Genomic DNA, 56,712 nt, shown 5'->3' on the forward strand with positions numbered 1-56,712 from the left:
GCCTCGCTGACCCTGGCGTTTATCTGCTGCGCGGGACTGTTTGCCCTGTCGGCGCCGCTGCAGATCCTGCTGCTGCAGAACGCCAAAGGCGGCGAGATGCTGGGGGCGGCAGGAGGGCAGATTGCCTTCAACCTCGGCAGCGCCATCGGTGCCTTCTGCGGCGGGATGATGATTGCCCAGGGCTTTGGCTGGAACAGCGTGGCGCTTCCTGCCGCCACGCTGTCGTTTCTGGCGATGAGCGCCTTGCTCATCTATGGCTGCCATCAGCGCCGACAAGCTTGCTAACGACGCTTACTCACGCCAGGGTTCGCCAAGGGTCAGCATCAGCCGGTTGGCCCAGGCGAAAAAGGCCGTAGACTGCAGCAGATCCAGCTGGGCCAGGGTATCTAAACCCTGCTCATCAAGCGCCGCCAGATGGCGGGCATTCAGCCCGGGCGGCGTCACCGACAGCGCAGCGGCGGCGTCGATTTCCGCCTGCCAGCGCGGCGACTGGCCGTCACTCAAATTCTCCCCCGGCGTCACCGCCAGCAGCGTGTCGACGGCGGTCTCGTCCTTTGCCAGCTGCGCCGCTTTGCGGGCATGCACCGAGGCGCAGTAAATACAGCCGTTGATTTTGCTGGTCACCGTGGCCGCCAGTTCGCGTTCGGCGCGCGGCAATCCTCCGGGGGTATAGAAAATGCCTTTATCGGTCAGCGTCCGCTGCTCCAGCACCGGCTGGTTGCGCGCCAGCAGGCGAAAGTAGGGGGAGTCGCTATGGCCATATTTGGCCAGAATCGCCTGTTCTTCAGCGCTGAATTCCGCCAGCGGTTTATCGGCCAGCCAGGGTTCCCAGTGCAGCTCGTCGCGGGTGAAGCGAACCGGGGCCGCTTTGCCGCTCTGGGTGTGCGGTGTGGTATGCCAGTATCCGGCGACCAGCGGCGTATCGGCGCTGACAATGGGCTTATGGTTAAGCGCCCGCAGGCCCAGCAGCAGTCGGCTCTGGAAGCTGACAAAGGCCACCAGTTGCGCCAGAGTGACGATGCCCCGCAGGCTCCAGCCCGCGCCGGTTAAGGTGTGCAGCGCGCCGGGGGTGGCTTCGACGGGGGTGAAGGTGAGCAGGCGGGCAAAGGCCAGCGCCGGGACCAGACGATCGGTGGTTGGATCGGCGAGCCCGAAACCGGCATAGTGCGCCGCCAGCGCGTCCGCCTGGTGCAGTTTCGCCACCTTCGCGGCCACCGCGAAGCGTTCATCAAGAGGAAAGTCAGCGTCCTGCTCGCTGAACAGTACTTCATAACTTCCCTGGGCGTGACGGGTGGCGGCATCGCGTACGGCGCGCGCCTGGTCGAGCGGGGAACCGGCGGCAATCTCCGCCAGTTCGGCCAGAATATCCTGACTCAGCGTCATGGTGACTCCTTATCTGATGTGGGGGGCAATATGCTGAGCGATCAGCTCAATGGAACGCAGCGTATCCCGGTGCGAAGGCTCCACCGAGTGCACCTGAAACGAAATATCGGTGGCGCGGGCCAGCACGCTGTCCTGCGCCAGGGAGGCAATAACATGCTCAGGATCGCCAACGTGGGCATCCAGCTGTTGCAGATAGTCGGTGACACTGTCACCTTCTATCGTATGACCCGCCGCCCGGTGCTGTGTCGCCTGCTTACGCAGACCGGGCTCGGCGATCTGCAGGGCGTGGGCGTGACTGTCGGCGACGAAGGCGGTGCGCGAAGCGAGGATCCGCGGTTCAACGCCATCCGGCAGCGCCGCCAGGTAGGCGTCGATAATCGGGTTCTGAATGGCGTCCAGCGGCAGGCGTGGCTCACCGGGTGGACGTGGCTGAGTGCGCGACAGCATCAGCCCGTGTCCCGCCTGACCGGCACGGATGGCGCCCTCCGCCGAGAAGGTGGCGATCCAGATACGCTCCGCCAGCTGCGGCGCGGGCGGATAGAGACGGTTGTCCGGGTGGCTCAGGGTGTCGCCGCGCCAGGCGCTATGGATCAGGTGCAGATGGTCGGCAAACACCGCCCCGCGCTGCTCGCTGGTCAGGCCGAAGGGCAGAAACGACGTTGGCGTGCCGCCGGAGCCAAACCCCACCTCCAGACGCCCGTCGGTGAGTAAATCCAGTACCGCCGTGTCTTCGGCGACGCGCAGCGGATTTTCCATCGGCAGAGTGATAATCGCCGTGCCGAGACGGATCCGGTCGGTCTGTGCCGCCACGTGGGCGAGAAACACCAGCGGTGATGGCAGGCCGCCTTCCTGTTCATGAAAATGGTGCTGGGCAATCCATGCGCTGTCGAAGCCCAAACGCTCCGCGTGGCGGATCTGTTCGGCCGCCAGCCGGTAGCGCGTTTGCGCGGAGCCCTGATCGAGCAGACGGGTAAAAAAGCCGAGGCGTTTAGGCATTATGCGTTCTCCGTGTGGGCCTGTGCTAAGCGGGGTGAAACCTGGGGAATGGCGGCGATCAGTTCGCGAGTGTAGGCCTGCTGCGGGGTAGCGAACAGGCGGCCAACGTCGCCATGCTCCACTACCTGGCCGGCGCGCAGTACCGTGACGCTGTCGGCAATCCGCCTGACCGTCGCCAGATCGTGGGTAATGAACAGGTAGCTGAGACCCAGCTGCTGCTGTAACTGCTGCAGTAGGGCGAGGATCTGCGCCTGAACGGTGACGTCGAGCGCCGAGGTCGCTTCGTCAAGAACCAGTATCGCCGGCTCGAGGATCAGCGCCCGGGCAATCGCCACCCGCTGCCGCTGGCCGCCGGAGAGCTCCCTCGGCGTACGCGATAGCAGCTCCGGGGCCAGCGCCACCCGCGCGGCGACGGTCTCCACGCGCAGGCGACGTGCCGACGCGCTGAGGCGCTCAAAGTTTTTTAACGGCTCTTCGATAATCGCAAACAGCGTCTGGCGCGGGTCGAGCGAGGCGAAGGGGTTCTGGTAGACAAACTGGATTTTCCGCCGCAACTGACGCTGCGCCTCGCGGCTGAGATGTCCGGCGTCGATACCGTCGATGGTCACCTGTCCGGCATCGGCGCGCTCAAAGCCCAGCAGGATCCGCGCCAGGGTGGTTTTTCCGGAACCGGATTCGCCCACCAGCGCATGGGTGGTGCCGCGTCTGACCTCAAAACTGACGCTGTCGAGCGCCTGCAGCGCCTGTTTGCCCAGTGAGAAGCGTTTACTGATCCCCTCAACGCGAATGGCCGGCGTGGCCAGCGGCCGGTGACGAGACGCCGTCAGCCCCAACGGCGCATCCTGCAGGTCGTGGAGCAGCTGGCGGGTGTAAGGGTGTTGTGGACGCTGGACAATCACCTCGGTGGGGCCCTGTTCCTGAATCTCTCCCTGGCGAAACACCATGATCCGGTCGGCGCGTTCTGCGGCCAGCGCCAGATCGTGGGTGACAAACAGCACGGCGGTACCCGACTCGCGGCGCAGGATATCAAGCAGGTCGAGAATGCGCTTCTGCACCGTGACGTCGAGGGCGCTGGTGGGCTCGTCGGCAATAATCAGATCCGGCTGCAGGGCAATGGCGATGGCAATCAGCACCCGCTGTTTCATCCCGCCAGACAGCTGATGCGGATACTGGTCAAAACGCTGTTCCGGGTGGCTGAGACCGACTTTAGTGAGCAGGTTAAGGACCTGCAGTCGGCGCTCACCTGCGGAGAGGGACTGATGCAGCCGCAGGATCTCTTCCACCTGCTGACCTATGGTTTTTACCGGGTTAAGCGAATTGCCGGGATCCTGCGGGACCAGACTAATGCTCACCCCACGCAGGCGGTTAAGCCGTTTTGCCGACCAGTCGCTAATCTCTTCGCCATTGAGGACAATCCGCCCGCCATCCCGGCGGGCATTATCCGCCAGCAGGCCGATTATGGCCTGCGCGGTGGTGGTTTTCCCCGAGCCGGATTCTCCGACGAAGGCCAGCATTTCGCCACGCTGGATGGAAAAACTCACGTTATGCACCACTTCGCGCCATTCGCCCCGCGAGCGGTAGCTGATGCGCAGATCTTCAACGGACAAAACGTTCATGGGCGTACTCCACTCCACTGGCGGCTAAGACGATTGGCGGCAAGGACCACGGCGACCACGGCGAGGCCGGGGAAGGTGGTCAGCCACCAGGCGGTCGACAGGTAATTGCGACCTTCGGCGATCAATAATCCCCACTCCGGGATCGGCGGCGGGGTGCCGTAGCCGAGGAAGCTGAGGGTAGCCAGGGCCAACATCGCCTGTCCGAACTGCAGCGTCGCGAAAGCAAGCACCGCAGTGAGCGAGTTGGGCAGAATATGGCGCCAGAAGACGGCGAAAAAGGTGCCGCCGCTGCCCCGGGCCGCCTCGACGTAATCACTGTGGCGCACGCGCACGACTTCCGCCCGCGCCAGGCGTGCGAAGCTGGCGATCGCCGACACGCCGACAGCCACCGCCGCATTCACCGTGCCGAAACCGAGCAGAATAATTACCGTGAGCTGCAGCAGCAGGGAGGGGATGGCCAGCAGGACATCGACCAGGCGCATGATCGTGGATTCAACGCGTCCGGTCAGCGCCCCGGCGAGCGTACCAAGGGCGGTACCCACCACCAGGCCGATGGCGACGGCGATCAGCGCCGCCGACAGGGAATGTACCGCGCCGTAAACCACCCGCGTCCACAGGTCGCGCCCCAGCTGGTCGGTACCCAGCCAGTAGTGCGCCTGCGGCGCCAGGCGCTGAGCGCCGGGGATCCCTTCCAGCGGGTTAGCGGCGGTAAACCACTGCGGGGCGAGGGCCATTAACAACGCGGTAATCATCACCGCCCACGCCAGCCACAAGCCAGGCTGCAGACGCACCCTGCGCCATTCCGGGCGGCGGCGAACCGCGATGGCATAATCGACCAGGCTCATTTCGCACCTCCGGTCTGTAAATGGAGTCGGGGATCCAGTCGCGGCATAACCAGGTCGACCAGCAGGTTTATCAGGACGAAACCGAGGGCGGAGATCATCACCACTGCCTGCAGCACGGCGATATCCTGGTTATTGACCGCCTGCTGGGTCAGCTGGCCGAGGCCGCTGCGGCCGAAGACGGTCTCAGTGATCAGCGCCCCGGCAATCAGCTCGCCCAGCAGCAGCCCGGCAATATTCAGCGCCGGCAGCAGAGCGTTGCCCATCACATGGTGCCAGAGGACGCCCGTTTCGCTCATTCCCTTGGCGCGGGCGACCGCGACGAAGGGCTGAACCGCCACCTGATCCATGCTGCGCATCAGGATCTGCGCCAGCGGGGCCGAAATGGGCAGCGCGACGGCGATAACCGGTAAAATCAGCCCTTCCAGTGGGCCGGGGTTGATCACCGGGATCCAGCGCAGCTGAAACGAGAAGAGCTGGATCAGGGCGATACCCAGCCAAAAGGTAGGCAGAGAGATAAACAGCACCGGCAGCGACTGCAGGAGGTTGCTCAGCCAGCGCAGCCCCGGCAGACGCGAGGCGAAAGCGAGGGCGAACGCCAGCGCTACAGCCAGCAGGAAGGCCGGCAGCGCGAGGCTTAAGGTATCCGGCAGGTTGCTGGCAATCAGACTACTGACCGCCAGACCCGCCTGCAGGGAATAGCCGAAGTCGCCGTGCAGCATCGCCAGCAGCGTGTGCAGGTACTGGCGCCACAGCGGGCTATCGGCGCCGTAGGCCAGCCGCATGTCAGCGATTTGCGCCGGGCTCAGGCCGAGGTCCGGGTTCTGAAACTTGATCAGCACTGCATCTCCCGGCAGCACCTGCAGCAGGAAAAAGGTGAGGGTAAATGCCGCCCACAGGACCAGCAGTCCCTGGCCGAACCGTCGCAGAAGATAAGCGCTCATACCCGGCCTCTTAGTGCTTATCCAGCCACGCGCCGTAGAACGACGGACGACCGACGGCCTCGAAGCTGACGCCTTTGACCCACGGCGCGCCGGCGAACACCTGCGGCTCTTCGAAAATGGGGATCACATAGGCGTTATCGATCAGATAGCGCTGGGCGTCACCGGTTAACTGCAAGCGCTGCTGCGGCTCTACCGCCGCGGAGATGCCGGTCAGTAGGTCATTCAGCTTATCATCGCGGAAGTGCTGCACTTTATCGCTGGAGCCACCTTTCTGCAGCAGCGCATCGCGATTGTTGGGGAAGAACATACTTTTCACCACATCCGGGTCGGCGCGGCCCACTTCTGAGACAGTGAGCGGGGTTTTCTGCGGGTCAAGATTGTCCAGCGTACGGCTACCGGCATCCCCGGCTTTGACGGTCAACGCCACACCCACCTGGCGCCACTGCTGGGCGATCAGCTGCAGCACTTCCTTATTCTGCGGCTGCGGGAGCGACTCATAGACCGTCAGCGCCAGCCGCTGGCCGTCTTTAGTGCGAATACCGTCGGCGCCGGGCTTCCAGCCGGCATCGTCCAGCAACTGTCGGGCTTTGGCCTGGTCGAAGGTCAGTTTATCGCTCAGATTGACATAGCCGGCGGCGGAGCTGGCCAGTACGGAGGTCGCTTGCGGGTAGTTAGCGGAGAACAGCGTCTCCACCACCTGTTTGGCGTTGGTGGCATGGAGCAGGGCCTGGCGCACCCGCAGGTCGGCGACAAGCGAGTTATCCGGGCGGAAGCTCAGGCTGTCGTTGACCCCGCGGGTAGGGGCGGCGTAGACCTTAAATCCCTGATCGGTCGCCTGCTTTTCATCGTAGGCCTGCACCTGGCGAATAAAGCCCGCCTGACCCGCCAGCAGCGCGCCGATGCGCACACTGTCTTCCGGGGTCACAATATAGGTGATGCCGTCGAGGTTAGCGGGCCCCTGCTGGGCAATGTTTTTCGGCCCCCACTGATAATCCTTGCGCGCCACCAGCGTCAGCTCGCGGCCTGGCTTTTCATCCTGCACCACAAAGGGCCCGGAGCCGATAATATGTCGGGCATCGCCCAGCTCTTCAAAATTGCGCTGCAGGGTGCTGAGTGATACCAGACCGGAGCCGATGGTCGCGGTTCCCTGCAGGAAGCCCGGCGACGGTTTGTTGAAGTAAAATTTCACCGTCAGCGGGTCGATCACTTCGCTGCGCTGGTAGTTATTGATGACCTCTGAGACGGGCAGGCGATGGGCTCTATCTCCCAGACCATAGGTGTCGAAGTTTTTGGCCACGGCGGCGGCGTCAAGCGGCGTGCCGTCCGAGAAGGTAACCCCTTTGCGCAGGTGGAAAGTGTACTCGGTTTTATCGGCATTGCTGGTCCAGCTCTCGGCAATCCACGGCTCAATCTCCAGCGTTTTCGGGTTCTGCCAGGTGAGCTTGTCGGTTATCTGATTGAGAATACCGCCATTCGGATAAAAGCCGCCGGCGGGCGGATAGAGATTGGTGTGCGGTTGCTGCTCCAGATAAATTAAGGTGCCGCCTTTAACCGGCGTGTCGGCGGCCCAGACGGAAAAGGCGCCGGAGAGAAACAGGGCGGCCAGCGCAGGCAGGCGAAAATGACGATGCATGGTGAATTCCTTTGTTATCTATTGTGTTGTCATCATCGGGCGCGGCTAAAAACAAAGGAACCAAGGAATTGCGCTAAGCATTTGCGGAAATTGGATTTACTTCGCGAGTGGGAAGCGTGGAGCAAGCGCCTCTCCCGGGCGGGAGAGGCGTAGGTGATTAGCTGCGCAGATCGATAACCATACGGCCGCGGATCTGACCTTGTTCCATCTCTTTAAAGATGGCGTTGATATCTTCCAGCGGGCGCAGGGTAACTTTCGGCACCACTTTACCTTCGGCGGCAAACTGGAAGGCTTCCACCAGATCCTGACGAGTACCGACCAGCGATCCGACCACCTCGATGCCGTCGAGCACCAGACGTGGAATATCAAGGCTCATCGCCTCCGGCGGCAGGCCCACCGCGACTACGCGGCCACCGGCACGAACGGCATCCACCGCTGAGTTAAAGGCCGCTTTAGCTACCGCGGTCACCACGGCAGCATGCGCGCCGCCGGTTTTTTCCTGAATCACTTTCGCCGCATCTTCATTACGGGAGTTGATGGTCAGATCGGCGCCCATCGAGGCCGCCAGCTCCAGCTGCCCGTCGTTGACGTCGATAGCGATCACTTTGGCGTTAAAGACATTTTTCGCATACTGCAGCGCCAGGTTACCCAGACCGCCGAGACCGTAGATAGCGATCCACTGACCCGGTTTGATGTGGGAGACCTTGACCGCTTTGTAGGTAGTGACGCCCGCGCAGGTGATACTGCTGGCGGCGGCAGAGTCGAGGCCGTCCGGCACTTTAACTGAGTAGTTGGCGGTGACGATGCACTCTTCCGCCATGCCGCCGTCGACGGAATAGCCAGCGTTTTTTACCGAGCGACACAGCGTCTCATTGCCGCTGTTACAGTAATCGCAGTGGCCGCAGCCTTCGAAGAACCACGCCACGCTGGCGCGATCGCCTGGCTTCAGGGAGGTCACGCCCGGTCCGACTTTTTGCACCACCCCGATCCCTTCATGGCCGAGAATGACGCCGGTTTTATCGCCAAAATCGCCGTTTTTCACGTGCAGGTCCGTATGACACACGCCGCAGCATTCCATTTTCAACAACGCTTCACCGTATTCCAGCGGGCGCAGCGTTTTTTCCGTGACGTTAACCTGATGGTCGTGGGTAACAACAGCAGCCTTCATGCCTGTCTCCTTGTGAGGGGATTGTTTAATTTTATTAATGCAATAGTACCCAATAAGGATTAGACGCTATGGAGAAAAATACAAGGCGCTTTAGTACAGGATGTGGTTTTTTGCTACAGCGGTAGCACAAAATTCAGACAATACCTCTAATTTTGGTAGGTAATAATAGCGTCACTGAATGGTCATGTTTTCTTCATCACCCAACTCTATCGTTTTGCGCATCAATTTCTTATAACAACAGAGTGATACAACAATGCATCTGGTAAAAACCATCCTCACTGCCGGTCTGTTTCTGTCCGCCGCCGCGCAGGCGCAGAACGTACTGGAATTCCCCCAGCCGGAAAACAACCCGGAAGAATTTTACGCCGTCACCGAGATCCCGGCAGGTGGCATGATTAAGTATGAAACCGACGCCAAAACGGGGTTTATCATCGCCGACCGCTTTCAGTCGATGCCGGTGGCTTACCCGGCGAACTACGGCTCGCTGACCCAGTCGCTGGCCGGAGATGGGGACCCGCTGGACGTGGTGTTTTACACTCGCGCGCCGATGGCGCCGGGCACACTGATTAAGCTGCGGCCGATCGGTGTCCTAAAGATGATAGACGGCGGTGAGAAAGACGACAAAATCATCGCCGTGCCGGCCAGCAAAATTGATCCGACCTATGACGACATCAAGACCATCACCGATCTGCCGAAAATCGAGCAGCAGCGGCTGGAGGCCTTCTTCCGGGTCTATAAAGAACTGCCAGAGGGGCGTAAAAAGGTTGAGCTGGCCGGTTTTAATGATGCCGCCGCTGCGAAGCAGGAGATCAAATCGGCCTGGGAGGCCTGGAAAGCGAAGAACCCGCAATAATATTCATCGCGGGCGCTGTCCGGCGCCCGCGGTATTCGTTCTCACGACCCCAGTGGTGGCGAAATCACAGGTCACACGGCAACGCTTATCCCTCCATGTTGCATCTTGACGCAGGATGAAGATAATGGTTGTATTGTACAACCATTTCATGTTTCGGACCCGCTTCCATGCCTGACACCCCCTTAATCCAACAGATTCGTACCGCCTCGCGGTTAATGGTGCGCGAGCTGGGCTTTATGAGCACCACGCTGGCAGCCACCCATTATTCACCTTCGGCGGTGCACACCCTGCTTGAGGTATCGATGAGGGGGGAGATGACGGCCGCGCAGCTGGTCACGTTGCTGGGACTGGAAAAATCAAGCGTCAGCCGGATGGTCTCTCGTCTGCTGGCGGCTGGTGAGCTGGAGGAGCGTCCTTGCGCGGAGGATGCGCGCGCGAAATCACTCGCCCTGACGGCAAAGGGGCACGATACGGTGGCGAAAATTAACGCCTGGGGTACCCGCCAGGTGGTGGAGGCGTTAGACCATCTGGATGAGACGCAGCAGCAAACGGTCGCCACTGGACTGGCGGCCTATGCCCGGGCGCTGGCGCAGTGTCGGGATAGCGCGCTCGCGGATACGACTCCGCAAATTTCGCTGATGACCGGCTACCAGCCGGGGATGATCGGCCGGATAGCCCAGATGCACGGGGAGTATTACGCCCGTCATCATGACTTTGGCGCTTTTTTTGAAGGCAAGGTCGCCAGCGGCGTAGCGGAATTTGCCACCCGGCTTTCCTCCCCGGCCAACCAGATCTGGCTGGCGATCCGCGAAGGGAAAATCGTCGGCTCGCTGGCTATCGATGGCGAGGACCTCGGCCAGCAGGAGGCGCATCTGCGCTGGTTTATTCTCGACGACAGCTGCCGGGGAACCGGCATCGGCAGGCGTCTGCTCAGCGAGGCGATGACTTTCTGCGATAGTCGCCAGTTTAGCGCGGTGCAGCTGTGGACCTTTAAAGGGCTGGACGCGGCCCGCAAACTGTATGAATCCTTTGGCTTCACGTTAACCCGCGAATGGCAGGGGGAGCAGTGGGGAAAGGTAATGACCGAGCAGCAATTTACCCGGTCCGGAAACACCGGCTAAGGGCGTGACGCCTTAGCCGGTGGGGGGAACATGGAGATTACGCCAACTGGTTAAGCAGGCGGTTAATCTCCTCTCGCCACTGCGCCTGAAGTGACGGCTTTTGATGTTTTGGCTTGCGGGCCATGTCGTCAGCCAGCCATTGCTCCAGGTCAATCAGCCGCGCCAGCAGCGCCTCCTCATCATCGTCAGCCCCGGCGGGTGTACTCTGCAAAGCGAGCCGACTGTCCAGGGCGGGCGCCACGGCCTGCAGACGGGCATAGACCTCCTCCAGGCTGTGCCATTCCGTTAACCCGGCGTTGTCGATCAGCCAGAAGCGGTTACAGCTTTCGCTAATCAGCTGGCGGTCATGACTGACCAGCAGCACGCCGCCGGGGTAATCGCGCAGCGTCTGCGCCAGCGCCGCTTTACCCTCCATATCAAGATGGTTGGTGGGTTCATCCAGCAGCAGCAGACTGTAGCGCGCCAGCGAGAGTCCAACGAACAGTAGCCGCGACCGCTCGCCGCCGCTGAGGGTGCTGACTTTCTGGCTATGTCTCGCCCAGCCAAACCCGGCGGCGATCAGCGCCCGTTTACGGGTGTCGGCCGACGGGGCGAACGGTGTCAGCGCGTCGAGCAGGCTGGCATCGTCCGGTAACTGCTCCAGCGTCTGGTCATAGTAGCCGGGGTGCAGCCGGGGATGCAGGCGCAGCCCCGGGAGGGGCGATGCGTCCTTCATCTGCTGCCACAGCAGGCGCAGCAGGGACGATTTACCGCCGCCGTTGCGGCCCATGATGGCCACGCGATCGCCGCTGCGCAGGCGCGCCACGCCGGTGGTGAAGAGGGATGGCAGGCCCGGCGCGGGCGCGACGGGCAGGGTGTCCATCTCCAGCAGGCGGTCAGCCGGCAGGGCGTCCCCCTGCAATGACAGACGCCACGGCGGGCCGACGCTGAGCTCGGTTTGCTCATCTTTCAGGCGGGCGACCTGCTTCTCCATCTGTTTGGCTTTGCGGGCGAGGTCTTCGTTGTCATAGACCCGACCCCAGGTGGCCAGGCGCCGGGCGCTGGCGCTGACCCGGTCGATCTCTTTTTGCTCGGCCTTATGGCGCAGCGCGGCGCTTTCATCCTGCTCCTGCAGTGCCTGACGGGCAGCGCTGCAGGGCAAGGCGAAGCTGTGCAGCGTCTGGTCGCGGAGGATCCAGCTCGCATTAGTTACAGCATCCAGTAAGGTGTTGTCGTGTGACACCAGCACGAAGCTCCCCTGCCAGGTTTGCAGGAAGCTTTCCAGCCACAGCAGAGTCGGCAGATCGAGATGGTTGCCGGGCTCATCCAACAGCAGCAGGTCAGGCTGGCGGATCAGCGCCCGGGCCAGCAGCAGGCGCGTGTGCTGGCCGCCGCTCAGGGTAGTGGTTTGCTGCTCCATCACCGCCGGGGTAAAGCCCATCTGCGCCAGCAGGCGTTCGGCCAGCCAGCGCTGCGCTTCCCGTACATCAGCGGGTAACGGGGCCAGCACTGCCTGCAACAGCGACTGAGAACGCAGCGCCTCCGGTAGATGCTGTTCAACGCGGGCCATCAGACACTGACCGGCGAGTGAGACGCTGCCCGAGGTGGGCGCGAGGGTGCCGTCCAGCACCTGCAACAGGGTGCTTTTGCCGCAACCGTTATGGCCGATGAGACCGATACGGTCGCCTTTCTTCAGGGTGAAGGAGAGGGTGTTAAACAGCGGCCCAAAGGCAGTCTCCACGTGGAGCGCATGGGCAGTTAGTAATGTACTCATAGTCAACTTACTCAAGAGTTACAGGCATGCAAATGCCTCGTCAAAACTCGCTGACGATAACCCGGTAAGCCGGAGAGAAGGGATTGCGTGAAGTGTCTTCGCTCAAGCCATAGTTATCGCAGCACGATACCGATAACGCTTGAGCTGGCGCAATTGCCTAATGCATGTGAAACAATAAACATTTCACAATACAGCATGGGGGGCCTCCTTTTTTATTCAGTCAGTGGATGGGTGGTGGCAGTGTAGTGGGGAAAGGAAAAGTGCGCCAGTGACAAAACTGGCAGGGGGCGCCCGCCAGCTTTCGCCTGCGCCGCCTTTGTCTACGAAGCCGGGTTGGCGCAGAGGGCTTATGTGTTTGCTAGAACATGATGGGAAACCAGCGGGCGTGGTCGCGGGTATATTCCGTCAGCGCCTGGGGATCCTTTATCGCCTGGCAGGGGGCATCGAGAATATTCGGATACGCATCCGGATACCAATCTTCCTCGGTCGTTAAGGTCAAAAAGCGAGACTCACGGTGGGTTTCACAGGTATAGGCGTTTTTAATATTGTCGGCTTTGCGATATCCCTTGGGATCGCGATATTCGATATACACGTTGTACTCAGAGCGGGTATCCCGCCACGCGCCCGGCTCCGGTCTCTGCCAGCGGACCGTCTGGTAGTAGCGCTCCCGCTCGCCGTAGCGATAGACAGGGGTCTCTCCGCCGGGAATCACGTCGGGTCTCAGGAAGAAAAACACCAGTCCCGCCAGCAGGAGTAACACCGGTGAGAGAATGTGGGTCAGCAGCCGCGGCGTCCGACGGTTAACCAGCAGCAGCCACAGCAGCGGTGGGATCGTGCTGACGATAAAAGCAAAGAGGATTTTTGCCGGCGTATAGAGTTCATGCACCGAAACCTCGCCGGCTTTCGCCGCGTAAAACGCCTGCTTATCGCCGAAATACCAGTACTCACCGTGAAAGGCGCTGATGGCGCTCACCAACAACAGTCCGCTAAACAGCCCCAGCCAGAGACGTAATGTCGGTCGCAGAACGATTTTTTGCTGGCTCATTTACGGCTCCTGATGGTTTTAGTGACCAGAAGCTCGTCTTCAGAGACCGTATCCAGATCGGCAATCTGGCTACACTGGTTGGCAAGGACCTGCGGATCGCCGTTCGGAAACCAGCCCTCATTTAATGACAGGGTGTAAAACTGGCTATGCCGCTGCACTTCACAGCGCCAGGCGCGGCCAAGATTGTTTCTGTCGATAAGCCAGCGGGGATCTTTTGCTTCAACAAAGGTTTCATATTTTGATTGCTTAGCGGAATGACTACCTGACCGGGTTTTCATCCAGAATATAGACGCGTAATAGGTATTGTGTTTACCGTACTGAATACTGGCATATCGTCCGGGGGTAACCTCCGGGTGGAGGAAAATAAATATCCCGGCGGCAATCAGTACCATCAGCGGTAATATAGGATGCTGTATCGCCCGCCAGGGGATTTTACGTACCGCCAACAGCCAGACCAGGGTAATAATAAACACGTAGAGCAGGGCGAAGAAAAATTTACTCGGTTCATAGATGACGACATCCACCAGATCGCCGGTGGCGGGCTGATACTGTTCAGCCCGCGGGGTGAGCATCCACATATCACCGCCAAACAGGCACAGGCCAGCGATGATGGCGACCCCGCCGATGAGAAACAAGACAATACGGATCAGTATAGCATTCGCTTTATTCGCGCCAGGGGTTAATTTTTGCATTTCACATTCCATTGTGAGGGGGTGAGAAACAACTATTTTGCACAGCGGAGGGCGCGCGGCAAATGCTATCCGTTTTATATTTTTACGATGAATGAATATGGGCGAAAAAGGCGTTTCTGTGGCGGGAGATATTATTCTGACGTTATTAAAAACCGGGCCGATATGTCGACCCGGTGAGCGTGATTAAATCGAGGTGCGGCGATAATTGCGATATTCCGGCTGCCAGAAATTATCGCTAATGGCCTGCAGCAGCGCTTCAGCGGAGGTTTTTACCGCCACGCCTTGCTCCTGCGCCACTTTGCCGACCGCGAAGGCAATTGCCCGTGAGACGGTCTGGATATCCTTCAGCTCCGGCAGCACCGGACCTTCACCGTTGTTCACCAGCGGCGAGTGTTTCGCCAGGGTTTCACTGGCGGCCATCAGCATCTCATCGGTGACCCGCGACGCGCCGGAAGCAATCACGCCCAGACCAATCCCCGGGAAGATATAGGAGTTATTGCATTGCGCGATAGCGTACTGCTTGCCTTTCAGGGTGACCGGGGCAAACGGGCTGCCGGTGGCGACCAGCGCCTCGCCGTCGGTCCAGCTCAGGATATTCTGCGGCGTCGCTTCCACCCGTGAGGTTGGGTTAGAGAGCGGCATCACGATTGGCCGCGGGCAGTGCTTGTGCATCTCGCGGATAATCTCTTCCGTGAACAGCCCCGGCTGACCCGAGACGCCGATCAGAATGTTCGGCTTCACGTTACGCACCACGTCCAGCAGGGACAGCACATCGTTAGTGGTATCCCAGCCCTGCAGATGCTCACGCTTCTGCACCAGCTTGTTCTGGAACGGCAGCAGGTTAGGCATGCCGTCGGTTAACAGGCCGAAGCGGTCAACCATGAACACGCGCTGGCGGGCCTCTTCTTCGCTAACGCCTTCGCGGACGATCTGGGCGATAATCTGCTCGGCGATACCGCAGCCGGCGGAACCCGCGCCGAGGAAGACGATTTTCTGCTCGCTGAGCTGGCTACCGGCGCCGCGGCTGGCGGCGATCAGCGTCCCGACGGTGACCGCCGCGGTGCCCTGAATATCGTCATTAAACGAGCAGATTTCATTGCGATAGCGGTTGAGCAGCGGCATGGCGTTCTTCTGCGCAAAGTCTTCAAACTGCAGCAGGACGTCCGGCCAGCGGGCCTTAATCGCCTGGATCACGTCGTCAACGAACTGATAATACTCGTCGTCGGTAATGCGCGGATGGCGCCAGCCCATATACAGCGGATCGTCCAGCAGCTGCTGGTTGTTTGTTCCGACGTCCAGCACGATGGGCAGGGTATAAGCCGGGCTGATGCCGCCGCAGGTGGTGTACAGCGACAGCTTGCCGATCGGGATCCCCATCCCGCCGATCCCCTGGTCGCCGAGGCCGAGAATACGCTCGCCATCGGTGACCACAATCACTTTCACGTTATGGTTCGGGACATTCTGCAGGATGTCGTCAAGGTTATGGCGATTCTGGTAGGAGATGAAGACGCCGCGGGCGCGACGGTAAATCTCGGAGAAACGTTCGCAGGCGGCGCCCACCGTCGGGGTATAGATAACCGGCATCATCTCTTCGAGATGGTTGCCGATCAGGCGATAAAACAGGGTTTCGTTGGTGTCCTGGATGTTACGCAGGTAGATGTGTTTGTCGATTTCAGTTTTGAATCCCTGATACTGGATCCAGGCGCGTTCCGCTTGCTCTTCGATGGTTTCAACCACTTCCGGCAGCAGACCAAGAAGGTTGAAATTGCTGCGCTCTTCCAGACTGAAGGCGCTGCCCTTGTTGAGCAGGGGGAATTCAAGCAGAACGGGACCCGCGTAAGGGATGTACAGGGAACGGTTTTTCTTATGAGTAAATTGCATCGCACTAACTCCTTGATCATGACCACAGTCCCGGCGCGGCGATAAGCGAGGGCGGGTGGAAAGCAGCGGGCAGAGTATAGAGCAGATGGTCGTCAAGCGGGTAAACAAGCAATCAATTGCCATAAAAAAACACCATCCTGGCAACAGGACGGTGTTGTTTATCATCACTCAGACTGAAAATTAACCACCGCGGCGTTTGCGGCCGGTAGCATGGATGTGGTTGAGGGTGGTTTCTTCATCGCCTTCCAGCACCACTTTTTTCTGCTGGGAAAGCTTATAGTTCAGACCGAGAAGATGACGTGCCTGATGGTTCGATTTCATTCTGACTCCTTTATCCTGTTCTGGTTTCAAGGGCAAACCCGGTGGTGACCGGATGAAATGTAACCCAAAGTCGGCCGCACGTTTTTTGTGCGACCTCAGCTAGGGTGGTCCATTTTCAGGGCAATAGCAACCTTCGCGCGCCAGATTAAGAACAGTCTCCCTCACGCACAGCCGGGATCACCACTTCATCTCGCCGGTATTAACTTTGGCGCTTAACTCCAGCGAGCTGGTCTCCGCCAGGCCCGGCCACTGCGTCTCCATGGCCTTGATCACCCCGGCCGAATCCTGATGCGTCTTCAGCGCCTGCTCAAACTGCTGGAGATACGTTTTTGTAAAGCGCACCGCGCTGTCTCCCTCCGGCGGTGTGCCGAGGTAATGGCCAGGGATCACCCGCTGCGGGTGCAGGGCGATCATCTGGTCCAGGGTATTGCGCCATTGCTGGCGACTGGCCGGCGTCTGGGTGTCGGCGGTCCAGAGATGCATGCCCCACGCCACGCCGGTACCACCGAGGATCGTTTTGTTCGCCGGGATCCAGATGAACGCCGCGTAGTCCTGCGGCTGCTTAATCGTTACTTTCTCGCCGTCGATGGTAAAGCTGTTGGCCTTCAGCGCCTGCGGAACGTACACCTGCGTCGGCGCGCCATCTTTCATTTGCGGGCCCCAGTACGCCAGTTTGGCCGCTTTGGTGGCTTCAATATGTTTGACCACCTCCGGCGTGGCGACCACTTCCGCCTGCGGGAAGGCTTTCACCAGCGGTTCAAGACCAAAATAGAAATCCGGATCGCCAGAGGTGATCACAATTCGCGTCAGCGGCTTGCCGTTTTTCTTGATCATGTCCACCAGCTTTTCGCCGTCTTTGACGCTGAACTGCGCGTCAAACAACACTGCTTCGTGCGGGCCGGAAACGAGGGTGGAGTTAACGGAAAAGATGCCCTTTTCCTGCGGATTGTAGGTTTGCAGCGTCAGAGGCGCCGCGAAGACAGAACCGCTGAACAGGGCCGTGGCAACAGCAAGAGTAGATAATTTCATGATGTGTTCTCAGTAACAGGTGAATGCGTTCCATTGTACGGATTTCGCTATTTGATAGAATTCCTGAAATAAGAGATGCTGAGTTTCATAAATCGTGCAGATGAAGGGGGCATGATGGACAGAGTGATTGCTGCGCAGGTGTACCTGCGCATCTGCGAGCTGGGAAGTCTCAGCGCCGCGGCGCGGGCGCTGGGGATGTCGCGTCCGATGGTCAGCCGCTATCTGGAGCAGATGGAGAACTGGGCTGGCGCCCGGCTGATCCATCGTTCCACCCGCCGGCTGACCCTGACGCCGGCGGGGGAAACAGTGTTGCTTAAGACCCGCGGGTTGACGCGGATCGCCGATGAAATCGCCGGCGAGCGCCAGCGGGCCGACCCCAGCGGCACGCTGCGCGTCGCCTGCGCGCACTTCACGGCAATGCAGCTGATCTCTCCGCTGCTGCCGGACTTCCTCGCTCGCTATCCGCAGCTGCGTCTGGAGCTGGATATCAATAACCATCCGGTCAGCCTGATCGGCGAGCGCATCGACGTGGCTATTCGCATTACCGACAACCCGGAGCCCGGGGCGATCGCTCGCCGCCTTGGGCTATGTCGTTCGCTCCTCTGTGCCGCACCGCGCTGGCTACAGCAGCATGGCCCGCTGACGACGCTTGACGATCTGCAACAGCATAACTGTCTGTTATACAGCCACTTTGCCGGCCAGCGCTGGCAATTCAGCGATGCGCAGGGGCAGGAGGCGTCGGTGGCGGTGAGCGGCAATCTGAGCGCGGGGATCTCTTCTCTGCTGCTGGAGGCGGCGGTCGCCGGGTGCGGCATTGCGATGCTCCCCGAACTGGAGGCGCGGAGCGCGTTGGCCAGCGGGGCGCTGGAGGTGGTGCTCCCTGACTGGACGCCGAAGGCGCTGAGCGTCTATGGCATCTATCTTTCCCGCGACTATCAGCCCGATGGGCTACCGCTGTTTCTGGATGCGCTGCAGCGACGTCTGGGGGAGATTGCCGCCGGGGCCTGAACATGGGTGTTGCGTTCAGCGGCAACACCGGCGGGCGGTGGCCCTGCCGGTGAGCTGACGATGAGACTTACTCGTTGCCCCATTGATTAAGGAAGTTGGCAATATCGTCTATTCGGCGTTCATCAATAGCCGCTTCACGGGCCATCTCCTGCTGCGCCTCTTCAACGATCTCTTCGTTATTCATCAGCCGCTCAATCAGCAGTTGAAAATAGCGCGCCAGCGCATCGCGTTCCGTCTCTTTGACCGGCGTGGCCGCTTCGGTCTCGTATTCGTCCACGATGTCATAAAATTTCAGGGGGATCTCATTACTCATCAGTTGTCCTCAGGGTCAGCGCACAGCGGCGGGCGGATATCATAGCATGCAGCCGGCTAAAGACGCTGCGGGAGAGGAAAAATCGCCACGCAGGGGCTGCGCGGCGATCGTGCTGGGGAGGGACCGGCATAACGCCGGCCCGGTTATCGTTCCGGCGGCGAGGGATTTAGACCACGCCGTCCCCGCCGTCAGAACACCATACCTGACCGGAAGTATACGAGCAGGCATCCGATGCCAGGGTGACGTACAGCGGGGCGATCTCTACCGGTTGCCCCGGGCGGCCCATCGGTGTGTCTTTCCCGAACTGTTTCACTTTCTCGTCCGGCTGGCCGCCGCTGGATTGCAGCACCGTCCAGTAAGGGCCTGGCGCCACGGCGTTGACGCGAATGCCTCGCTTCGCCACCTGCTTGGCCAACGATTTGGTGAAGATCGCCAGGCAGGCTTTGGTCTGGGCATAATCGAGCAGGATCGGGCTGGGCTTATAGGCCTGCACCGAGGTGGTATTAATGATGGCGCTCCCTGACTGGAGATGGGGCAGCGCCGCGCGAGTGATCCAGAACGGCGCGTAGACATTGGTTTTAAAGGTGGCGTCAAAGTCTTCGGTGGTGAGCTCCTCGAGGGTCTCGCAGTATTGCTGACGTCCGGCGTTATTGACCAGGATGCTCAGGCCTCCCAGTTTTTCCACCGCGTCGGCCACCAGCGACTGACAGAAGGACTCGGAGCGAATATCCCCCGGCAGGGCCACTGCCGTGCGACCTTCGGCTTTGATCAGCGCGATGACTTCATCGGCATCCTCTTGCTCCTCCGGCAGATAGCTTATGGCGACATCGGCCCCTTCGCGGGCAAAGGCGATCGCCACCGCGCGGCCAATGCCGGAGTCGCCGCCGGTAATTAACGCTTTCTTACCCGCCAGCCGCCCGGTGCCGGTGTAGCTGGTCTCCCCGTGGTCCGGTGACGGCTCCATCTCCGCATCCAGACCCGGCGGGTTTTGTTCTTGCTCCGGGAACTCCGGACGTGGAGCCGTCTCTTCTGGCAACATGGAGGTGGGTAATTTTTTCATTGGCGGTTTTTCATCTTGCATAGTCATCTCCTTCAGACAGAACGGGCCAGACCTAAGGATAGGTCAGCTTCACCCCAGGCCAGACAACGCGAGAGGATCATCTATCTTGTTTAACAGGCAAAATAGGGGCTTTATTTGACTTTAACCGGCTGATCCATGGCGACTTTCGTTGTATGTCGCTGCGTTATTATTTGTGGTGTTAAATTAGGATTATTCCATCCTTAATTCGGGGCTGGGCTATTTTTATCGGGAGGGCTGAATGACAGTGTGATTTTTAAAAGCGAAGGGGTGGAACATTGTGAAAAAATATTCTTTCGCACCCATGGGTGAATGATGAACTACCTCATTATGAGTATTTTTATGACTGAAGTGCCTGGCTGATGAAAAAAATAAAAAAATCGCCCATCATTTTCATTTTTTTACAAAAGCGCCGGGGCGAAAAAATTTCATGATAGTGAATGGTGATAACCTAAGGCGAATAAGTGAGTTACACTGTATTTATTTTTACTGCCGCTTCGTTATTTATTTTTTATTTTCCATTTGGCGTGGATAAAAGCCTGGCGTTAATTTGACTCCTGCGAGCATTCCTCTAGTGTTAGATATCGAGGGCGATGATTTGTAACAGGGTCATTTTCCATTTACCAACCGAGATCGAGTAAACCTAAAAGGTGAAATTATGGCAGAGCACAGAGGCGGTTCAGGTAACTTTGCAGAAGATCGTGAAAAAGCATCCGAAGCCGGGCGTAAAGGCGGACAGCACAGCGGCGGGAACTTTAAAAATGATCCTGAACGTGCATTCGAAGCCGGTAAAAAGGGTGGTAAGAACAGTCATGGCGGTGGTCGTAAAGCCGGTGACAGTTAATGACTGAAGCCTGAGGCGCGTTAAAACGAGCGCCGGAACAAAAACCTGTGGGCCTGCCGGTCCGCAGGTTTCTGTTTATATGGGCTGGTAATAATAAATCGTGTCGCCTAATCCATATTTATCTGTGAAACGCGAAGGGTAAATGATATTAACAATATGCTGGTCAATGGTTAAGTATTTATAACATAGCAGGTAATAAAAATGAAACTGACACCGGCATTGATTAAACGCTGCCATCTTGTCGCTGCTGTGATGTGGGTAATATTGGCAATACCCTCGTTAATCTGGTGGAAAAACAGCGTCCTGTGGGTCATTCTCATTAGTATTTATGCGAATATCGTTGGGCATTTGTCCGGATATAGCGCAGCGCGGGCGGATCAGGCGGCGGAAGAGAATGAAGATCCCACATCCAAATAAAGGATTAGTTATCAGAGGTATTTATGACGGATATTGAAAATTACCATAACTGGCTGCGCGATGCACATGCGATGGAAAAACAGGCCGAAGTGATATTAATCGCCGCAATCAGAAGGAGTGAAAACTATCCGCCACTGCGCACGCGTCTTGAACAACATCTCTATGAAACCCGCCGGCAATTATCGTCTCTGCAGGATATCATTGCCCGTAATCATATTTCCCGCTCCGCGCTGCAGGATGCGATGAGCCGGGTCGCCGCGTTGGGCCAGTCCATTGGGATGATGCTGCCCGGCGATGAGGTCATTAAAGTCATTATCACGGCCTATGTTTTTGCGCAATTCGAGGTCGCCTGCTATACCGCCTTATTGACTGCGGCGAAACGGGTGGGCGACCACCATGCCATCCACGCCCTGGAGGCGATGCTGGCGGAGGAGCGAGGCATGGCTGACTGGCTGCTTCATCATCAGCCGACGATCGTCGGGCAATTTCTGCATCGTGCTGAACTGCCTGGCGTTGAGGCCGGAAAATAAGCCGCCGGAGAAAAACTATGGTTAAACGCCACACGATCGCGCTTCATGCTGTCGAGGAACAGGTTCCTCTGAAATTAACCGCCAGACAGCAGGCTCTGGTGGACGCGGTGGCGAATCGGGCGCCTTCAGCGGAGCACGCTACCGTATCGCCTGTCGCCAAACCCCGGCCGACGGCGAGGGGTGGACGTAAACCGCGCTGAATCTGCTGGAGAGTGACGGGCCACCCGTCAGGGTGAATAAGCAAGGTGATAGTGATGCAACGGGAACAGTGGTTTCACAGAGCGGTCATTTATCAGGTTGATAGTTCACTGTTTTATGACGCTAACGGTGACGGCTACGGCGATCTCGCCGGTATTCGCCAAAAGCTACATTACATTCGCAGCCTCGGGGCGACGGTGCTCTGGCTGACGCCGTTCTATCTCACCCCTCTGCAGGATGATGGCTATGATATCAGCGATCATCTGCAGCCTGACCCGCGATTTGGCACCATTGCCGACGTCATTGAGCTGATTGCCCGCGCCCGGGAGCTGGGACTGCGGGTCATCGTCGAGCTGGTGATCCAGCATACCTCCGCGCAGCACCCGTGGTTTCAGGCGGCCAGGCACGATCCCCGGTCGCCGTGGCGGCCATACTATCTTTGGGCCGACAGGCCGCCGGAGAAGGACGATCCCCCCATGTTTCCCGGCGTCGAGGAGAGCGTCTGGCGCTGGGACGAACAGGCCGGGCAATACTATCGCCACATGTTTTATCGTCATGAGCCGGATCTGAATCTTGCTCATCCGCCGGTGATCGCTGAAATCGAAAACATCATCACCTTCTGGCTGCAGGCGGGAGTGTCAGGTTTTCGCCTCGATGCCGCGTCGCATCTGGTGAAACAGGCCGGGAAGGGTGACGAGGCGCGCGGCTACCCGCTCCTGACCCATCTCCGGCAGGTCGTTCAGCGCCTCAATCCCGATGCGATACTGCTGGGCGAAGTAGACGTTGCGGTAGAAGATTACCGCCATTATTTTGGCCACGGCGATCGGCTGCAGATGGTGCTCAATTTCTGGCTTAACAAATACCTCTACCTCAGTCTGGCGCAGCAGCGCGCCGCCCCGGTGGTGAAGGCTCTGCAGGCGATGGTGACCCCGCCGGACGGGTGCTGCTTCGTCAACTGGCTGCGTAACCATGATGAACTGGATCTCGAGGGGATTGGCGAACGCAATAAGCGCCAGGTTATCCGCACCTTTGCCCCTGATAAATCCATGTCCGTTTACCAGCGTGGCGTACGCCGGCGACTGGCGCCGATGCTGGATGGCGATACCCGGCGCATGGCGCTGGCCCATGCGATCCTGCTGGCGCTGCCCGGCGTGCCGGTGATGCGCTATGGCGACGAGATTGGCATGGGAGACGATCTGCGTTTACCGGAGCGCTATGCGGTCAGAACGCCGATGCAGTGGTCGGCGGCGCCCAATGGCGGCTTCTCCCGGGCGGCGCGGGACGATCTGCCGGTAAAACCGATAGCCAGCGGGCGGTGGCGCTACCAGCGGATCAATGTCGAAACGGCGCTACGCCACCCCCGATCGCTGCTGAACCGGGTGCGCAACATGGTGCTGGCGCGGGCGGAATATACCGAGCCGGGCTCCATTCCTTTCGCCATCCTCGCGGTGAAACCTGCTGCGGTGCTGGGCTTGTGCTATCGCAGCGAATCGCGGGAAGTGCTGATGCTGGCGAACTGCAGCCAGAAGACGGTAGAGGTGCAACTCCCGCCGCTGGCCAGGGGCTACTGGAGCCCGATACTGGAAGATAAATACTATCGGGACAGGTTGACCGGCGGGGATGACGCGCGGCTGTCGCTTTCCGGGTATGGGTACCGCTGGTTCAGCCGGAGCCTGGATTAGCGCCGTTTCCCGGAACGACGGAACAACGCCCGCAGGGCCATCGTCGCCACCGCTACTCCGACGCCGGCAGCCACTTTTCCCGGGAGATCGGCGCTGATCGTCACCGCTTTACGCCGCGCGCCATCGTTAAAGGGGCCGTGTCCGGGGTGATTGCCGCGCACCGGCGTGAACAGGTCGTCCTGATGCTCTGCCGGTTTCGGCTGGCCGGTAAACTGTCCCTCCCACGCCTTTTTCACCATCAGCCGATCGAGCAGGCGAGGGAAGAAGACCTGGCCGAGGATCGACTGGATGGTGCTTTTCCCGACCCACAGCTCGTTGACCGGACGCTGGATAACGCTGTAGATAGCCTCGGCGGCGACTTCCGGCTGATAGACCGGCGGCACCGGCTGCATGGCCTGATCCATTTTATTCCGCGCCCAGCCAAACTGGGCGGTGTTCATCCCCGGCAGCTGGACCATGGTCAACTGGATGTGGCTTTGCTCGTGCATCAGTTCGGTACGCACGGCATCGGTAAAGCCGCGGATCGCCGCCTTGGCTCCGCAGTAGGCCGATTGCAGGGGAATCGACCGCCAGGCCAGCGCCGAGCCGGCCTGAATAATCACTCCCCGATCCCGAGGCGTCATCACCTCCAGCGCCGCGCGGGTGCCATTGACATAGCCGAGATAGGTGACCTCCGTCACCCGGCGAAATTCCTCCTCGCTCATCTGACGAAAGGGGGCCAGGACGGTGGTCATGGCGTTGTTGATCCAAACGTCTATCGCGCCGAGTGTGGCTTCCACCTCGGCGGCAGCGCGCTGCAGCGCCCCGGCATCGGCGACGTCGGCGCTAATGGCCAGCGTTTTAATGCCAAACCGTTCGCAGGCCAGCTGTGCTTCCTGCAGACCCGTCTCATCTCGGGCGATCAGCGCCACGTGATATCCTGCGCGGGCGAAACGCAGCGCGGTGGCTTTACCCGCCCCCGCGGTTCCGCCGGTAATTACCATCACAGACATAGTGACCTCATTCTTTTTGGCTAGCGCAATATTAACTGCACGGATCGGTTAATTATTCCTCACAAATGACAATGACGAGGTGGGAAATATCCTGGAATAACCGCAGTGTGAATCAGGCGACATATCCGGGTGACGCTGGCTGGATCGTGCCTGCATCGGCGAGGACGTTCTATAATCTGTTAGAACCCTGACAACCCGCGAGGAGGAAAAATGGTGACATTAAATATGCTTAGCGTTGAAAAAGAAGAGGATGACGCCACCCGCGCCCCGGAATCGGGTGATAAACAACCGGAGCGCGATAAATAAAATTGAGACTATTCCTTTTCAGGAATAATGGATATCTGGCCGTTACGCTCGAGGATAGCGAATTTGATCGCTTTGAGCTCATAAATCCCATGGTGCTGCCTGGCTGCCAGCAGGATATCATCGACAGAGATATTGACGAGATTTATCTTTTCGTCGATGACAGCACCATTTTCCACCACAATAACCGGGCTACCATCAATGAAATTTTCCGCCTGCGAGAAGCGTTTCTTAATATAGCCGAATAAAATATCAACACCCACCAGAGTGACGATGGTGAGCATCGAACCGGTGACTGAATAGTCTGTGCTGAGCATCGCCTGTTGGGTGGCTTCGCTAATTATCAGCAGCAATATTAGATCAAAGTTGGTTAACTGCATCAGCGTTCTTCTTCCAGCAATCTTAAAAATAATCAACAGGATAAAATAGATTGCTGCGGCTCTGAGGACCATTTCCATAGCCACTCCTAGGGATAGACAAACTGGTTCCAGGTGACAGGCGCGCGATCGTTCACTGCCGCCTGCAGGGAAATATTGCCGGCTGTTTTTGGGGTAATGGATAACCACACCGACATCGGCAAGCGGTTGGCCGTTTGCTGATACACGAGGTATAATTTCCCCTCGGCGCTGTACATTTTATCCGGCTGTGGGCGGATATCACCGACCTGGTAGCGCGATAAAAACGGGGCGGTGAAGCTGATAATGTTTTCATTCCCCCCATCGGGTTTAATCTGGATATTCACTTCGGTTTCACTCATCAGTCTGGCATAGCGTTGATAATCGACGCTTAATTCACCTGCGTCACTTTCCCGGTGCGCTTCACTGAAATAACCGGAGGACCACAGACCGCTTAGTGCGGTAAGAATGATGAGACTCAGAACAATTATCCCATAGCGCCGGAATCGATATTCGAAGCGTAGTGCTCGTTCATTTTCGTCAACGATGGGACAATCCTGTTGATTCTTAATCATTATTATTTCCCCCGCGTTTCGTTTCGGCAACAGCGTAACGATAAGGACATTCTTATATTAGTCGATATCAGAACAATTGACTTTGTAAAAGTGGATAGCCTCAGCCAGGCTTTATTCTAATCACTTATAAAATGACGGAGGGATGATGAAAAAATTAGCGCTCGCTATGGCCTGTGTACTCGCCGTGGGTATTGCACAGGCGGAGGATAAGGGCGGTTTTAGTCAGGATGCCGCACCGCCGCCGCCGCACAAACTGGATGACGGCTATCGCGGCGTCGAGGATGGCCGGATCATGACCGTTGAGCAGGCGAAAACCATGCACGATGGCGCGACTATTTCACTGCGCGGTAATTTGCTCACCCGAGGGGAAAATGACCGTTATCAGTTTCGCGATAAAAGCGGCACCATCACCGCCATCATTCCGGCCGCCGCTTTTAACGAACAGCACGTAGAGCCTGACGATCTGGTCAGCATCAACGGCAGCCTCGATCGCAAAATGACGCCGCCGGTGGTGCGTGTCGATCGTCTGCTCAAGCAGTCGCCTAAGTAACCTACGCAAGCGGAGAATACCGATATGAGTAAACAAGGCGAGCAGGGCGGAAAGCATCCTGCGCGAGAAGCGCCTGCTGAGCATGGCGAAGTGCCGCGTAAACGGGACGACAGCAAGGACGACAAAACCGATCCTTATCATCCACACGATGGCCGTTAGCGAGGCTGACCACGAGATCCTTAAGGGCACAGTGATGCCCAGGCCGCAGAAAAGGCGCAGGTTCGGCATCACGCACTATACTTTTTGTTCGACATCATCACAGGAGGAGTCACATGGCGATTCATAAGAAAGGGCTGGCGCACTGGGAAGGCGATCTGAAACATGGCAAAGGCACCGTGTCGACAGAGAGCGGGGCGCTGAGCCAGCAGCCCTACGGCTTTAACACCCGTTTTGAAGGGGTGAAAGGCACTAACCCTGAGGAGCTGATTGGCGCCGCGCATGCCGCCTGTTTCTCAATGGCTCTGTCGCTGATGCTCAGCGAAGAGGGCTATACCGCAACGTCAATCGACACGACGGCGGTGGTCACCCTCAATAAAACCGACGGCGGCTTTGCGATAACCGACATCGCGCTGCAAAGTCAGATTGTTCTGCCGGACGTTGCGCCGGCGGCGTTCGATGAGATCATTCAGAAAGCGAAGGCCGGTTGCCCGGTATCGCAGGTGCTGAAAGCCAATATCACTCTCGACTACCAGCTGAATCCGTAAGCTGTCGTGCCCGCGCGCAGCGGGCACCCTCTCCGCGATATCTCTCCCTGCCTGCCCAATAGTGGTATCTTTTGTCCTTTAGTTGAACGTAAGGGACACCATCATGATCGGCATTCGCGGGATGATCGAGGCGCAGGTGCTCGGCCTGACCGGCATGGCGCTAAAAGAGATCGATTTTGAACAGCCTAAAGGGGAGCCAGGGCTGTTTGGTCCGCAGTCGGCCATCTGGCAGGTACACGGCGATTTTACCTCGATGCTCTGCGGCGGCATCAGCGCGCTGCTGCTGCAGATGCTGCATCCCCTGGCGCTGGCCGGCGTCTGGGATCACTCCCGTTTCCGTGAGGACATCTTTGGCCGCCTGCGCCGTACCAGCCAGTTTATTTCCGCCACCACCTTTGCCACTACCCCCGACGCCGAGCGGCTCATCGCCAAAGTGCAGGGGATCCATCAGCGGATCGGCGGGGTGGATAAGGACGGAACGCCTTATCAGGCCAGCGACCCGGCACTGTTGACCTGGGTGCACGTCGCCGAGTGCAGTCGCTTTATGGCCTCCCACCTGCGCTACAAGCGGACGGTGGTCAGCGCCGAGCGCCAGGAGGACTATTTCCGCGAGTCGGCGGAAATCGCCCGCCGGCTGGGGGCCCAGGACATCCCTCAGACGCCGCAGGAAGTGGCGGACTATCTCGAGGCGATGCGTCCGCAGTTGCGCTGTGACGAACGTACCCGGGAGGTAGCCGAGGTGCTGCTCTCTACTCGTCTGCCGGGTAGGCTGAGCCAGCCGGTGGGTCAGGTCATGATGCGCGCCGGGATCGATCTGCTGCCGGAATGGGCGCAGGAGATGCTGGGGCTGCCGCTCACGCCGCTGCAGCGGCGCACGACGCGCCTGATGGTGCATGGCGTGGCCCGCGTGCTCCGTGCCTCGGTACGCAACGGCGCCTGGCATTGCGCCATGCGCCGGATGGAAGTGGAGTGAAGGTCACTCCGCCTTGCCCAGCTGTCGGGCAATCAGTGCCTCCAGGCTGCCATCCGCCCGCCACTCGCTGAGCGCGTCATTCACCGCGTTGAAGCCAGCGACATCCGCCCTGGCGACGCAGATGGCCTGCTGGATCTCGGTAAAATTATCCGCCAGTACCCGCACCCCAGCGTGCTGACGGGCTGCCGCCTCCAGCGGCTGTCGGATACCGGCGACCATATCCCCTTCACCGGCGAGGAAGGCGTCAATGGCTTCCTGCGAGGAGGGAAGGCGATTCAGGCTGGCGTGCTGCAGATGACGGGTTAACCACAGATCGTAAGCGGCGTTTTGCCCGACGTTAATGGTGGTTGCCGGGCGATCCATGTCAGCCACGCTCTGGCAGGGCGAATCGGCTCTCACCAGCGCGGTCCCCTGGATGGTGATGTAGGGAGGCGTAAAACGCAGGGTCGCTTCCCGGGCCGGGTCAATGGCCAGAAACGCGATGTCCCAGTGATCACCGCCAGCGTCAGCCACCACTTTTCCGGCGGCAGGATAGGGGACGAACTCGGCGGCGACGCCCCAGCGCGTCGCCAGCCGATGGCTAAGCTCGACGGTGAGGCCTGCGGGCTCCCCCGTCTCCCCGAGATGGGCCAGGACCGCGTTGCCCAGGTTAATGGCAAAACGCAGCCGGGATGAGGTGATCTCTGACATCGCTGACTCCTGTGGTGGTGAAGAGAAAGTGGCCCGACCTGCCGGGCCAGTCATAAGATAGCCCATCCGCGCGCGGTTGTACCTGTCCTGCCACCCTTTCAGAATATATTAATAATCGACAGCGCCGATATCGTTAAACGGAAAGGCAATGGCTTTTATATTGTTAAGCATAAACTCAGCTTGTCAGTTTATTCTTCCCGCTCACAAAGGGAGAGAAATAATGACACAACATAATTTTGAAAATGATAATAAATATCATGAGCGTTCGATGCAGGCGCGAAAGAGTACCCTTATTAGCGTGGTGGTCAATATTTTCCTTTCCGTGTTTCAGGTTGTGGTGGGAATATTCTCTGGCTCACAGGGGTTGATTGCTGATGGGATGCACTCTTTTTCCGATCTGGTCGCCGATGGGGTGGTGCTGGTGGCGAATAAAAAGAGCCGTCGCCCCTCGGACCACGATCACCACTATGGACACTGGCGCTACGAGAATGGCGCCTCGCTGATCCTCGGCGCGATCCTGGTGCTGGTCGGGGTCGGCATGCTGTGGTCCGCGACAGGTCACCTGGCGCAGCCGCAGACGATTCCGGCGGTGCACAGCGTGGCGCTGTGGATGGCGCTGGTGGCGCTGGCCGCCAAGGAGGGTCTGTTTCGCTATATGCTGGCGGCTGCCACGCGGCTGAATTCGTCGCTGCTCATCGCCAACGCCTGGCATGCCCGCTCCGACGCCGCGTCATCTCTGGTGGTGGCGCTGGGGATTATCGGTAATCTGGCTGGGTTCGCCTGGTTCGATCCGCTTGCCGCGCTGGCGGTGGGACTGCTGATCACCCGCATGGGCTATCGTTTCGCCGCCACGGCGCTGCACGATTTAATGGACCGCGCCGTCGATAAAGAGACGCAGCGGGCGATCGCCGGCACGCTGCAGTCCACGCCGGGCGTGGCGGGTCTGCACGATTTGAAAACCCGTAAGGCGGGGGATCTGGTGCTGGTGGATGTCCATCTCGAGGTGGCGGGAGAGATGTCGGTAGCCGAGGGACACCAGATCGCCCGTCAGGCGCGGGAGCGGGTCCTGGCGCAGCATCCGGTGCTCAATGTGATGGTGCATCTCGATCCCAGCGCGCTATGCGGGGCTGACGAAAGCGGCCTGGCGCCCCCGGTGTCCTGAAGCGACAATTTTATTGGCTCAGCGGCTATTTTTTCCCTGAGCCTTAATTGCTGGCGTAACGCGCCCGCGCATCGATTGCCTGAAATATAAAAAAGGCCCATACTAAAAACGCCATTACCATCGCTAAATAATGGCGAAGATCTGCCCATCGCAGTTAACGATAAAATAAACCAATCGGTTCATAGATAATCTCTATTCTTTATTCAGAGATAATGACCAGAGCGGTAATTCAGGAAGTCAGACAATGATCATTCGGCCAGAACAACACTGGTTTCTTCGCTTATTTGACTGGCACGGCTCCGTGCTGTCGAAAATCATCTTTCGTCTGCTGCTTAATGTGCTGATGTCCATCATCGCCATTATCAGCTATCAATGGTACGAGCAGCTGGGGATCCACTTAACGGTGGCGCCGTTCAGCCTGCTGGGGATTGCGATTGCGATTTTCCTCGGCTTTCGCAACAGCGCCAGCTACAGCCGGTTCGTCGAAGCGCGCAATCTGTGGGGGACGGTGCTTATCGCCGAACGCACGCTGGTACGCCAGTTGCGTAATATCCTGCCGGCCGAACACGATGCCCATCGCCGCATCGTCAGCTATCTGGTGGCCTTTAGCTGGAGCCTGAAGCACCAGCTGCGCAAAACCGATCCGACGGCTGACCTGCGGCGGTTGCTGCCGGAGGACAAGGTGGCGGAGATCCTCGCCAGCTCAATGCCCACCAACCGGATCCTGCTGCTGGTCGGCAACGAAATTGGCCAGCTGCGGGAGGCGGGCAAGCTCAGCGACATCACCTACGGGCTGATGGACAACAAACTCGATGAGCTGGCGCACGTGCTGGGCGGTTGTGAAAGGCTGGCCACCACCCCGGTGCCATTCGCCTATACCCTGATCCTGCAGCGCACCGTGTACCTGTTCTGCACGCTGCTGCCGTTCGCCCTGGTCGGCGATCTGCACTACATGACGCCGTTTGTCTCGGTGTTTATCTCCTACACCTTTTTGTCATGGGATTCGCTGGCGGAGGAACTGGAAGATCCTTTCGGTACCGCTGCCAATGACCTGCCGCTGAACGCGATGTGCAACACCATCGAGCGCAATCTGCTCGACATGACCGGTCAACATCCGTTGCCGGAGACGCTGCGTCCGGACCGTTACTTCAATCTGACCTGAACCAGACCCACCGGGCGGTTTCCGCTGCCCGGTCATCGCTTTCCCGTGGGCCTTTTATCCGTCACCGCACAGCGACGAAAAGCGCGAAAATTTGCAAATAAGTTAAATTTAACACCTGATAGATAACATCAATTATACAGGTTTGTGGTGTATGTTATTATTCAGTTAACAAACGCAGTACCTACGCTTTCCCATCGTACTATCCTTGAGAAACCGCATCCTAATCAGGTGACGCCGCGCATATCACGCCACGTCGCCCGGGGCCGTCGTACGCCTTTTTTCGGGCTGCGGCGGCCAGAACAGAGCAGCAGGAGTTAAAAGATGACCAACAAAAGACGCGCGGTGCCCGGTGTTCACCCCTATGATGGCCCGGCAGGCGGGTGGGGCGCGCTGAAGGCCACGGCCATCGCTGTGCGCACCCAGATGGATGCCTTCGAGGCGCCCGCCACGCTGCTGCGAACTAACCAGCCGGATGGGTTTGACTGCCCGGGCTGCGCCTGGCCGGATAAAGAGCATAAATCCACTTTTCAGTTTTGCGAAAATGGCGCCAAAGCCGTGACCTGGGAAGCGACCACCAAACGGGTGACGCCCGCGTTCCTCGCGGCCAACACCGTGACCTCCCTGCTGGCGAAGAGCGATTTCGAACTGGAGGGCTACGGCCGCTTAACCCATCCTTTAGTCTACGACCGCGCCAGCGATACCCTGCGTCCGGTGGCGTGGGAGCAGGCCTTCGCCCGCATCGGCGAGATCCTTCGCGGCCTGCAGCCTGATGAGGTCGAGTTCTATACCTCTGGCCGGGCGTCCAATGAGGCGGCGTGGCTGTTCCAGCTGTATGCCCGCGAGTATGGCACCAACAACTTCCCCGACTGTTCCAACATGTGCCACGAATCCACCAGCGTGGGCCTGCCGCAGTCGATCGGTATTGGCAAAGGCACCGTCTCCCTCGACGATTTTGACCAGACCGAACTGGTGATTTCCATCGGCCATAATCCGGGCACCAACCACCCGCGGATGATGGGCACCCTGCATGAGCTTTCCCGCCGCGGCGTGCCGATTATCGTTTTTAACCCGCTGCGTGAGCGGGCGCTGGAGCGTTTTGCCGACCCGCAGAACGTGATGGAGATGGCGACCCGGCGCTCGACGCCGATCGCCTCGACCTACTACCAGGTGCGGGCCGGCGGCGACGCGGCGGCGCTGAAAGGGATCGCCAAAGCGCTGCTGCAGCTGGAGGAGGAGCAGGGCAATGTGCTCGACCACGCGTTTATTGCCCAGCATACCCAGGGATTCTCCGCCTTCGCCGAGGATCTGCACGCCACCCGCTGGCAGGATATCGAACAGGAGTCCGGCCTGACGCGTGGATCCCTGACCCAGGTCGCCGTGGCTTACGCCAAATCCAGGGCCACCATCGTCACCTACGGCATGGGTATCACCCAGCATAACAAAGGCACCTCCAACGTCCGTCTGATTGCCGACCTGCTGCTGATGCGCGGCAACATCGGCAAGCCGGGAGCGGGGATCTGTCCGCTGCGCGGCCACTCAAACGTGCAGGGAAACCGCACCGTTGGGATCAGTGAAAAACCCTCCGCGGCCTTCCTCGACAGCCTGCAACGGGTAATGGGGATTACGCCGCCGCGGCATCATGGCCACGATGCGGTAAAGGCCCTGGAGGCCATGATCGCCGGTGACGCCAAAGCGCTGATCTGCCTCGGGGGCAACTTTGCCGTGGCGATGCCGGATCACGAACGCGCCTTCCCGGCGATGCGCGGCCTTGAGCTTAGCGTTCACGTCGGCACCAAGCTCAACCGCTCGCACCTGCTGACGGCGAAAGAGACCTTTATTCTGCCGTGTCTGGGCCGCACCGAGCTTGACCTGCAGGCCAGCGGCCGGCAGTCGATCACCGTCGAGGATTCGATGTCGATGGTGCACGCGTCGTCGGGCAAGCTTAAGCCCGCCTCGCCGACGCTGCGCTCGGAGCCGGCGATTGTCGCCGGTCTGGCGAAGGCCACTCTGCCGGCCAGCAAAGTGGACTGGCTGTATCTGGTGGAAGATTACGACCGCATTCGCGATCGGATCGAACAGACCATTCCGGGGTTCGAGGAGTATAACCAGCGTATTCGCCATCCCGGGGGCTTTCGCATGCCGCTACCGCCGACCGAGCGCATCTGGCCAACGGCCACCGGTAAAGCCATGTTCTCGGTCTTCAAAGGGGTGCATGAGAACGTGGTGGTGGAGGGCGAGGACGTGATGCGCCTGGTGACGCTGCGCAGTCACGATCAGTACAACACCACCATCTACGCGATGGATGACCGCTACCGCGGCGTTTTTGGCCGCCGCGATGTGCTGTTTATGAATGAACAGGACATGGCTGCCCAGGGGCTGGAACATGGCGATCGGGTAGATATTCATACCGCGCTGCCAGACAGCGAGCTGACGCTGGAAGATATCACGGTAGTAGCCTACGGCATCGCGCCCGGCACCGTCGGGGCCTATTATCCGGAAGCCAACGTGCTGGTGCCGCTGAACTATCTGGATGAAGAGAGCGGCACCCCTTCGTATAAGTCGGTTCCCGTTCGCCTGACGCTGCGCTCGAAAGAGATCCGCCCGCTGGCCGGCGTGCGCTAAAAGGTAGTGTGCAGGGCGGCATCTCGCCGTCCTGCGCCCCCGCGCCTTGTATATCCTCGCTTGAATTTATCGCTAGTGAAACTAACATTCTGGTAACCTGTGCGCGGCCCCGGGGGTGAACGGCGGGGTTCAAACGGGAAAGAGAATGGATATTAAGCAACTCAAGTATTTGATCGCGCTCGATCAGACGCGCCATTTTGGCCAGGCGGCGGCGGCCTGCCATATTACTCAGCCGACCCTCTCCATGCGCATTCGTAATCTGGAGGAGGAGCTGAACCTGACGCTCATTCAGCGCGGCCAGCGCTTTGAGGGTTTTACCCCTGAAGGTGAGCGGATCCTGGCCTGGGCGCGGGCGGTGCTGGCCGCCCATGATGGTTTGGCGGCTGAGGCGGCGATCTGCCGCGGGCAGATGGTCGGTCAGCTGCGGGTCGGTATGGTGCCGCTGGCGAGCCTCAATCCGATGCAGTTGATTAAACCCCTGGCGGAGAAATACCCGGCGCTGCAGTTCAGCCTGTTGTCGATGACCTCGGAGCAGATTATCGATGGCGTCAGCCGTAACCAGTTGGATCTGGGCATTTGCTATCTGCAGCATCTGGACCAGCGCCTGTTTAAGGTCGCCCGGTTGCCGCAAACCCGGATGGGGCTCCTGCATGATAAACGCCATTTCGACTTCAGCGGTGGGACGCCGGGGTGGGAGGCGCTGTCGACGTTGCCCCTCGGCTTTCTGACCAAGGGGATGCACTACCGTGAATCCATAGAAATCAGCTTTAAGGCCAAAGGGTTAACGCCGAAATATGTCTTTGAAAGCGATTCGACGTTTCAGATAATCCAGGCGGTGCAGGCGGGGATCTGCTGCGCCATCATGCCGCTTAACAACGGCCTCGAAGCGCTCAGCGACAATCTTGACATTCTGCCGATTGCCGAAAGCCAGGTCGATTCACAGCTGGCGCTGATTATGCGCCAGCAAGAGCCGGTCTCGACCCTGGCGGAAAAATGCTTCGCCGAGGCGCAGGGGATTTTTGGCTGAGGCCGGGCCGCCGACCTGGCGGCTTGTCACTAAAATGTCTAAACGACCCTCTGATGGGAGAGTGCCAATATAGCCCCGGTTGTGCAGGACCGTTGGTAAAAGTGGTATTGCGGTGCCGCTTAATGCTGTCCAGAAGATACAAGCTTTAATGACAATTTTTTATCCCTCCTGCAGTACACATCACAAATATTAACTACGGCAACAGCCGTCATTTAAGTTAACAACAACCGATATGTATTACTCCATAATGATATATTAGGCTGACTTCCTGGTTAGATTATGATGCATTAATGTCATGCCGGCATATGAATTGTTAAATGAATATGTCTGAAAACTAATAACATCACGGACTGTTTACATGTCATCTCATACCAACATTGTACAAGAAAAGGCTTTGCAACTGATGCAAAGCATTGGTCAAAATACCTATCTTAAGTCAATTATGAGCGGTATGATGCTCATATTGCCAGTAACAATTATGAGTTCTTTGGCGACTTTGGTTAAAGTGTTTCCATTCGCGCCATACCAGGATTTTTTGTTACGACACAACTTAACTCGCTTCTTTGATATCCCGATTACCTTCACGAATAATTTTTTAGCCGTGATTGTCGCTTTCTCCGTTGCCTATACGCTAGCGAAAAATTTCGATGTTGATGGCTTCATGTCAGGCCTGATCTCAATGATCTCTTTCTTTATTTTAACGCCGTATGATCTCGGTGAGATAGGGCCATTAGGGCAATCATTTTCAATTCCTGGCCAATGGCTGGGGCCCATGGGGCTATTTACCGCCATTCTGGTGACGATAATTTCAACACGAATATTCGTGGCGATAACCCGTAAGGGGTTGATTATCAAAATGCCAGAAAACGTTCCGGAATTTATCTCCAAATCGTTCTCTTCATTGATTCCAGGAATCGCCATCCTGACGCTGTTTACAATTATCTCCGCAGTCATTACCAGTGTCGGTTATGGTAGCATTCACGAAATTATTTATAAATTAATCCAGGTTCCGCTAACATCACTTGGATCCGGAATCTGGTCACTCATCTTTGTTGCTGTTATTGCGCAATTGCTATGGTTTTTTGGGCTGCATGGCCACGCTATCACCCTTGGTATCGTAGCGCCGATCTGGTTTGCCATGGATGCCCAGCAGCTTGCTGCGTATGCTGCAGGCGTCGACTTACCCAACATCACAGGCTTTGCTTTCTTTATGACTTATGGCGCTGCTGGAGATTTATTGCCGCTGGCTATAATGCTCGCTTTTTTCGCGAAGAGCGCACGCTATAAAACGCTCGGTAAGATCGCCTTGCCGCCAGCTATCTTCACCATTGGCGAACCGATGGCTTATGGCGTGCCGCTGGTAATGAATTTTACTCTGGCGATTCCTTATATTTTTATCAATGGCATCATGCTCGGCATTGCATGGTATCTAACGGTCATTGGCGTATTGCCTCGCGTCGCTGGGGTGAGTACCCCGGCCGGCATGCCGATCATTATTTCTGGTTTCATGCAGGGGAGCTGGAAAATTGCCGCTTTCCAATTTATAGGACTTTTTGCGCGATTTGCAGGATGGTATTTCTTCTTCAAGACTGCCGATCTTGTCGCTTGCCGGGAAGAAAATCAGACGGATACCATTTGAATGCTCCATAAAAATATGCCAGCAACGCCAATTTAGCCATGGTGGGAAAGATGTTAAGTATCAATTACCAAACGGAAAACATTATTGTCGATCATCTGCCAATTATGGTGTGCTGGTCTACCAATTATCCTCAAAAGTCATTTTCGATAAAAGTGTATAAAGATGCCGAATTGGTATCTCTTATCACAAGAGAGGGTAATAATACAATTATCACTCTCGATGGAATATCGTTACAAAGCTTTACTTCTTATACCATAGAAGTCCTTACCCACGGTGACAATGGTGAGAGCAACGTTTTTAGAAACAGTTTTACAACCAGTAACCTTGGCCATTTTTCTGGCCGCTGGGTGAGCGGTGGGCATCACTTCACTAATGATATTCATTACTATCGCGGTAAACGTAATGTGGTGATGAGAAAAACAATTTATCTCGACGAAGACCTCCTTGATGCCTATATCAGCATTGTTGGTCTTGGTTTTTATAAATTGTATATCAACGGTAAAGAGGTCACACGCGGTGAGCTCAATACTGACTGGACAAATTATGCTAAAATTATTTATTATGATACTTACAGTATAAAGCCGTTTATTAATCAGCCGAAAAATGAAGTCATTGTTGAGCTAGCCGATGGCTGGTTTAATCCAGCGCCGCTTAAATTATTTGGTAAATATAACCTGAGAGAGACCTTAACCATCGGTGAACCACAGGTCATCGCTGACATTTATATGAAGTTTGTAGATCGCGAAATAATCATCGGTAGTGATGCCGACTGGCAATATTGCGAAGGCGCTTATACCTTCAATAATATCTATTTGGGCGAGCGCCTGGATATGAAACTGTTTCGCGGAGACAACACCACCGATTTGCTGATACCTGACTGGAAAAATGTGGTGCTGAGCAACGGGCCTGAAGGCCGTCTGGTCTCGAGTTTTATTCCGAAAATTAACCATACGTTGTCTCTCGGGGCAGTGCATATCCACGTCGTAGACGAAGAGACATTCATTATTGATTTCGGTGCCATCGTCACCGGATTTATCGATTTATCCATTACCGCGTCTGAGAATCAACGTGTGGAACTGCTCTATAGCGAAGACGTTGATGAAAACTACGAACTAAACACTGACTCCACCCTTGCGGGATTTGTCGGCAAACAGGTTACTGAAGGTGTGATTATTGACGGCGGAATTGGAGCACCGGCGAGGGCGGAGCAGAAGGATGCCTTTGAATGCCGCAGTGGGAAGAATCATTTTATCAATGCCTTTACCTGTCATTCGTTTCGCTATGTGCAGTTAAGCGGTATTAATATTGAACAATTAAACAATGTTCAGGCACTTTCGGTAAATACTGTACTAAGGGAAAACGGGGGCTTTTACTGCTCAGATCCTTACATAAATAAGCTCTTTGAGGTTGCTAAAAGAACCAAATTGAATAATATTCATTCGGTCTTCGGGGATTGTGCCCGCGAACGTTTCGCCTATGGCGGAGACATTGTCGCGTTGGCCCGGTCGCAAGTGTATCAGTTTGACTCTGCCGCTATTTATAAGAAAACTATCTTTGATTTTATCAATGATATTCGTCCCTGTGGTGGTGTGACCGAAACTGCGCCATTTATGGGAATTAAAACTAATGGCGTTGGCGGGGAAACGGGACCCCTGGGCTGGCAACTGGTATTACCTTATTTGATAGCCATTCACTATCGACATTATGGCAATATCAATCTGCTGGCCGAAAGCTTGCCATTTCTTGAGAAGCAAATCCTCTCCCTGGAAATGCGCGACTTTGATGACCTGGTAACCTGCTGCCTGGGTGACTGGGGAAGCCGCGATCATGATATGCGTAATTACAAAAATGGCTCGCCAGCTCTCCATTTCACCAGTGCTTGTTTCTATTATTACCATTTGTTAATTACCGCAAAAATATGTGATGATCTTGGCTTAAAAGAAAAATGGCTAAAATATATTAGTAAGGCCAATAAAATTAGAGAGAAAATTTTATCACTCTATAAGAATACGGATGGCAGCTTCGCCGATCGCAGTCAGACCAGCTTTGTTTTTGCAATCTACTTCGATTTGTGTGATGATATCGAGAGTTCATTGAACGCATTGATAGATCTCATCAAAAAAGAGCAAAATGTTATCACCTGTGGGATTTTTGGCCAAAGTTTTGCCTATGAAATATTCCATCGCTATGGTCATAATGAATTAATCCTTGAATGGTTAAGAGTCGAAGCCGGATTCAAGAAAATGCTTAAAAATGATGCCAGCACATTGAAGGAATTTTTCGGTGATAACCTGAATGGTTCAAATAATCACGCGATGTTCAGTTCTTATACCAGCTGGCTGTTTCAGGCTTTGGGCGGCATTACCGTCGCTGAGGAGGCGGTTGGTGCTGATGTTATTTTAATCAGTCCATCCTTTACTGAGACGATTAACTTTGTGGATTGCTGGCATCAAACCATCAGAGGGCGTATTGAGTGTCGCTGGCGGCGCTATAAAAAAGGCATTGAATTAGTCATCAAAGTGCCATTTAACCTCAAAAAATGCACCCTTAAATTACCAAAAGTGTATCAACTTAATAAACAATTACCTGCGCCGATAGACTGTGATACCTATCATCAGTTTTATGACATTACCGATGCAGGTGAGATAAAAGTACTATTGTAATGATAGTGCATACCCAAACGTTCGCTCCAGTTAGGTACTTTTATGTTACACCATGATATTCATGAAAAGCTACTGGCTTATACCGATAGAGAACTCGAACTGCTTCGCGCTAACTATCAACTGTGTCATAAATTCAAAAGCCATATGGAGCGAAGGTTTTTCAAAGACAACTACATTCATATTGAAAAGCAGACCCGATTTACTAAAATTCCGTTGCATTCTCATGGCTTTATCGAGCTTATTTATATATATCAGGGTAAAATGCATCAGAAGATTAATGAAGAAAGTCTCACTCTGGGTAAGGGTGAGATCCTGCTTATCAACCAGTTTGCCAGACACGAAATTGAAGCCGCAGGGCAGAATGATATTATCATCAATTTTATTATTAAGACCGAATTTTTCGGTCGGCTCATGTCCCTTTTTGACGAAAATAACATCATTTCCCGTTTTATCCTTTCAGCAATTAATGGCAGAAAAAAACATGGAGAGCATATTCACTTTAAAGTGGGGGAAATCGACGCAATTCAAAACATTATGCATGTCATCATCAGCGAGATCTACAGTAATAACCACTTAAAAGAGATACGCGTCAATTTCCTGGTGGGCCTGTTGATGACCGAACTGCTCTCGAATGTGCAAGCCAGCGATTACCATATCAACGGCAGTTACAATGAATCACTTGCCATGGCTGTGTTGAGATATATTGATACAGATTATAAAACTGCCAGCCTGAAAGAGATCTCCTGTCGTTTAAATCAGCCGAATTATAAAGTGAGTAAACTGATAAAAGACTTCACCGGTAAGAACTTTAGCGATTTGTTGGTTGAAAAACGCCTGGATGTGTTGATCCATCTCCTTAAGCATACTAATCACTCTATTATTGATGTTATTAATATGACGGGTTATGAAAATGCCTCGCATTGTTATAAAGTATTTAAAGAGAAATATAATATGAGTATTAAGGAGTATCGTGATCTGAACTCCTGAATAGTAAATTGGCTCACAGCGTTCATGCTATTGCATGTTTTTGTAATAAGTAAAATCGGCAACAGCCGATATATAAAAAGGCAAGCTGGGTTATAACACGAGTGGCATTCTTTAAATAAAATCAGATAAGCAATAAAAATAATAATTTTATTTATTTTATATCTCTTACCCGATGGAGTCTGAAGAATGAACCCCAGAATTATTATTCCAGGTGTTATCTCATGTTTTCTGCCTGCGACCTTATGCCATGCGGCCAATCTAAGCGACGACGGCAGCTTCCAGTTAAATGGATATGGCATGGTGGCTGGAGATTTTCAGAGCGAACTAAACCGTCCCAAAAACATGTCATTGCATACCGACCCCACCGGACCTAATCAGGATCCTCGTGGCAAAATGGGCGATTTAGGAAACAGTTTCTGGCACGATTACTGGACATCGCTGGCTATCACTAAAAAATGGCAGGGTCTGGCTTCTCCTGAGCAATGGGCTGATTACACCTATGAAATGGTGGGTTACGGCGATAAAACGGTAGAAACGGCACAGAATTATGGGCGCTTTGGTGGACTCTCTTTTCTTCCCGAGGGCGCAAACATTTGGGCTGGGCGTCGTTACCTCGATCAACGTATTAATATCTTTGCTTACAATACCAAAGAAGTGCATATTGATTCCGGCCTCGGTTATAACAGTAAGAATTTTGATTTGAACGTTGGTACCGACCAGATCGACTGGTCCAGCGATACCGCGCCGCAGGCGATAGAAGGCTCGCGGCGCATCGTTGATATGGCTTATCGTATCGATCAGACAGAACTGGGTATGACCTATGTTAAAGAAATTGATGACCCATTGGGCACTGGCAAGCAGAAAGCAATTAGTTTTTCCGCGAAATACAGCATGCCGTCTTTTTGGGGAGTGGCAAAGGGACAATCGACAGTCAAATTACAGTATGGTAAAGGGGTTATTGCTCCTTATCTGAACACCAGTCGTATTACCGTCCTTAGCGAAGAGGGCGATTCTTCAATGCGTTTTTCCACCGATGGAAATTTGACGTTGTTTGATGATTTTGCCGTCTCGCCGGCTTTCATCTATGAATATACCAAGCGTGAAAAAACTGCTGACCGAACCACCTTTATACCTGATACAGGTTATTCAGGGGGGGACATGACCTATGGTTCCGCAAATGAAACCGGGATCTTTACCGGCGTAAACGTTAAACAAAATATTCATCACCAAAATCTCTCCATGTTGTATGAAGTCATGGTGAATAACACTATCAATAAAAATGGCGTCGAAGGTGCCAGCGGCGTCGGCTACAAAATTGCCGCCGGCCCGGCCCTGCAGCTGGATGTTTTACCGTATGTCGCGCCGATTCTCAGTTTGACGGTTACCTACGCAGGCGGGGACAAAGAGGTCACGTTATTGCCGGAAGACTCGGAGTGGCGAGTCGGGTATCGAATGGAAGTCTGGTTCTGAATCATTACTACATCACTACAGGATATTACCCTATGAACAAACACGTCGCTGCTATGCTGACGATGCTTATTATTCCGTCTGCTTTTGCGCAAACACCTTTAACAGACAGCAAAACTATCGTTATTAAACCCAGCGCTCTGGCCGTCGAGATGGTGCCTGATATTGCCTATTCATTTACGCAAAATATCATGGGACGACCGCTCCAGTTAACGATGGATTTGCTCAAGCCTTATGCTGATAAACCGTTACCCGCAGTAGTATTTATTACCGGCGGCGGCTTTCTCGATGCGCCCAAATCAAAATTTATCGGTCAGCGGGTCGATATTGCCCGGGCCGGTTATGTCGTCGCCAGCATTACCTATCGGGTCGTACCAAATGTGACTTTCCCGGGCATGGTTGAAGATGCGAAAACGGCGGTCAGATTTTTACGCGCCAATGCTGAAAAATTAGGCATCGATCCCAACCATATCGCTGTGATGGGCGAGTCGGCGGGTGGGTATTTAGCCGCCATGGTGGGTACCACCAGCGGCCATAAGGAATTCGACCAGGGAGAGTATTCAAGTCAAAGCAGCGATGTGCAGGCGGTGGTTGATCTCTATGGCCTGTCCGATCTGACGAAAGTCGGCGCTGACTTTTCTGCGGACATTCAAAAAGCGCATCAGTCACCGGCCATACCAGAGGCGATGCTGGTTAATGGTATTCCCTGGCAAGGCGGTGGCGCGATCTCCGCCTATCCCGAAAAGGCGAAACGAGCTAATCCCATCACCTGGATTTCGAATAAAACGCCGCCTTTTCTGCTCATGAACGGCGATGCCGACAATGTGGTTTCACCCAGCCAGTCAACGCTTTTACACGAGGCACTGGTAGCGAAAAAAATACCGTCCACCCATTACGTGGTGAAAGGGGCGGATCACGCAGGTTTGATGTGGTATCAGCCTGATGTATCAAAAATTATTATTAATTTTTTAGACCAAAATCTCAAAGATAAGCATCAATAATACGTTACAGGAACAGGTAAATAAGATGAAAAAAATATTTTTGTGCTGCGCTGCCGGCATGTCAACGAGCATGGTGATGAATAAAATGAAGCAAGCGGCCGCAGCGAAAGGCATTGCTGTCGATATTATTGCTGTTTCAATGGATGATTTTGACCGCACGTTACCAAATTACGATTGCTGTCTTTTAGGGCCGCAGATTAAATATAAATTCGAAGAATTTAACAAAAAGGCCGCTGCGGTGGGTAAGAGAGTCGCCGTTATCGATAGCATGGATTACGGCATGATGCGTGGCGATAAAATTCTTGATGCGGCGCTGGCGCTGCTGGATGAATGTTCACTCAACAAGTAGGGCACCCGTATGGATATGGAAGCAACCGTCATGGAACTCATCATTAACGCCGGTGAGTCCCGCAGTCTGGCGATGCAGGCGCTGCAAGCCGCCAGAAAAGGAGTGTGGCAGGATGTTGATAGGCTGATGCAGGACGCCGCAGATGCCGCAAAACGCGCGCATGATGTACAAACCATGCTTATCGGTATGGATGAGGGCTGTGGCAAAGTACCGGTTAATCTTATTCTGGTACATGCCCAGGATCATATAATGACCTCTATGCTCGCGCGGGAGTTGATCGCGGAGCTTATTGAGGTTCAGCGCCAGCTGCAACATCGCAACTGATAAAATATGTCGCCGCCTGCAGCTCCGGCGGCGACAGCCGTCAAATATTCTCCAGACGAATACCCCGCGTTTTGGGGCCGAAGATCCCTACCGACAGCATCACCATCAGCATACTGACGACGATAAAGCTAATCACCCCCGGCGTGCCGGCGTATTGCAGAATAATGCCGATCAGGATGCTGGTCACCGCGGTGGAGAGTCGGCTGAACGAGTAGCAGAAGCCGACGGCGCGGGCGCGAATATGGGTCGGGAAGATCTCGGCCTGATAGGCGTGGTAGCTGATGGTCAGCCAGGCGTTGGACCAGGTGATCATAAACCCGCAGATCACCAGCAGGATCGGGCTGTTTTGCAGGGCGAACAGGGTCCCGAAGATGACGGTCATCAGCGCGGAGAGGACAATCTGCCACTTGTTCTCAAAACGATGCACGAAGCGGGTGCAGAACAGGCAGCCCAGCGGATAGGCGAGGGTGATAAAGAAGGCGTACAGCAGACTGTGGGTGATGCTGGCTCCCTGACCGGAGAGCAGCGCCGGCAGCCAGTTGCCGAAGCCGAAGAAGCCGATCGCCTGGAAGAAGTTCATCACCATCAGCATCAGGGTGCGCTGCCGATACTGCGGCGCCCAGATCTCGCGGAAGGTGCCGCGTTTGACGACGCTCTGTGCCGCATGCGCATGCTTCGGCGACGGCGTCAGACCACAGCGGGCTTCCATCTCACTCATCACCGCATGCGCGTCATCATGCCGCCCTTTGCTTTCCAGCCAGCGCGCTGACTCCGGCAGCTTTTTGCGGATAAACCAGATCGCCAGCGAGAACAGCGCGCCAAAGATGATCACCCAGCGCCAGCCGCTGAGGCCGAAGAGGGTGGTCGGAACCAGCATCCAGGACATCAGCGCCACCGCCGGAACCGACAGGAACTGGATGAAGAAAGCGAAAGCAAAAGCTTTATTGCGCAGATGGGTTGGCATCCATTCGCTGAGGTAGGTGTCAATGGTCACCAGCTCAATGCCAAGGCCGATCCCCACCAGAAAGCGGAAAAAGATCACCCCTTCCGCGCTGCTCTGCGTCGCCATCAGCAGCGAAAAGAGGCCGTACCAGGCGAGCGCCACCATAAACGTCAGACGGCGCCCCAGCCTGTCCGCCAGCGGCGCCAACAGACTGGCGCCAATAAACAGCCCCATAAAGGTGGCGGAAGCAAAGGCCGCCTGATCGGCAATCCCGAATATCCCCGCCTGCCCGGTGTGGAAAATCCCGTCGGCCAGCAGCCCTGCGCTGATATACCCGGTCTGGAAAAGGTCGTAGAGCTCGAAGAAGCCACCGAGGGAGAGCAGGGTGATAAACGACCATAACCCGACGGAGGCGGGCAGCGCATCAATGCGCCCGGTTAAGCTGGCGTGCGGTTGTCCTGGCGAGGCATAAGGCGCGCCGCCGAGAACCTGGGTGGTAGACATGGTGTTGTATTCCTCAGGATGAATGGTTTGCCTGCTAATGTTAATTGATTGTTAATAGTTTTAAATTTTTAATCCTACGCGTTAGCCGCAATCTTTAGCGCAAGATCGCGCGGTATAACGTGAAAAATGCGATTCATGCTGGTTTTCGCCGCATGCCAGGCGAAGAATTGAAGTAAATCACCGCGGACGGTATTTCCCGTTGTGCGATTCGCCAACCCGCGGGAAAGCGGCTAGAATGGCCTCCTCGCAGGAGGTTAAAAGAATGTTAAACAATGGACGTATGGCGTCGAATTCTGAGCAGACAGAGACGACGGCTGAGTTTCGCTTTACCCGTGTGATGGCCGAGCAGGCGGCGCGGGCGCGTCTGACGCTCGATGACGATCAGCTGTCGCTGATCGCTCGCCTGGATGCTCTGGGCCAGCAGCTGTTGTCCGCGGCGGGTACGCCGCAGGGGTTGTATGTCTGGGGACGGACCGGGCGGGGGAAAAGTTTTATCCTCGACCACTTTTTTGCCAGCCTGCCGCTTGCCGCCCGGCGTCGGGTCCATTTTCATCACTTCTTCCGCGAGCTACATCAGCGGCTGAATGCCCCCGGGGCGCCCGATCTGCAGGCGGTGATGAGGCAGATGACCTCTGGCTGTCGCCTGCTGTGCTTCGACGAATTTCATCTTCACGACCCCGCCGACGCGATGCTGATCAAGGTCTTACTGGAGCATCTCTTTCAGCGCGGCATTGTGCTGTTGGCGACGTCAAACTATCCGCCGGAGATGCTGCTGCCCAATCCGCTGTATCACGATCGCTTTTTACCGTCGATCGCGCTGATCCGCGCCCACCTGGCGGTCGTCGCGCTGAACGGTGAGGAGGATTATCGCCAGCGTCATCTGAGCGTCGATAATGCCTTCTGCAGCGGGCGGATGTGGGTTAATCCGAATGCACAACAGCGTCAGCTGTACGATCTGCCGTCGCTGCCTGCCGAACCGGTTTCGCTGGCGGTAGGTTATCGCACCCTGCTGGCGGCCGCGGCGTCACCCACTCTGCTCCACTTCACCTTTGCCCAGCTCTGTCAGGCCGCCACGGCGGTGATGGACTACCTGGCACTCAGCGAAAGCTATACCGTCTGGTTACTGGACGAGGTGCCGCCGCTGGCTACGGTGGGGCCGGCGGCCCAGCAGCGCTTTATTAACGTGATTGATGTGCTGTATGAAAAGCAGATCCGCCTGCTGCTGGTGACCTGCTGCGATCTGGAGACGCTGGTGGCCGAGGTGGAGCTGGAGGATATTCAGCGTACGCGGAGTCGCCTGCAACAGTTGCCGCGGGCGGTGTGAGAAAAACGCCCCGGCGGCTGCCGGGGCGGGGGGATTACAGATCGAAACGGTCGAGGTTCATCACCTTGGTCCAGGCGGCGACGAAGTCATGGACGACCTTCTGCTGCCCGTCGGCGCAGGCATACACTTCCGCCAGCGCGCGCAGTACTGAGTTGGAGCCAAACACCAGATCCACGCGGGTGGCGCTGTACTTCGCTTCACCGGTTTTACGGTCGCTACCGGTAAACAGCTCCGCGTGGTCATCGGCCGCTTTCCAGACGGTGGCCATATCCAGCAGGTTGACGAAGAAGTCATTGCTGAGCACGCCGACGCGGTCGGTAAATACCCCGTGTTTGCTGCCGTCGTAGTTCGCGCCCAGTACACGCAAGCCACCGACCAGCACGGTCATTTCCGGGGCGGTTAGCGTCAACTGCTGGGCTTTATCGATCAGCAGGGTTTCTGTCGATACACCGCCTTCGATACGGCGATAGTTGCGGAAGCCATCCGCCAGCGGCTGCAGCAGGTCAAACGACTCGATGTCGGTTTGCTCAGGCAGGGCGTCGACACGGCCTGGGGTAAACGGCACGTTAACGCTAACGCCTGCCGCGGCAGCAGCTTGCTCAACGCCGACCACGCCAGCCAGCACGATGATATCGGCTAACGACGCTTTGCCGGAGGCGCGCTGAATCGCCTGCAGAGTCGGCAGCACCCGGCTGGCGATAGCATTGACCGGCCAGTCTTTCTGCGGGGCGAGGGCCAGTCGTGCACCGTTGGCGCCGCCGCGCTTATCGCCACCGCGGAAGGTGGAGGCGGACGCCCAGGCGACCGAGACCAGCTCACTGACCGACAGGCCGGCGCCGGCGATGGCGGTTTTCAGGCTGGCGATATCCTCAGCGCTCGGCTGGTGGGTCGCTGCCGGCAGTGGATCCTGCCAAATCAGATCTTCTTTCGGCACTTCCGGACCGAGGTAACGGGATTTTGGCCCCATATCACGGTGGGTCAGCTTGAACCACGCCCGGGCAAACGCCTCGTTAAAGGCCTGCGGATCGTTGAGGAAGCGGCGGGAGATCTTCTCAAACTCCGGGTCGAAGCGCAGGGTCAGGTCGGTGACCAGCATGGTCGGTTTGCGCTTTTTCCCCGGATTAAACGGATCCGGGATAATTTCCGGCGCGTCTTTGGCTTCGAACTGGATAGCGCCAGCCGGGCTGCGGGTTTGCACCCATTCGTATTTAAACAAGTTCTCGAAGAAGTAGTTGCTCCACTGGGTGGGCGTCTGCGTCCAGACCACTTCCAGACCGGAGGTGATGGCATCCGCACCTGCGCCGCTGCCGTAGCTGGAGTGCCAGCCCAGACCCTGCGCTTCCAGTGGGGCGGCTTCTGGCTCGGCGCCGACGTGGCTGGTTTCAGCTGCGCCGTGGGTTTTGCCCAGCGTATGGCCGCCGGCGATCAGGGCGACAATCTCTTCATCGTCCATCGCCATATTGCCGAAGGTGGCGCGAATGGCAGCCGCGGCGGACAGCGGCTCGCCGCTGGCGTTCGGTCCCTCCGGGTTAACGTAGATCAGCCCCATTTCGGTGGCGCCGATGGCCTGTTTCGCCAGGCTTTCCGGGTGACGGTGGGCCAGCCACTCTTTCTCATCGCCCCAGTCGACGTCCAGATCCGGTTCCCAGACATCTTCACGACCGGCGCCAAAGCCAAAGGTGCGGAAGCCGGCGTTTTCCAGAGCGACGTTACCCGCCAGCATGTAAAGATCGGCCCAGGAGATTTTCTGGCCATATTTCTGTTTTACCGGCCACAGCAGGCGACGGGCTTTATCGAGGCTGACGTTGTCAGGCCAGGAGTTCAGCGGTGCAAAGCGCTGCTGCCCACGGCCCGCGCCGCCGCGACCGTCAACGGTGCGGTAGGTGCCGGCGCCGTGCCAGGCCATGCGAATAAACAAGCCAATATAGCTACCCCAGTCTGCCGGCCACCACTCTTGTGAGTCGGTCAGCAACGCTCTGAGGTCAGCTTTCAGCGCGGAGTAGTCGAGCTTTTTAAACTCTTCCCTGTAGTTAAAATCCTCACCCAACGGGTTGGAACGACTGGAGTGCTGGTTCAGCAGATCGACACGCAGCTGGTTAGGCCACCAGTCGCGGTTGCCGGTGCCGCTGCCGGCGCTCTGTTTTGGCGTCTCGGCGTGGAAAGGGCACTTCCCGGCGGATGCGTTGTTGGATGGGTCGTTAGACGTGCTCATATCAGGCTCCGTTTGCTTTTGTGAATGCCATTACGATATACACTGCTACCAATAAGCGATATTTGAATGAGTCTACGGATTTAATAGCTAATTCCGTTCAACGAAGGGCGAAATACCCTCTCATGGGACCTGGCGGATCCAGGGTGTAAAATAAACCTCACCATTAACCATAGACGTAACGAGACGGCAAAGGAAACGATCTGCAGCATTCTGGCAATCGGAATGCTAATTGTTTGAGATATGACAATTTTACTGCGAGAAAAAGATGAGGGTTGTCTGTTGAGCAACCGTTGCGAATGTCCGGTGCAGGGGTTGTTGCCTGACACAGAATAAGCTAATACTTAGGCACCATGTGACTGGCGCTAAAGACAGAATACTGTTGGGGAGCATGGTCGCCGTCGCCGCGCGCCTGGGCATTACCGATATCTGGAGATAAGTTATGCCTGAATTCGCTTCATTAATGGCCTTTGCCGCGGTGGCGCTGGGGTTGGTGTTAACCCCAGGCCCCAATATGATGTATCTCACTTCGCGTTCGATTTGCCAGGGAAAACGCGCTGGCTTTATCTCCCTTGCCGGTGTGGCTGTGGGGTTTTTTTTCTATATGTTGTGTGCCGCGTTCGGCATCACCGCGTTGGTTTTCGCGGTCCCTTACGCCTACGATGCCTTGCGTTTATGCGGGGTCGCTTATTTGCTCTATCTGGCGTGGCAGGCGATTAAACCGGGAGGGCGGCCGATATTCGCGGTGCGCGATTTACCCGCGGACAGTGGGCGTAAGCTGTTTCTGATGGGATTTATCACCAGCCTGGCGAACCCCAAAGTTGCCATCCTGTATCTGTCCCTGCTGCCGCAGTTTATCACCCCCGGACTCGGCAGCGTGCTCAGTCAGTCGTTAATATTAGGCTGTACCCAGGCGATCATCAGCGTAGCGGTGAACGGCATGATTATCTTGCTGGCCGGGCAGGTGGCGCTATTTCTTGGGCGGCGGCCGGGCTGGCAACAATTTCAACGCTGGCTGATGGCGACGGTACTGGCCGGGATGGCGGTAAAGATCGCTTTTGAGGCCAGAAAATAAGCGGGTTGACCGTGTAAACAGATGCCAGCAATACCGTTTGCTGGCTACCCTCGCACCCTGAAGCCTTTCTTCCACACAGAAAGGCTTCCCACGCTCTAACATGCTGAAACATTTCTGCCAGATCATTAGCAACCTTTCAGTAGGGCTGGCGCCGCGATAAGGCTATGCTTCCCGGCCGTTACGCTGTTGGTTTTTCTTGTGATTCAGGTGATGTACCGCTAATGCCCCTTTTGAGAGATGAAATTCGCGACCACTCCGCGGAAGAGATGCTGTTTATCCGCCGGGCCGCAATTGCTTTTCTGCTGGTGGTGGTCTGCTTTGGCGTGCTGATCGTCAACCTCTACCATCTGCAGGTGGAGCAGCATGATTTCTACCAGACCCGATCGAACCAGAACGACATTAAGATGCTGCCCATCGCCCCCAGCCGCGGGCTGATATTCGATCGCAACGGCATTCCGCTGGTGCAGAACATTACCCTGTATCGCCTGCAGGTGATCCCGAGCAAAATTCCCGATATGGCCGCGCTGCTGCAAACCCTGACGCCGATCGTCGACCTGACGCCGGATGACATCGCCAGCTTCCGCGACGATATGCACCACAACAGCCGCTATAAAGCGGTGACGCTGAAGTCCGACCTCAGCGACGTGGAGGTGGCGCGCTTCGCGGTTAACGAATTCCGTTTCCCCGGCGTGACGGTGGAGAGCTATCAGCAGCGCGAATACCCGTACGGCGCCGAGCTGGCGCACGTGGTGGGCTATGTGTCGAAAATTAACGACAACGACCTGCAGCGGCTGGCGAAAGACGGTGAAGAGGAGAACTATGCTGCCGACCACAATATCGGCAAGCAGGGGATCGAGGGCTATTACGAAAAAGCGCTCCACGGCACCACTGGCTATCAGGAAGTGGAGGTGGATAACCACGGCCGGGTGGTGCGTCTGCTGAAAGAGGTACCGCCGGTGGCCGGGAAAAACCTCTACCTGACCCTCGACCTGCACCTGCAGCAGTATATTGAGTCGGTGCTGAAGGGGCAGCGCGCGGCGGTGGTGGTGGTCGATCCCCGGGATGGCGGCGTGCTGGCGATGGTTTCCAGCCCCAGCTACGATCCTAATCCCTTCGTCAAAGGCATCGGCTATCAGGCCTATAAATCGCTGCTCGATAATCCGGACCGGCCGCTGATCAACCGTGTCACTCAGGGTCTTTACCCGCCGGCCTCGACGGTGAAGCCCTATATGGCGCTGTCGGCACTGTCCGCAGGGGTGATCACCCCGAACACCACCTTCTTCGGCGCACCGACGTGGACGCTGCCGGGCACGGAACGCCGCTACCGCGACTGGCTGAAGACCGGCCACGGGATGCTCAACGTGACCAAAGCCATCGAAGAGTCGGCTGATACCTTTTTCTACCAGGTCGCCTTCGAGATGGGTATTGACCGGATCCATGAGTGGCTGAGCAAGTTCGGCTACGGCCAGTCCACCGGCATCGACCTTAATGAGGAGTATGCCGGGGTACTGCCCAGCCGGGCGTGGAAACAGCGGGTGCATAAAAAGCCCTGGTACCAGGGGGATACCATCTCGGTCGGCATCGGCCAGGGGTACTGGATCGCGACACCGATCCAGATGGTCAAGGCGCTTACCACCCTGCTGAACAATGGCAAGGTGCAGGATCCGCATCTGCTCTACTCGATGAAGCAGGGCAATCATGTGGAACGTTATCAGCAGCCGGCGAACCTGCCGCAGGTGGGTGATCCGACATCGCCGTACTGGGGCATTGTGCGCAACGGCATGTATGGAATGGCGAATCTGCCCAATGGCACCGGCTACAAGCTGTTCCATACCGCGCCGTACCAGATCGCGGCGAAATCCGGTACCTCGCAGGTGTTCAGTCTGAAGCAAAACCAGACCTATAACGCCAAAATGATCCCGGTGCGTCTGCGCGACCACATTTTCTATACCCTGTTTGCCCCTTATCAGCATCCGAAGGTGGCGATGGCGCTGATTCTGGAGAACGGCGGCGGGGATGGCGTAGTGGCCGGACCGACGGCGCGCGCCATTCTGGACCACATCTTTGTTCCGCAGCAGGCGTCATCCGCGGCGGCTGACGTGCCGCAGCGTGACAGCGCCGATGCCCAGTAAGCGACGGGACTTATTCCTGACACGCATCGTTCATAGATATTGGTTATTTGTCCCGCGGCTTTCCGGGCGGCATAGTGATGGCAGGAACATGACCCGGAGCGAGGAGGAAGGGTGACACGTAACCGATTATTGCTGGTTCAGACCGGCACGCCGCCGGCAGCCATCCGCGAGGAGCATGGCGATCTGCCGCACTGGTTCCGTACGCTGCTGGCGCCGTGGCAGGCGCAGCTGACCGCGGTGCGGGTGTTTGAAGATGAACCGCTGCCGGCGCCGGATCGCCAGACCGTGGCGGTGCTGACCGGTTCGTGGGCAATGGTTTCTGACCGCCTGGCATGGAGCGAACGGACCGCCGACTGGATCCGTCAGGCGGTGGCTATCGGCATGCCGCTGTTCGGCGTCTGCTATGGTCATCAACTGATGGCCCATGCGCTGGGCGGTGAGGTGGCTTACCATCCTGCCGGGCGGGAAAGCGGCAGCAAAACGATTGCGCTTTCGCCGTGGGGTGTCGATGACCCGCTGCTGAGCGGCCTGCCAGCGACATTCCCCGCGCATTTGAGCCATTTGCAAACCGTGACCCGTTTGCCGGAGGGGGCAACCGTGCTGGCCGCATCCTCCCACGATCCCCACCAGATTGTGCGCTACGGGCCGCAGGCGGTCTCCACGCAGTTTCACCCGGAATTCACCGTGCCGATTGCCCGCTCGCTGATCCGCTACCGTGAGGCGGTGCTGCAGGCGGAGGGCATCGACCCGCAACAGTTACACGACGAGGTGCAGGAGAGCCCGCAGGCCGCGGCGATCCTCACCCGCTTCGTCAGCGACTTTCTGACCCCGGATACCCCGGCCATTAATTCCCTGTCGTGAACAGCACCCGCCAGCGGCGACGCCGGCGGGTCATCTCACGCCACAGGGCGACCACTTCTTCAACGCGCAGCGCGTCAGCCGCCTGCGGCGTCACCCCCGGCAAGTTATACTCCTGGCGCAGTGCGTCCAGGGCGCGCACCTGCGGCTCTACCCGGGTGTGGGCCTGAGCGGCCAGCCGCTGCTGTAACAACCTGAAGGTCGCCTCATCCATGGGGTCCAGCTGGCGCAGAAAGGTTTTACAGCAGCGGAGGAGTTCTCCGGGACGGCGTTCCGGGGACTGGAGCGCCATCAGCAGCCCATCGCGATCGGCAACGCGCTGATAGCGGCAGCTCACCACATAGCCTATCTGCTGCTCCACCCGCAGGCGCTGGAAAAACGGCGGCTCGCAGAACTGCGCCAGCACCCGCAGGGCCGCCAGCGAAGCGCCTTCCGGCAGCGGAAGAAAGACCAGTAGCGCCGTGTCGCCCCGGGGATAAGCCAGCCGCTCGACGCCGCCGCGGCAGGGGGCCGGAGCGGGCATCGGCGGATTAACCGGGACGGTAAGCCGGCTCAGCTGACGCGCTACCCACTGCGCATCTTCCGCGCTGCCGCCAATCAGGGCCGCCAGCCAACCTTCCTGGTGCGCTGACGTACCCAGCCGTTCGGGGAGCTGGGCCATGAGATGACGGATCGCAATACTCTCCGGCGGTGGGGGCAGCGGGGCGACCGAGAGCGCGAGCTGCCGCACGATGGCCTGCAGAATCGCCTCCGGCCGTTGGCCGGACGCAGGCAACTGCAGGATCAGCTGCCAGCTGCCGTCGAACAGATGCCACTCGCCGTGTCCCCCGGCATGGCGCAGGGCGGCAAGTAATGGACGCAGCTGTTCCCCGCGCGCCAGCCCCCCGGCCGGCGTGGGCGAGCAGTAGAAGGGCGGTCGCAGCAGGAGCGTCGGCGGCTCTCCCGGTGACGGGAGGTGACGCAGTGGCGCGGCTTCCGCCGGGCTTTCGGCCACGAGCTCGCCAGCGGCCTGCGGATAAAAAGCGAATGCCAGCGCCGGGTCAGAGACCGGACGTGGCGACCAGCGGCTGAGCGGCAGGCTAAAGCCCTGGGTGGCTACCGTTGCTCCGGGGGGCTGCGTCTGGCAGGCCAGGCTGACCGTGGGGGCGGCCAGCAGGGCGGCGCAAAAATCGGCGAACCCGGTGGGCGGCGCCCCGGGGGCAAAGCCGAATGCCCGCTGGCGCAGCTGATCGAGGGGCGACAGCGCCTGAAAACGGCGCCGGGACAGCTGATAGTAGTGTTGCTGCTGCTCAGGCGTCGTCTGCTGTAGCGCCTGCAACCAGTGGGTTATCTGCCGGTCGACCTGTTCCGGCCGGTCGCTGGCGAAAATCAGCGCCAGCCAGCCGAAGTGCTGATCCTGATACAACCAGTTCAGCGTCACGTCCTCGGCCAGCCCGCGCTGGCGCAGGCCGGCCATCAGACTGCCTGGGGCTTCATCCAGCAAAAACTCGCGCAGTAACGTGACATTGTCACTTAAGGCGATCAGCGGACAGCGCCACAGCGCGGGCTGGCTGGAGACGGCCAGCTGCTGTTCAGGGGGCTCGCCCAGACTGATCGGCGGCGCCGGCGGCGGTGCCTCGCCCGCAGCAAGCCCGGCGGCGAAACGCGCCGCCAGTTCGCCTAGGCGCTCCAGCGGCTGCGGTCCCTGCAGCCAGAGTTGCATCCGGCGGGCGACGTAGTGGCTGCGGTGAAAATCGCGTAAGGCCGCCTGTAGCGCGAGGAAATCCTCCCCCAGCGACCCGGCGTCGCCCACCTGAAAGCGGCGAAACGCCGCGGGCGCGATGGCGGCGTGGCGCACGGCGGCTTCCCGTCGCGATGGCTCATGCAGTTGGATCAGGCGGTTTTCAGCGTCGATAACCGCGACTTCGCGTTGAATATCGTCCCTGAGCAGCAGCGGCGCCTGCAGCATCTCCTGCAGGCGCGCGACGCCGTCAGCCAGGCCCTCGGCGGCGACCTCGAAAAAGAAAGCGCTGTGGCGGGCCAGGGTGGTGGCATTCACATTCCCTGCCTGGCGCTGCACCCAGCCCATCAGTCGTTCATCATTGCGGTAGCGCTCACCGCCGTAAAACAGCAGGTGTTCCAGCAGGTGCGCCAGACCGGGGAAGTGCGACGGTTCGTGGTGGCTGCCGGCGGCAACTCGCACCAGGGCCGCCGCGCGATCGGCCTGCGGCTGATGAACCAGGGTGGCCTGCAGGCCGCCCGGCAAGGTGACGGTGCGGGTCGCCAGCGTCATTACAGTTCCCGGGTTTTGTAGATCAGCTGCGAGCGGGTACGGTTGCGGAACTGCAGCTGGCTGACTTTGATGTCGCTGCAAGCCGCTTCACGCCGGGCCTCGAGGATTTTGTGATGATGCGGGGATTTGCTGCACACCGGGTCGGCGTTATCGGCGCTGCCGGTCAGCATAAAGGCCTGACAGCGGCAGCCGCCGAAGTCTTTCTCTTTTTCATCACAGGAGCGGCACGGCTCCGGCATCCAGTCATACCCGCGATAACGGTTGAAGCCGAACGAGTCATACCAGATCGATTCCAGACTCTGCTCCAGCACCGACGGGAACGCCACCGGCAGCTGGCGCGCGCTGTGACACGGCAACGCAGTGCCTTCCGGGGTGACGCTAAGGAAAATCGATCCCCAGCCGCCCATACAGCCTTTCGGGCGTTCCTCGTAATAGTCCGGGGTGACGAACAGCAGGTTGGTGAGGTTGCCGCTGGCGGCCATTTTCTGCCGGTAATCGGCGACCACCTGCTCGGCGCGGGCGATCTGTTCCCGGGTCGGCAGTAACCCCTCGCGATTGAGAAACGCCCAGCCGTAAAACTGGCAGGTGGCGAGCTCGACGTCATCGGCTTCCAGCTCAATGCACAGCTCGATAATTTTATCGAGCTGGTCGATATTGTGCCGGTGGAGGACGAAGTTCAGCACCATCGGGTAGTCGCGCGCTTTTACCGCTCTGGCCATCGCCAGCTTCTGCTGGAAGGCTTTTTTATTGCCGGCAAGAGCGGCGTTGAGCACCTCATCGCTGGCCTGGAAGCTAATCTGGATATGGTCCAGCCCGGCCTCGCTGAAGGCGTCGAGTTTGCTCTCGGTTAGCCCAATTCCCGAGGTGATCAGGTTGGTATAGAACCCGAGGTCGCGCGCGGCGCGGATCAGCTCCGGCAAATCTTTACGGGTCAGCGGCTCGCCGCCGGAAAAGCCCAGCTGTACGCTACCCATCGCTCGCGCCTGGCGAAAGACCGCGATCCATTGTTCGGTGGTCAGCTCCTTTTCCTGCCGGGCGAAGTCCAGCGGATTGGAACAGTAGGGACACTGCAGCGGGCAGCGGTAGGTCAGCTCCGCCAGCAGCCACAGCGGCGGATTGACGGCGGGTTTATTCTGGCTCACGGCAGGTGATCCACTTCTGTTGACAGGCGATCTGCAGGAACTCGACGACGTCGTCATCGACGCCGCCGGCTTCCGGGAAACGTTCGTTAAGCATGGCGATAATCGCCGCGACGTCGCGCCGGCCATCGACCAGCTCGAGGATCGCCGCGGCGGTCTCATTGAGTTTAGCCATTCCCTCCGGATAGAGGATCACATGGCTCTCCTGGGCGGCTTCCCACTGCAGGCGGTAGCCGCGACGAAAGACAACGATGGACGTTTTTTGCATGATTACACCAGTCGGGTCGTGTGCCAGGCCGCCTTGTCGGTGACCGTATGATAGGGCGGGCGCTGCAGAGCGTAGGCCATGGTCATGGCATCGAGCATCGACCACAGGATGTCGAGCTTAAACTGCAGGATCTCCAGCATCCGGTTCTGTTTTTCAGCGCTGTCGCAGTAGGTCTTCGCCAGCGCCAGACCATGCTCAACGTCGCGGTTGGCCTGGCTCAGACGACTGCGGAAGTAAAAATAGCCTTCCTCTTTGATCCACGGATAGTGCTGTGGCCAGCTGTCGAGGCGCGACTGATGGATCTGCGGGGCGAACAGCTCGGTCAGGGAGCTGCAGGCCGCCTCCTGCCAGCAGGCGCGACGGGCGAAGTTGAGATAGGCATCCACCGCGAAGCGCACGCCGGGCAGCACGTGACGCTCGCTGAGCAGGTCGTCGCGGCTCAAACCGACCGCTTCCCCCAGCCGCAGCCAGGCTTCAATCCCGCCATCTTCGCCGTGGCTACCGTCGTGGTCGAGGATCCGCTGCACCCATTTGCGCCGGGTCTGCGCATCCGGGCAGTTGGCCATAATCGCCGCGTCTTTCAGCGGAATGGTGGTCTGGTAATAAAACCGGTTCGCCACCCAGCCCTGAATTTGCTCGCGGGTCGCTTCGCCGTTATGCATGGCGATATGGTAAGGGTGGTGAATATGGTAGAAGGCGCCTTTGGCCCGCAGAGCCTCTTCAAAGGCCTGCGGCGACAGCGTGTCGGTGATCAGCATGCGGTATCCTGAAGGGTGATAGCCATCCCGTCCCAGCTCACTTCAATCCCCTGTTGCGTTAGCGCCTGGCGCTGGGGAGACTGCTCGTTAAGGATCGGGTTGGTGTTATTAATATGAATGAGAATTTTGCGTTTTGCCGGCAGGGAGGCCAGCAGGGCCATCATCCCGTGCTCATCGCCGAGCGCCAGGTGGCCCATATCGCGACCGGTATTGCGCCCGACGCCGGCGGCCTGCAGCTCGTCATCCTGCCAGACGGTGCCATCGATCAGCAGACAGTCCGCTTTTTGCAGCCACGGCA

Annotated in this window: 53 protein-coding genes, 2 pseudogenes and 1 riboswitch (2 of these 56 cut by a window edge); of the genes and pseudogenes, 29 read left to right on the forward strand and 26 right to left on the reverse strand. The window is 57.4% G+C overall.

Annotated features, from left to right (window positions below):
* Positions 1–285: the final stretch of an MFS transporter AraJ gene (gene araJ, locus CWM57_RS02000; protein ID WP_038422617.1), read on the forward strand. The gene continues 870 nt to the left of window position 1, outside the view; only the last 285 of its 1,155 coding nucleotides appear in the window; its start codon lies off the left edge, out of view; it ends in the stop codon at positions 283–285.
* 6 nt (positions 286–291) lie between these two features.
* Here araJ and CWM57_RS02005 read toward each other — a convergent pair whose 3' ends face one another.
* The 7 genes from CWM57_RS02005 to adhP all read right to left on the reverse strand — a co-directional run bounded on the left by CWM57_RS02005 (position 292) and on the right by adhP (position 8,582).
* Positions 292–1,383, reverse strand: coding sequence for an alkylhydroperoxidase domain protein (locus CWM57_RS02005; protein WP_100675523.1), 1,092 nt, complete (start codon positions 1,381–1,383; stop codon positions 292–294).
* Positions 1,384–1,392: 9 nt separating this feature from the next.
* Positions 1,393–2,379, reverse strand: coding sequence for a putative FMN-dependent luciferase-like monooxygenase (locus tag CWM57_RS02010; protein WP_165784121.1), 987 nt, complete (start codon positions 2,377–2,379; stop codon positions 1,393–1,395).
* Complete coding sequence (locus CWM57_RS02015; protein WP_074385738.1) at positions 2,379–3,995, reverse strand: dipeptide ABC transporter ATP-binding protein; 1,617 nt, start codon at positions 3,993–3,995, stop codon at positions 2,379–2,381. The genes CWM57_RS02010 and CWM57_RS02015 overlap by 1 nt, the downstream gene beginning before the upstream one ends.
* Entirely contained in the window at positions 3,992–4,840 is an 849-nt protein-coding gene (locus CWM57_RS02020; RefSeq protein ID WP_100630541.1) for an ABC transporter permease, read from the reverse strand. Before CWM57_RS02020 ends, CWM57_RS02015 begins: the two co-directional genes overlap by 4 nt.
* Entirely contained in the window at positions 4,837–5,781 is a 945-nt protein-coding gene (locus tag CWM57_RS02025) for an ABC transporter permease (protein WP_008804745.1), read from the reverse strand. The genes CWM57_RS02020 and CWM57_RS02025 overlap by 4 nt, the downstream gene beginning before the upstream one ends.
* Positions 5,782–5,791: 10 nt before the next feature.
* Positions 5,792–7,414, reverse strand: a complete 1,623-nt coding sequence (locus tag CWM57_RS02030) for a TIGR04028 family ABC transporter substrate-binding protein (protein ID WP_100630540.1) — start codon at positions 7,412–7,414, stop codon at positions 5,792–5,794.
* 157 nt (positions 7,415–7,571) lie between these two features.
* The gene (gene adhP, locus CWM57_RS02035) at positions 7,572–8,582 is read right to left on the reverse strand and encodes an alcohol dehydrogenase AdhP (protein ID WP_060875756.1); all 1,011 of its coding nucleotides are present in this window, start codon (positions 8,580–8,582) and stop codon (positions 7,572–7,574) included.
* 253 nt (positions 8,583–8,835) lie between these two features.
* Between adhP and CWM57_RS02040 the strand changes: the two genes are divergently transcribed.
* Together CWM57_RS02040 and CWM57_RS28370 are read left to right on the forward strand one after the other, a co-directional pair.
* On the forward strand, positions 8,836–9,435 hold the full coding sequence (locus tag CWM57_RS02040; protein WP_074385741.1) for an inorganic diphosphatase: 600 nt from the start codon (positions 8,836–8,838) through the stop codon (positions 9,433–9,435).
* Between the two features lie 167 nt (positions 9,436–9,602).
* Positions 9,603–10,556: a helix-turn-helix domain-containing GNAT family N-acetyltransferase gene (locus CWM57_RS28370; protein WP_074385742.1), complete on the forward strand. Its 954-nt coding sequence runs from the start codon at positions 9,603–9,605 to the stop codon at positions 10,554–10,556.
* Between the two features lie 37 nt (positions 10,557–10,593).
* Here CWM57_RS28370 and CWM57_RS02050 read toward each other — a convergent pair whose 3' ends face one another.
* The 4 genes from CWM57_RS02050 to CWM57_RS02065 all read right to left on the reverse strand — a co-directional run bounded on the left by CWM57_RS02050 (position 10,594) and on the right by CWM57_RS02065 (position 15,927).
* Complete coding sequence (locus tag CWM57_RS02050; RefSeq protein ID WP_100675525.1) at positions 10,594–12,309, reverse strand: ABC-F family ATP-binding cassette domain-containing protein; 1,716 nt, start codon at positions 12,307–12,309, stop codon at positions 10,594–10,596.
* Between the two features lie 358 nt (positions 12,310–12,667).
* Positions 12,668–13,354, reverse strand: coding sequence for a hypothetical protein (locus tag CWM57_RS02055; protein ID WP_100630537.1), 687 nt, complete (start codon positions 13,352–13,354; stop codon positions 12,668–12,670).
* On the reverse strand, positions 13,351–14,046 hold the full coding sequence (locus CWM57_RS02060) for a glycosyl transferase (protein ID WP_100675526.1): 696 nt from the start codon (positions 14,044–14,046) through the stop codon (positions 13,351–13,353). The genes CWM57_RS02055 and CWM57_RS02060 overlap by 4 nt, the downstream gene beginning before the upstream one ends.
* A 183-nt stretch (positions 14,047–14,229) precedes the next feature.
* Complete coding sequence (locus CWM57_RS02065) at positions 14,230–15,927, reverse strand: NAD-dependent malic enzyme (RefSeq protein ID WP_100675527.1); 1,698 nt, start codon at positions 15,925–15,927, stop codon at positions 14,230–14,232.
* 55 nt (positions 15,928–15,982) lie between these two features.
* Here CWM57_RS02065 and CWM57_RS27350 point away from each other — a divergent pair, with 55 nt between their 5' ends.
* Complete coding sequence (locus CWM57_RS27350) at positions 15,983–16,111, forward strand: hypothetical protein (RefSeq protein ID WP_046619973.1); 129 nt, start codon at positions 15,983–15,985, stop codon at positions 16,109–16,111.
* On the opposite strand, the gene sra is transcribed toward CWM57_RS27350, so the two are convergent.
* The gene (gene sra, locus CWM57_RS02070) at positions 16,108–16,248 is read right to left on the reverse strand and encodes a stationary-phase-induced ribosome-associated protein (RefSeq protein WP_012541615.1); all 141 of its coding nucleotides are present in this window, start codon (positions 16,246–16,248) and stop codon (positions 16,108–16,110) included. The two genes, CWM57_RS27350 and sra, sit on opposite strands and share 4 nt — an antisense overlap.
* Before the next feature lie 177 nt (positions 16,249–16,425).
* The gene (locus CWM57_RS02075) at positions 16,426–17,277 is read right to left on the reverse strand and encodes a Vmh family MBL fold metallo-hydrolase (protein WP_100675528.1); all 852 of its coding nucleotides are present in this window, start codon (positions 17,275–17,277) and stop codon (positions 16,426–16,428) included.
* 114 nt (positions 17,278–17,391) lie between these two features.
* Here CWM57_RS02075 and CWM57_RS02080 point away from each other — a divergent pair, with 114 nt between their 5' ends.
* Entirely contained in the window at positions 17,392–18,285 is an 894-nt protein-coding gene (locus CWM57_RS02080; RefSeq protein ID WP_074386184.1) for a LysR family transcriptional regulator, read from the forward strand.
* Between the two features lie 67 nt (positions 18,286–18,352).
* On the opposite strand, the gene CWM57_RS02085 is transcribed toward CWM57_RS02080, so the two are convergent.
* Together CWM57_RS02085 and CWM57_RS02090 are read right to left on the reverse strand one after the other, a co-directional pair.
* Positions 18,353–18,598, reverse strand: a complete 246-nt coding sequence (locus CWM57_RS02085) for a DUF2543 family protein (protein ID WP_100675529.1) — start codon at positions 18,596–18,598, stop codon at positions 18,353–18,355.
* Positions 18,599–18,764: 166 nt separating this feature from the next.
* Positions 18,765–19,679 (reverse strand): SDR family oxidoreductase, encoded by a 915-nt coding sequence (locus CWM57_RS02090; protein ID WP_162677465.1) that lies wholly within the window; start codon positions 19,677–19,679, stop codon positions 18,765–18,767.
* 655 nt (positions 19,680–20,334) lie between these two features.
* Here CWM57_RS02090 and CWM57_RS02095 point away from each other — a divergent pair.
* The 5 genes from CWM57_RS02095 to CWM57_RS02115 all read left to right on the forward strand — a co-directional run bounded on the left by CWM57_RS02095 (position 20,335) and on the right by CWM57_RS02115 (position 23,347).
* Positions 20,335–20,520: a general stress protein gene (locus CWM57_RS02095; RefSeq protein WP_100675530.1), complete on the forward strand. Its 186-nt coding sequence runs from the start codon at positions 20,335–20,337 to the stop codon at positions 20,518–20,520.
* A gap of 201 nt (positions 20,521–20,721) precedes the next feature.
* Positions 20,722–20,937, forward strand: a complete 216-nt coding sequence (locus CWM57_RS02100) for a hypothetical protein (RefSeq protein ID WP_008804758.1) — start codon at positions 20,722–20,724, stop codon at positions 20,935–20,937.
* 23 nt (positions 20,938–20,960) lie between these two features.
* A complete protein-coding gene (locus CWM57_RS02105) occupies positions 20,961–21,467 on the forward strand; it encodes a ferritin-like domain-containing protein (RefSeq protein ID WP_074385747.1) in 507 nt (168 codons plus the stop codon).
* Positions 21,468–21,484: 17 nt separating this feature from the next.
* Complete coding sequence (locus CWM57_RS02110) at positions 21,485–21,667, forward strand: hypothetical protein (protein WP_012968126.1); 183 nt, start codon at positions 21,485–21,487, stop codon at positions 21,665–21,667.
* 54 nt (positions 21,668–21,721) lie between these two features.
* Positions 21,722–23,347 (forward strand): alpha-amylase family protein, encoded by a 1,626-nt coding sequence (locus CWM57_RS02115; protein ID WP_100675531.1) that lies wholly within the window; start codon positions 21,722–21,724, stop codon positions 23,345–23,347.
* Here the strand turns inward: CWM57_RS02115 and CWM57_RS02120 are convergent.
* The 3 genes from CWM57_RS02120 to CWM57_RS02130 form a co-directional block, all read right to left on the reverse strand.
* Complete coding sequence (locus CWM57_RS02120) at positions 23,344–24,339, reverse strand: SDR family oxidoreductase (protein ID WP_100675532.1); 996 nt, start codon at positions 24,337–24,339, stop codon at positions 23,344–23,346. The two genes, CWM57_RS02115 and CWM57_RS02120, sit on opposite strands and share 4 nt — an antisense overlap.
* Before the next feature lie 314 nt (positions 24,340–24,653).
* Entirely contained in the window at positions 24,654–25,100 is a 447-nt protein-coding gene (locus CWM57_RS02125) for a DUF421 domain-containing protein (protein ID WP_061154478.1), read from the reverse strand.
* An 8-nt stretch (positions 25,101–25,108) separates the two neighbouring features.
* On the reverse strand, positions 25,109–25,612 hold the full coding sequence (locus CWM57_RS02130) for a hypothetical protein (RefSeq protein ID WP_074385751.1): 504 nt from the start codon (positions 25,610–25,612) through the stop codon (positions 25,109–25,111).
* Between the two features lie 145 nt (positions 25,613–25,757).
* On the opposite strand from CWM57_RS02130, the gene CWM57_RS02135 reads away from it, so the two are divergent.
* The 4 genes from CWM57_RS02135 (at position 25,758) to CWM57_RS02145 (ending at position 27,839) form a co-directional block, all read left to right on the forward strand.
* Complete coding sequence (locus CWM57_RS02135) at positions 25,758–26,162, forward strand: YdeI family stress tolerance OB fold protein (protein WP_074385752.1); 405 nt, start codon at positions 25,758–25,760, stop codon at positions 26,160–26,162.
* Between the two features lie 24 nt (positions 26,163–26,186).
* Entirely contained in the window at positions 26,187–26,321 is a 135-nt protein-coding gene (locus tag CWM57_RS27355; RefSeq protein ID WP_074385753.1) for a hypothetical protein, read from the forward strand.
* 113 nt (positions 26,322–26,434) lie between these two features.
* Positions 26,435–26,866 (forward strand): OsmC family protein, encoded by a 432-nt coding sequence (locus CWM57_RS02140; RefSeq protein WP_008804765.1) that lies wholly within the window; start codon positions 26,435–26,437, stop codon positions 26,864–26,866.
* Between the two features lie 103 nt (positions 26,867–26,969).
* Positions 26,970–27,839 (forward strand): oxygenase MpaB family protein, encoded by an 870-nt coding sequence (locus CWM57_RS02145; protein ID WP_074385754.1) that lies wholly within the window; start codon positions 26,970–26,972, stop codon positions 27,837–27,839.
* A gap of 3 nt (positions 27,840–27,842) precedes the next feature.
* On the opposite strand, the gene CWM57_RS02150 is transcribed toward CWM57_RS02145, so the two are convergent.
* Positions 27,843–28,529 carry an ABC transporter substrate-binding protein gene (locus CWM57_RS02150; protein WP_100675533.1) on the reverse strand — a complete coding sequence of 229 codons (687 nt, stop codon included), beginning with the start codon at positions 28,527–28,529 and terminating at the stop codon, positions 27,843–27,845.
* Positions 28,530–28,749: 220 nt separating this feature from the next.
* Between CWM57_RS02150 and CWM57_RS02160 the strand changes: the two are divergent.
* The 11 genes and pseudogenes from CWM57_RS02160 to CWM57_RS02210 all read left to right on the forward strand — a co-directional run.
* A pseudogene (locus CWM57_RS02160) lies at positions 28,750–29,671 on the forward strand (cation diffusion facilitator family transporter); the annotation flags it as partial.
* Positions 29,672–29,935: 264 nt separating this feature from the next.
* Positions 29,936–30,853, forward strand: coding sequence for a bestrophin family protein (locus CWM57_RS02165; RefSeq protein ID WP_049163577.1), 918 nt, complete (start codon positions 29,936–29,938; stop codon positions 30,851–30,853).
* Positions 30,854–31,174: 321 nt separating this feature from the next.
* Positions 31,175–33,475, forward strand: a complete 2,301-nt coding sequence (locus tag CWM57_RS02170; protein ID WP_100675535.1) for an FdhF/YdeP family oxidoreductase — start codon at positions 31,175–31,177, stop codon at positions 33,473–33,475.
* Positions 33,476–33,620: 145 nt separating this feature from the next.
* Positions 33,621–34,502, forward strand: coding sequence for a LysR family transcriptional regulator (locus CWM57_RS02175; RefSeq protein ID WP_100675536.1), 882 nt, complete (start codon positions 33,621–33,623; stop codon positions 34,500–34,502).
* 403 nt (positions 34,503–34,905) lie between these two features.
* Positions 34,906–36,141: a PTS sugar transporter subunit IIC gene (locus CWM57_RS02180; protein WP_165784148.1), complete on the forward strand. Its 1,236-nt coding sequence runs from the start codon at positions 34,906–34,908 to the stop codon at positions 36,139–36,141.
* 50 nt (positions 36,142–36,191) lie between these two features.
* Positions 36,192–38,804, forward strand: a complete 2,613-nt coding sequence (locus tag CWM57_RS02185; protein ID WP_100675538.1) for a family 78 glycoside hydrolase catalytic domain — start codon at positions 36,192–36,194, stop codon at positions 38,802–38,804.
* A 42-nt stretch (positions 38,805–38,846) separates the two neighbouring features.
* Positions 38,847–39,791: an AraC family transcriptional regulator gene (locus tag CWM57_RS02190; RefSeq protein ID WP_004180047.1), complete on the forward strand. Its 945-nt coding sequence runs from the start codon at positions 38,847–38,849 to the stop codon at positions 39,789–39,791.
* A 186-nt stretch (positions 39,792–39,977) separates the two neighbouring features.
* Positions 39,978–41,261: a carbohydrate porin gene (locus CWM57_RS02195; protein WP_070611552.1), complete on the forward strand. Its 1,284-nt coding sequence runs from the start codon at positions 39,978–39,980 to the stop codon at positions 41,259–41,261.
* Between the two features lie 32 nt (positions 41,262–41,293).
* Positions 41,294–42,249: pseudogene (locus CWM57_RS02200) on the forward strand (alpha/beta hydrolase fold domain-containing protein).
* A 35-nt stretch (positions 42,250–42,284) separates the two neighbouring features.
* Positions 42,285–42,608 (forward strand): PTS sugar transporter subunit IIB, encoded by a 324-nt coding sequence (locus CWM57_RS02205; RefSeq protein ID WP_025711521.1) that lies wholly within the window; start codon positions 42,285–42,287, stop codon positions 42,606–42,608.
* Positions 42,609–42,617: 9 nt separating this feature from the next.
* Complete coding sequence (locus tag CWM57_RS02210) at positions 42,618–42,932, forward strand: PTS lactose/cellobiose transporter subunit IIA (protein WP_004180041.1); 315 nt, start codon at positions 42,618–42,620, stop codon at positions 42,930–42,932.
* Between the two features lie 40 nt (positions 42,933–42,972).
* Here CWM57_RS02210 and CWM57_RS02215 read toward each other — a convergent pair whose 3' ends face one another.
* Positions 42,973–44,379: an MFS transporter gene (locus CWM57_RS02215; RefSeq protein WP_100675540.1), complete on the reverse strand. Its 1,407-nt coding sequence runs from the start codon at positions 44,377–44,379 to the stop codon at positions 42,973–42,975.
* A gap of 262 nt (positions 44,380–44,641) precedes the next feature.
* Between CWM57_RS02215 and zapE the strand changes: the two genes are divergently transcribed.
* Complete coding sequence (zapE, locus tag CWM57_RS02220) at positions 44,642–45,703, forward strand: cell division protein ZapE (protein WP_100675541.1); 1,062 nt, start codon at positions 44,642–44,644, stop codon at positions 45,701–45,703.
* Positions 45,704–45,737: 34 nt separating this feature from the next.
* Here the strand turns inward: zapE and katG are convergent, their stop codons facing one another.
* On the reverse strand, positions 45,738–47,915 hold the full coding sequence (gene katG, locus CWM57_RS02225) for a catalase/peroxidase HPI (protein WP_100675542.1): 2,178 nt from the start codon (positions 47,913–47,915) through the stop codon (positions 45,738–45,740).
* A gap of 342 nt (positions 47,916–48,257) precedes the next feature.
* Positions 48,258–48,337: riboswitch (ZMP/ZTP riboswitch) on the forward strand.
* Between the two features lie 17 nt (positions 48,338–48,354).
* On the opposite strand from katG, the gene CWM57_RS02230 reads away from it, so the two are divergent.
* The 3 genes from CWM57_RS02230 to CWM57_RS02240 all read left to right on the forward strand — a co-directional run bounded on the left by CWM57_RS02230 (position 48,355) and on the right by CWM57_RS02240 (position 51,980).
* Complete coding sequence (locus tag CWM57_RS02230; RefSeq protein ID WP_100675543.1) at positions 48,355–48,987, forward strand: LysE family translocator; 633 nt, start codon at positions 48,355–48,357, stop codon at positions 48,985–48,987.
* A 221-nt stretch (positions 48,988–49,208) separates the two neighbouring features.
* Positions 49,209–51,119: a penicillin-binding protein 2 gene (gene mrdA, locus CWM57_RS02235; RefSeq protein ID WP_165784122.1), complete on the forward strand. Its 1,911-nt coding sequence runs from the start codon at positions 49,209–49,211 to the stop codon at positions 51,117–51,119.
* A 111-nt stretch (positions 51,120–51,230) separates the two neighbouring features.
* Positions 51,231–51,980, forward strand: a complete 750-nt coding sequence (locus CWM57_RS02240) for a glutamine amidotransferase (RefSeq protein WP_100675544.1) — start codon at positions 51,231–51,233, stop codon at positions 51,978–51,980.
* Here the strand turns inward: CWM57_RS02240 and pqqF are convergent.
* The 5 genes in view from pqqF to pqqB are tightly spaced (at most 2 nt apart) and all read right to left on the reverse strand, a layout consistent with a single transcriptional unit that may run on beyond the window.
* Positions 51,964–54,249 carry a pyrroloquinoline quinone biosynthesis protein PqqF gene (pqqF, locus tag CWM57_RS28005; protein WP_100675545.1) on the reverse strand — a complete coding sequence of 762 codons (2,286 nt, stop codon included), beginning with the start codon at positions 54,247–54,249 and terminating at the stop codon, positions 51,964–51,966. The genes CWM57_RS02240 and pqqF overlap by 17 nt on opposite strands.
* On the reverse strand, positions 54,249–55,391 hold the full coding sequence (gene pqqE, locus CWM57_RS02250; protein WP_074385764.1) for a pyrroloquinoline quinone biosynthesis protein PqqE: 1,143 nt from the start codon (positions 55,389–55,391) through the stop codon (positions 54,249–54,251). The genes pqqF and pqqE overlap by 1 nt, the downstream gene beginning before the upstream one ends.
* Entirely contained in the window at positions 55,378–55,656 is a 279-nt protein-coding gene (gene pqqD, locus CWM57_RS02255) for a pyrroloquinoline quinone biosynthesis peptide chaperone PqqD (protein ID WP_100675546.1), read from the reverse strand. Before pqqD ends, pqqE begins: the two co-directional genes overlap by 14 nt.
* A gap of 2 nt (positions 55,657–55,658) precedes the next feature.
* A complete protein-coding gene (gene pqqC / locus CWM57_RS02260) occupies positions 55,659–56,414 on the reverse strand; it encodes a pyrroloquinoline-quinone synthase PqqC (protein WP_008804780.1) in 756 nt (251 codons plus the stop codon).
* On the reverse strand, positions 56,408–56,712 hold the 3' portion of the coding sequence (gene pqqB / locus CWM57_RS02265; protein ID WP_100675547.1) for a pyrroloquinoline quinone biosynthesis protein PqqB. The gene runs 622 nt beyond the window's last position; the window shows 305 of its 927 coding nt (coding positions 623–927); its start codon lies beyond the right edge, outside the window; the stop codon is at positions 56,408–56,410. The genes pqqC and pqqB overlap by 7 nt, the downstream gene beginning before the upstream one ends.

The sequence above is a fragment of the Klebsiella sp. G-Nf4 genome, assembly GCF_002810615.1.
Taxonomy (GTDB): domain Bacteria; phylum Pseudomonadota; class Gammaproteobacteria; order Enterobacterales; family Enterobacteriaceae; genus Klebsiella; species Klebsiella variicola.

Excerpts from the sequence above, each read along its gene's own strand:
- CWM57_RS02005 (WP_100675523.1), bottom strand. The coding sequence starts at position 1,383 with ATGACGCTGAGTCAGGATATTCTGGCCGAACTGGCGGAGATTGCCGCC.
- CWM57_RS02010 (WP_165784121.1), bottom strand. The coding sequence starts at position 2,379 with ATGCCTAAACGCCTCGGCTTTTTTACCCGTCTGCTCGATCAGGGCTCC.
- CWM57_RS02015 (WP_074385738.1), bottom strand. The coding sequence starts at position 3,995 with ATGAACGTTTTGTCCGTTGAAGATCTGCGCATCAGCTACCGCTCGCGG.
- CWM57_RS02020 (WP_100630541.1), bottom strand. The coding sequence starts at position 4,840 with ATGAGCCTGGTCGATTATGCCATCGCGGTTCGCCGCCGCCCGGAATGG.
- CWM57_RS02025 (WP_008804745.1), bottom strand. The coding sequence starts at position 5,781 with ATGAGCGCTTATCTTCTGCGACGGTTCGGCCAGGGACTGCTGGTCCTG.
- CWM57_RS02030 (WP_100630540.1), bottom strand. The coding sequence starts at position 7,414 with ATGCATCGTCATTTTCGCCTGCCTGCGCTGGCCGCCCTGTTTCTCTCC.
- adhP (WP_060875756.1), bottom strand. The coding sequence starts at position 8,582 with ATGAAGGCTGCTGTTGTTACCCACGACCATCAGGTTAACGTCACGGAA.
- CWM57_RS02040 (WP_074385741.1), top strand. The coding sequence starts at position 8,836 with ATGCATCTGGTAAAAACCATCCTCACTGCCGGTCTGTTTCTGTCCGCC.
- CWM57_RS28370 (WP_074385742.1), top strand. The coding sequence starts at position 9,603 with ATGCCTGACACCCCCTTAATCCAACAGATTCGTACCGCCTCGCGGTTA.
- CWM57_RS02050 (WP_100675525.1), bottom strand. The coding sequence starts at position 12,309 with ATGAGTACATTACTAACTGCCCATGCGCTCCACGTGGAGACTGCCTTT.
- CWM57_RS02055 (WP_100630537.1), bottom strand. The coding sequence starts at position 13,354 with ATGAGCCAGCAAAAAATCGTTCTGCGACCGACATTACGTCTCTGGCTG.
- CWM57_RS02060 (WP_100675526.1), bottom strand. The coding sequence starts at position 14,046 with ATGCAAAAATTAACCCCTGGCGCGAATAAAGCGAATGCTATACTGATC.
- CWM57_RS02065 (WP_100675527.1), bottom strand. The coding sequence starts at position 15,927 with ATGCAATTTACTCATAAGAAAAACCGTTCCCTGTACATCCCTTACGCG.
- sra (WP_012541615.1), bottom strand. The coding sequence starts at position 16,248 with ATGAAATCGAACCATCAGGCACGTCATCTTCTCGGTCTGAACTATAAG.
- CWM57_RS02075 (WP_100675528.1), bottom strand. The coding sequence starts at position 17,277 with ATGAAATTATCTACTCTTGCTGTTGCCACGGCCCTGTTCAGCGGTTCT.
- CWM57_RS02080 (WP_074386184.1), top strand. The coding sequence starts at position 17,392 with ATGGACAGAGTGATTGCTGCGCAGGTGTACCTGCGCATCTGCGAGCTG.
- CWM57_RS02085 (WP_100675529.1), bottom strand. The coding sequence starts at position 18,598 with ATGAGTAATGAGATCCCCCTGAAATTTTATGACATCGTGGACGAATAC.
- CWM57_RS02090 (WP_162677465.1), bottom strand. The coding sequence starts at position 19,679 with ATGCAAGATGAAAAACCGCCAATGAAAAAATTACCCACCTCCATGTTG.
- CWM57_RS02095 (WP_100675530.1), top strand. The coding sequence starts at position 20,335 with ATGGCAGAGCACAGAGGCGGTTCAGGTAACTTTGCAGAAGATCGTGAA.
- CWM57_RS02100 (WP_008804758.1), top strand. The coding sequence starts at position 20,722 with ATGAAACTGACACCGGCATTGATTAAACGCTGCCATCTTGTCGCTGCT.
- CWM57_RS02105 (WP_074385747.1), top strand. The coding sequence starts at position 20,961 with ATGACGGATATTGAAAATTACCATAACTGGCTGCGCGATGCACATGCG.
- CWM57_RS02110 (WP_012968126.1), top strand. The coding sequence starts at position 21,485 with ATGGTTAAACGCCACACGATCGCGCTTCATGCTGTCGAGGAACAGGTT.
- CWM57_RS02115 (WP_100675531.1), top strand. The coding sequence starts at position 21,722 with ATGCAACGGGAACAGTGGTTTCACAGAGCGGTCATTTATCAGGTTGAT.
- CWM57_RS02120 (WP_100675532.1), bottom strand. The coding sequence starts at position 24,339 with ATGTCTGTGATGGTAATTACCGGCGGAACCGCGGGGGCGGGTAAAGCC.
- CWM57_RS02125 (WP_061154478.1), bottom strand. The coding sequence starts at position 25,100 with ATGGAAATGGTCCTCAGAGCCGCAGCAATCTATTTTATCCTGTTGATT.
- CWM57_RS02130 (WP_074385751.1), bottom strand. The coding sequence starts at position 25,612 with ATGATTAAGAATCAACAGGATTGTCCCATCGTTGACGAAAATGAACGA.
- CWM57_RS02135 (WP_074385752.1), top strand. The coding sequence starts at position 25,758 with ATGAAAAAATTAGCGCTCGCTATGGCCTGTGTACTCGCCGTGGGTATT.
- CWM57_RS27355 (WP_074385753.1), top strand. The coding sequence starts at position 26,187 with ATGAGTAAACAAGGCGAGCAGGGCGGAAAGCATCCTGCGCGAGAAGCG.
- CWM57_RS02140 (WP_008804765.1), top strand. The coding sequence starts at position 26,435 with ATGGCGATTCATAAGAAAGGGCTGGCGCACTGGGAAGGCGATCTGAAA.
- CWM57_RS02145 (WP_074385754.1), top strand. The coding sequence starts at position 26,970 with ATGATCGGCATTCGCGGGATGATCGAGGCGCAGGTGCTCGGCCTGACC.
- CWM57_RS02150 (WP_100675533.1), bottom strand. The coding sequence starts at position 28,529 with ATGTCAGAGATCACCTCATCCCGGCTGCGTTTTGCCATTAACCTGGGC.
- CWM57_RS02165 (WP_049163577.1), top strand. The coding sequence starts at position 29,936 with ATGATCATTCGGCCAGAACAACACTGGTTTCTTCGCTTATTTGACTGG.
- CWM57_RS02170 (WP_100675535.1), top strand. The coding sequence starts at position 31,175 with ATGACCAACAAAAGACGCGCGGTGCCCGGTGTTCACCCCTATGATGGC.
- CWM57_RS02175 (WP_100675536.1), top strand. The coding sequence starts at position 33,621 with ATGGATATTAAGCAACTCAAGTATTTGATCGCGCTCGATCAGACGCGC.
- CWM57_RS02180 (WP_165784148.1), top strand. The coding sequence starts at position 34,906 with ATGCAAAGCATTGGTCAAAATACCTATCTTAAGTCAATTATGAGCGGT.
- CWM57_RS02185 (WP_100675538.1), top strand. The coding sequence starts at position 36,192 with ATGTTAAGTATCAATTACCAAACGGAAAACATTATTGTCGATCATCTG.
- CWM57_RS02190 (WP_004180047.1), top strand. The coding sequence starts at position 38,847 with ATGTTACACCATGATATTCATGAAAAGCTACTGGCTTATACCGATAGA.
- CWM57_RS02195 (WP_070611552.1), top strand. The coding sequence starts at position 39,978 with ATGAACCCCAGAATTATTATTCCAGGTGTTATCTCATGTTTTCTGCCT.
- CWM57_RS02205 (WP_025711521.1), top strand. The coding sequence starts at position 42,285 with ATGAAAAAAATATTTTTGTGCTGCGCTGCCGGCATGTCAACGAGCATG.
- CWM57_RS02210 (WP_004180041.1), top strand. The coding sequence starts at position 42,618 with ATGGATATGGAAGCAACCGTCATGGAACTCATCATTAACGCCGGTGAG.
- CWM57_RS02215 (WP_100675540.1), bottom strand. The coding sequence starts at position 44,379 with ATGTCTACCACCCAGGTTCTCGGCGGCGCGCCTTATGCCTCGCCAGGA.
- zapE (WP_100675541.1), top strand. The coding sequence starts at position 44,642 with ATGTTAAACAATGGACGTATGGCGTCGAATTCTGAGCAGACAGAGACG.
- katG (WP_100675542.1), bottom strand. The coding sequence starts at position 47,915 with ATGAGCACGTCTAACGACCCATCCAACAACGCATCCGCCGGGAAGTGC.
- CWM57_RS02230 (WP_100675543.1), top strand. The coding sequence starts at position 48,355 with ATGCCTGAATTCGCTTCATTAATGGCCTTTGCCGCGGTGGCGCTGGGG.
- mrdA (WP_165784122.1), top strand. The coding sequence starts at position 49,209 with ATGCCCCTTTTGAGAGATGAAATTCGCGACCACTCCGCGGAAGAGATG.
- pqqF (WP_100675545.1), bottom strand. The coding sequence starts at position 54,249 with ATGACGCTGGCGACCCGCACCGTCACCTTGCCGGGCGGCCTGCAGGCC.
- pqqD (WP_100675546.1), bottom strand. The coding sequence starts at position 55,656 with ATGCAAAAAACGTCCATCGTTGTCTTTCGTCGCGGCTACCGCCTGCAG.
- pqqC (WP_008804780.1), bottom strand. The coding sequence starts at position 56,414 with ATGCTGATCACCGACACGCTGTCGCCGCAGGCCTTTGAAGAGGCTCTG.